This window comes from Ancylobacter mangrovi (genome assembly GCF_024752335.1).
Lineage (GTDB): Bacteria > Pseudomonadota > Alphaproteobacteria > Rhizobiales > Xanthobacteraceae > Ancylobacter > Ancylobacter mangrovi.
On record NZ_JANTHY010000005.1, the window covers coordinates 112,527 to 168,003 of the forward strand.

The 55,477-nt window shown below is 68.6% G+C and carries 55 protein-coding genes and 2 tRNA genes (1 of these 57 running past the window's edge); 40 read left to right on the forward strand and 17 right to left on the reverse strand.

Going from position 1 to position 55,477, the window contains the following annotated elements; all coding sequences use genetic code 11:
- The 4 genes in view from lepB to recO are tightly spaced (at most 16 nt apart) and all read left to right on the forward strand, a layout consistent with a single transcriptional unit that may run on beyond the window.
- Nucleotides 1–412 carry the 3' portion of a signal peptidase I gene (gene lepB / locus NVS83_RS13875; protein WP_258734172.1) on the forward strand. 344 nt of this gene lie to the left of the window's left edge, so only the last 412 of its 756 coding nucleotides appear in the window; its start codon lies beyond the left edge, outside the window; it ends in the stop codon at nt 410–412.
- Nucleotides 409–1,128 (forward strand): ribonuclease III, encoded by a 720-nt coding sequence (gene rnc / locus NVS83_RS13880; RefSeq protein ID WP_258739862.1) that lies wholly within the window; start codon nt 409–411, stop codon nt 1,126–1,128. The genes lepB and rnc overlap by 4 nt, the downstream gene beginning before the upstream one ends.
- Nucleotides 1,125–2,057 carry a GTPase Era gene (gene era / locus NVS83_RS13885; RefSeq protein ID WP_258734170.1) on the forward strand — a complete coding sequence of 311 codons (933 nt, stop codon included), beginning with the start codon at nt 1,125–1,127 and terminating at the stop codon, nt 2,055–2,057. The genes rnc and era overlap by 4 nt, the downstream gene beginning before the upstream one ends.
- Nucleotides 2,058–2,073: 16 nt before the next feature.
- Complete coding sequence (gene recO / locus NVS83_RS13890; protein ID WP_258739863.1) at nt 2,074–2,820, forward strand: DNA repair protein RecO; 747 nt, start codon at nt 2,074–2,076, stop codon at nt 2,818–2,820.
- Here the strand turns inward: recO and NVS83_RS13895 are convergent.
- Entirely contained in the window at nt 2,814–3,104 is a 291-nt protein-coding gene (locus tag NVS83_RS13895) for a hypothetical protein (RefSeq protein WP_258739864.1), read from the reverse strand. The genes recO and NVS83_RS13895 overlap by 7 nt on opposite strands.
- A 318-nt stretch (nt 3,105–3,422) precedes the next feature.
- On the opposite strand from NVS83_RS13895, the gene parC reads away from it, so the two are divergent.
- Both parC and NVS83_RS13905 read left to right on the forward strand, forming a co-directional pair.
- Nucleotides 3,423–5,654, forward strand: a complete 2,232-nt coding sequence (parC, locus tag NVS83_RS13900; protein ID WP_258739865.1) for a DNA topoisomerase IV subunit A — start codon at nt 3,423–3,425, stop codon at nt 5,652–5,654.
- 32 nt (nt 5,655–5,686) lie between these two features.
- Nucleotides 5,687–6,628: a PDDEXK-like family protein gene (locus NVS83_RS13905; protein WP_258739866.1), complete on the forward strand. Its 942-nt coding sequence runs from the start codon at nt 5,687–5,689 to the stop codon at nt 6,626–6,628.
- A 6-nt stretch (nt 6,629–6,634) separates the two neighbouring features.
- On the opposite strand, the gene NVS83_RS13910 is transcribed toward NVS83_RS13905, so the two are convergent.
- The 5 genes from NVS83_RS13910 to hemB form a co-directional block, all read right to left on the reverse strand.
- On the reverse strand, nt 6,635–7,384 hold the full coding sequence (locus NVS83_RS13910; protein ID WP_258739867.1) for an arginyltransferase: 750 nt from the start codon (nt 7,382–7,384) through the stop codon (nt 6,635–6,637).
- Between the two features lie 84 nt (nt 7,385–7,468).
- Complete coding sequence (locus tag NVS83_RS13915) at nt 7,469–7,984, reverse strand: RDD family protein (RefSeq protein WP_258739868.1); 516 nt, start codon at nt 7,982–7,984, stop codon at nt 7,469–7,471.
- A gap of 65 nt (nt 7,985–8,049) precedes the next feature.
- Nucleotides 8,050–9,276: a threonine ammonia-lyase gene (locus tag NVS83_RS13920; RefSeq protein ID WP_258739869.1), complete on the reverse strand. Its 1,227-nt coding sequence runs from the start codon at nt 9,274–9,276 to the stop codon at nt 8,050–8,052.
- A gap of 8 nt (nt 9,277–9,284) precedes the next feature.
- A complete protein-coding gene (locus NVS83_RS13925) occupies nt 9,285–10,622 on the reverse strand; it encodes a branched-chain amino acid ABC transporter permease (RefSeq protein WP_258739870.1) in 1,338 nt (445 codons plus the stop codon).
- Between the two features lie 36 nt (nt 10,623–10,658).
- On the reverse strand, nt 10,659–11,720 hold the full coding sequence (gene hemB, locus NVS83_RS13930) for a porphobilinogen synthase (RefSeq protein WP_258739871.1): 1,062 nt from the start codon (nt 11,718–11,720) through the stop codon (nt 10,659–10,661).
- 278 nt (nt 11,721–11,998) lie between these two features.
- Here hemB and NVS83_RS13935 point away from each other — a divergent pair, with 278 nt between their 5' ends.
- From NVS83_RS13935 to ldtR, 3 genes are all read left to right on the forward strand, one after another.
- Nucleotides 11,999–13,060, forward strand: a complete 1,062-nt coding sequence (locus tag NVS83_RS13935; protein ID WP_258739872.1) for an enoyl-CoA hydratase/isomerase family protein — start codon at nt 11,999–12,001, stop codon at nt 13,058–13,060.
- A gap of 25 nt (nt 13,061–13,085) precedes the next feature.
- Complete coding sequence (locus tag NVS83_RS13940; RefSeq protein WP_258734160.1) at nt 13,086–13,517, forward strand: DUF6163 family protein; 432 nt, start codon at nt 13,086–13,088, stop codon at nt 13,515–13,517.
- A 144-nt stretch (nt 13,518–13,661) separates the two neighbouring features.
- Entirely contained in the window at nt 13,662–14,186 is a 525-nt protein-coding gene (gene ldtR, locus NVS83_RS13945; RefSeq protein WP_258739873.1) for a transcriptional regulator LdtR, read from the forward strand.
- Between the two features lie 21 nt (nt 14,187–14,207).
- Here ldtR and NVS83_RS13950 read toward each other — a convergent pair whose 3' ends face one another.
- Nucleotides 14,208–15,236 (reverse strand): histone deacetylase family protein, encoded by a 1,029-nt coding sequence (locus NVS83_RS13950; protein WP_258739874.1) that lies wholly within the window; start codon nt 15,234–15,236, stop codon nt 14,208–14,210.
- A 259-nt stretch (nt 15,237–15,495) separates the two neighbouring features.
- Between NVS83_RS13950 and glyA the strand changes: the two genes are divergently transcribed.
- The 9 genes from glyA to NVS83_RS13995 all read left to right on the forward strand — a co-directional run bounded on the left by glyA (nt 15,496) and on the right by NVS83_RS13995 (nt 23,375).
- Nucleotides 15,496–16,803, forward strand: a complete 1,308-nt coding sequence (gene glyA, locus NVS83_RS13955; RefSeq protein WP_258734157.1) for a serine hydroxymethyltransferase — start codon at nt 15,496–15,498, stop codon at nt 16,801–16,803.
- A gap of 35 nt (nt 16,804–16,838) precedes the next feature.
- Nucleotides 16,839–17,369, forward strand: a complete 531-nt coding sequence (gene nrdR, locus NVS83_RS13960) for a transcriptional regulator NrdR (protein ID WP_258734156.1) — start codon at nt 16,839–16,841, stop codon at nt 17,367–17,369.
- Nucleotides 17,370–17,395: 26 nt separating this feature from the next.
- Nucleotides 17,396–18,508 (forward strand): bifunctional diaminohydroxyphosphoribosylaminopyrimidine deaminase/5-amino-6-(5-phosphoribosylamino)uracil reductase RibD, encoded by a 1,113-nt coding sequence (gene ribD, locus NVS83_RS13965; protein ID WP_258739875.1) that lies wholly within the window; start codon nt 17,396–17,398, stop codon nt 18,506–18,508.
- A 1-nt stretch (nt 18,509) separates the two neighbouring features.
- Nucleotides 18,510–19,100 (forward strand): riboflavin synthase, encoded by a 591-nt coding sequence (locus NVS83_RS13970; protein WP_258739876.1) that lies wholly within the window; start codon nt 18,510–18,512, stop codon nt 19,098–19,100.
- Nucleotides 19,101–19,145: 45 nt separating this feature from the next.
- A complete protein-coding gene (ribH, locus tag NVS83_RS13975; RefSeq protein ID WP_258739877.1) occupies nt 19,146–19,637 on the forward strand; it encodes a 6,7-dimethyl-8-ribityllumazine synthase in 492 nt (163 codons plus the stop codon).
- A 6-nt stretch (nt 19,638–19,643) separates the two neighbouring features.
- Nucleotides 19,644–20,138, forward strand: coding sequence for a transcription antitermination factor NusB (gene nusB, locus NVS83_RS13980; RefSeq protein ID WP_258739878.1), 495 nt, complete (start codon nt 19,644–19,646; stop codon nt 20,136–20,138).
- 10 nt (nt 20,139–20,148) lie between these two features.
- A complete protein-coding gene (gene thiL, locus NVS83_RS13985) occupies nt 20,149–21,159 on the forward strand; it encodes a thiamine-phosphate kinase (protein WP_258739879.1) in 1,011 nt (336 codons plus the stop codon).
- A 119-nt stretch (nt 21,160–21,278) separates the two neighbouring features.
- Nucleotides 21,279–22,088, forward strand: coding sequence for an ABC transporter substrate-binding protein (locus NVS83_RS13990; RefSeq protein ID WP_258739881.1), 810 nt, complete (start codon nt 21,279–21,281; stop codon nt 22,086–22,088).
- A gap of 48 nt (nt 22,089–22,136) precedes the next feature.
- Entirely contained in the window at nt 22,137–23,375 is a 1,239-nt protein-coding gene (locus NVS83_RS13995; RefSeq protein WP_258739882.1) for an NAD(P)/FAD-dependent oxidoreductase, read from the forward strand.
- Nucleotides 23,376–23,400: 25 nt separating this feature from the next.
- Here the strand turns inward: NVS83_RS13995 and NVS83_RS14000 are convergent, their stop codons facing one another.
- The gene (locus NVS83_RS14000) at nt 23,401–23,940 is read right to left on the reverse strand and encodes an outer membrane protein assembly factor BamE (protein WP_258739883.1); all 540 of its coding nucleotides are present in this window, start codon (nt 23,938–23,940) and stop codon (nt 23,401–23,403) included.
- Between the two features lie 126 nt (nt 23,941–24,066).
- Here NVS83_RS14000 and NVS83_RS14005 point away from each other — a divergent pair, with 126 nt between their 5' ends.
- The 6 genes from NVS83_RS14005 to NVS83_RS14030 all read left to right on the forward strand — a co-directional run bounded on the left by NVS83_RS14005 (nt 24,067) and on the right by NVS83_RS14030 (nt 28,763).
- On the forward strand, nt 24,067–24,726 hold the full coding sequence (locus NVS83_RS14005; protein WP_258739884.1) for a ubiquinol-cytochrome C chaperone family protein: 660 nt from the start codon (nt 24,067–24,069) through the stop codon (nt 24,724–24,726).
- Complete coding sequence (locus NVS83_RS14010) at nt 24,723–25,262, forward strand: YceD family protein (RefSeq protein WP_258734146.1); 540 nt, start codon at nt 24,723–24,725, stop codon at nt 25,260–25,262. The genes NVS83_RS14005 and NVS83_RS14010 overlap by 4 nt, the downstream gene beginning before the upstream one ends.
- Nucleotides 25,263–25,394: 132 nt before the next feature.
- Nucleotides 25,395–26,474, forward strand: coding sequence for a phosphate acyltransferase PlsX (plsX, locus tag NVS83_RS14015; RefSeq protein ID WP_258739885.1), 1,080 nt, complete (start codon nt 25,395–25,397; stop codon nt 26,472–26,474).
- The gene (locus tag NVS83_RS14020) at nt 26,471–27,442 is read left to right on the forward strand and encodes a beta-ketoacyl-ACP synthase III (RefSeq protein WP_309486203.1); all 972 of its coding nucleotides are present in this window, start codon (nt 26,471–26,473) and stop codon (nt 27,440–27,442) included. Before plsX ends, NVS83_RS14020 begins: the two co-directional genes overlap by 4 nt.
- A gap of 98 nt (nt 27,443–27,540) precedes the next feature.
- Nucleotides 27,541–27,846, forward strand: a complete 306-nt coding sequence (locus NVS83_RS14025; protein ID WP_258734144.1) for an integration host factor subunit alpha — start codon at nt 27,541–27,543, stop codon at nt 27,844–27,846.
- A 35-nt stretch (nt 27,847–27,881) separates the two neighbouring features.
- Nucleotides 27,882–28,763 carry a MerR family transcriptional regulator gene (locus NVS83_RS14030; RefSeq protein ID WP_258739886.1) on the forward strand — a complete coding sequence of 294 codons (882 nt, stop codon included), beginning with the start codon at nt 27,882–27,884 and terminating at the stop codon, nt 28,761–28,763.
- A 111-nt stretch (nt 28,764–28,874) separates the two neighbouring features.
- Here NVS83_RS14030 and NVS83_RS14035 read toward each other — a convergent pair whose 3' ends face one another.
- Nucleotides 28,875–29,243 (reverse strand): septal ring lytic transglycosylase RlpA family protein, encoded by a 369-nt coding sequence (locus NVS83_RS14035; RefSeq protein ID WP_258734142.1) that lies wholly within the window; start codon nt 29,241–29,243, stop codon nt 28,875–28,877.
- Between the two features lie 414 nt (nt 29,244–29,657).
- On the opposite strand from NVS83_RS14035, the gene amaB reads away from it, so the two are divergent.
- Nucleotides 29,658–31,205 carry an L-piperidine-6-carboxylate dehydrogenase gene (gene amaB, locus NVS83_RS14040; RefSeq protein ID WP_374115065.1) on the forward strand — a complete coding sequence of 516 codons (1,548 nt, stop codon included), beginning with the start codon at nt 29,658–29,660 and terminating at the stop codon, nt 31,203–31,205.
- Here amaB and NVS83_RS14045 read toward each other — a convergent pair.
- The gene (locus tag NVS83_RS14045; protein ID WP_258739887.1) at nt 31,175–31,867 is read right to left on the reverse strand and encodes a nitroreductase family protein; all 693 of its coding nucleotides are present in this window, start codon (nt 31,865–31,867) and stop codon (nt 31,175–31,177) included. The genes amaB and NVS83_RS14045 overlap by 31 nt on opposite strands.
- A gap of 145 nt (nt 31,868–32,012) precedes the next feature.
- Between NVS83_RS14045 and NVS83_RS14050 the strand changes: the two genes are divergently transcribed.
- From NVS83_RS14050 to NVS83_RS14065, 4 genes are all read left to right on the forward strand, one after another.
- Entirely contained in the window at nt 32,013–32,537 is a 525-nt protein-coding gene (locus NVS83_RS14050) for a GNAT family acetyltransferase (RefSeq protein WP_258739888.1), read from the forward strand.
- A 39-nt stretch (nt 32,538–32,576) separates the two neighbouring features.
- Nucleotides 32,577–32,654 (forward strand) — tRNA-Pro (locus NVS83_RS14055).
- A 361-nt stretch (nt 32,655–33,015) separates the two neighbouring features.
- Complete coding sequence (locus tag NVS83_RS14060) at nt 33,016–35,388, forward strand: arylsulfatase (RefSeq protein WP_258739889.1); 2,373 nt, start codon at nt 33,016–33,018, stop codon at nt 35,386–35,388.
- A gap of 130 nt (nt 35,389–35,518) precedes the next feature.
- Complete coding sequence (locus tag NVS83_RS14065) at nt 35,519–37,000, forward strand: lipopolysaccharide biosynthesis protein (RefSeq protein WP_258739890.1); 1,482 nt, start codon at nt 35,519–35,521, stop codon at nt 36,998–37,000.
- Between the two features lie 13 nt (nt 37,001–37,013).
- Here NVS83_RS14065 and NVS83_RS14070 read toward each other — a convergent pair whose 3' ends face one another.
- Nucleotides 37,014–37,256 carry a DUF2842 domain-containing protein gene (locus tag NVS83_RS14070; RefSeq protein ID WP_258734137.1) on the reverse strand — a complete coding sequence of 81 codons (243 nt, stop codon included), beginning with the start codon at nt 37,254–37,256 and terminating at the stop codon, nt 37,014–37,016.
- Nucleotides 37,257–37,423: 167 nt separating this feature from the next.
- Here NVS83_RS14070 and NVS83_RS14075 point away from each other — a divergent pair, with 167 nt between their 5' ends.
- Complete coding sequence (locus NVS83_RS14075; RefSeq protein WP_258739891.1) at nt 37,424–38,497, forward strand: COX15/CtaA family protein; 1,074 nt, start codon at nt 37,424–37,426, stop codon at nt 38,495–38,497.
- Between the two features lie 63 nt (nt 38,498–38,560).
- Here the strand turns inward: NVS83_RS14075 and uvrA are convergent, their stop codons facing one another.
- On the reverse strand, nt 38,561–41,467 hold the full coding sequence (uvrA, locus tag NVS83_RS14080) for an excinuclease ABC subunit UvrA (RefSeq protein WP_258739892.1): 2,907 nt from the start codon (nt 41,465–41,467) through the stop codon (nt 38,561–38,563).
- A 163-nt stretch (nt 41,468–41,630) separates the two neighbouring features.
- Complete coding sequence (locus tag NVS83_RS14085; RefSeq protein WP_258734134.1) at nt 41,631–41,798, reverse strand: hypothetical protein; 168 nt, start codon at nt 41,796–41,798, stop codon at nt 41,631–41,633.
- Between the two features lie 287 nt (nt 41,799–42,085).
- Here NVS83_RS14085 and ssb point away from each other — a divergent pair, with 287 nt between their 5' ends.
- Complete coding sequence (gene ssb / locus NVS83_RS14090; RefSeq protein ID WP_258739893.1) at nt 42,086–42,625, forward strand: single-stranded DNA-binding protein; 540 nt, start codon at nt 42,086–42,088, stop codon at nt 42,623–42,625.
- A gap of 637 nt (nt 42,626–43,262) precedes the next feature.
- On the opposite strand, the gene NVS83_RS14095 is transcribed toward ssb, so the two are convergent.
- Nucleotides 43,263–43,889: a MarC family protein gene (locus NVS83_RS14095; protein WP_258739894.1), complete on the reverse strand. Its 627-nt coding sequence runs from the start codon at nt 43,887–43,889 to the stop codon at nt 43,263–43,265.
- 397 nt (nt 43,890–44,286) lie between these two features.
- On the opposite strand from NVS83_RS14095, the gene gyrA reads away from it, so the two are divergent.
- The 7 genes from gyrA (at nt 44,287) to tgt (ending at nt 51,753) form a co-directional block, all read left to right on the forward strand.
- Nucleotides 44,287–47,043 carry a DNA gyrase subunit A gene (gene gyrA, locus NVS83_RS14100; RefSeq protein ID WP_258739895.1) on the forward strand — a complete coding sequence of 919 codons (2,757 nt, stop codon included), beginning with the start codon at nt 44,287–44,289 and terminating at the stop codon, nt 47,041–47,043.
- A gap of 34 nt (nt 47,044–47,077) precedes the next feature.
- On the forward strand, nt 47,078–47,659 hold the full coding sequence (locus NVS83_RS14105) for an LOG family protein (protein WP_258739896.1): 582 nt from the start codon (nt 47,078–47,080) through the stop codon (nt 47,657–47,659).
- Nucleotides 47,660–47,786: 127 nt separating this feature from the next.
- Nucleotides 47,787–48,296, forward strand: coding sequence for a pantetheine-phosphate adenylyltransferase (gene coaD, locus NVS83_RS14110; RefSeq protein WP_258734129.1), 510 nt, complete (start codon nt 47,787–47,789; stop codon nt 48,294–48,296).
- Between the two features lie 41 nt (nt 48,297–48,337).
- Nucleotides 48,338–48,892 (forward strand): peptidylprolyl isomerase, encoded by a 555-nt coding sequence (locus tag NVS83_RS14115; RefSeq protein WP_258739897.1) that lies wholly within the window; start codon nt 48,338–48,340, stop codon nt 48,890–48,892.
- A 42-nt stretch (nt 48,893–48,934) separates the two neighbouring features.
- On the forward strand, nt 48,935–49,393 hold the full coding sequence (locus NVS83_RS14120; protein ID WP_258734127.1) for a peptidylprolyl isomerase: 459 nt from the start codon (nt 48,935–48,937) through the stop codon (nt 49,391–49,393).
- 129 nt (nt 49,394–49,522) lie between these two features.
- Nucleotides 49,523–50,608 carry a tRNA preQ1(34) S-adenosylmethionine ribosyltransferase-isomerase QueA gene (gene queA / locus NVS83_RS14125; RefSeq protein WP_258739898.1) on the forward strand — a complete coding sequence of 362 codons (1,086 nt, stop codon included), beginning with the start codon at nt 49,523–49,525 and terminating at the stop codon, nt 50,606–50,608.
- Nucleotides 50,605–51,753 (forward strand): tRNA guanosine(34) transglycosylase Tgt, encoded by a 1,149-nt coding sequence (tgt, locus tag NVS83_RS14130; protein WP_258739899.1) that lies wholly within the window; start codon nt 50,605–50,607, stop codon nt 51,751–51,753. The genes queA and tgt overlap by 4 nt, the downstream gene beginning before the upstream one ends.
- 78 nt (nt 51,754–51,831) lie before the next feature.
- Here the strand turns inward: tgt and wrbA are convergent, their stop codons facing one another.
- A complete protein-coding gene (gene wrbA / locus NVS83_RS14135) occupies nt 51,832–52,431 on the reverse strand; it encodes an NAD(P)H:quinone oxidoreductase (protein WP_258734124.1) in 600 nt (199 codons plus the stop codon).
- 238 nt (nt 52,432–52,669) lie between these two features.
- Here wrbA and NVS83_RS14140 point away from each other — a divergent pair.
- Both NVS83_RS14140 and NVS83_RS14145 read left to right on the forward strand, forming a co-directional pair.
- Nucleotides 52,670–52,745 (forward strand) — tRNA-Lys (locus tag NVS83_RS14140).
- Nucleotides 52,746–53,004: 259 nt separating this feature from the next.
- A complete protein-coding gene (locus NVS83_RS14145; RefSeq protein WP_258739900.1) occupies nt 53,005–53,226 on the forward strand; it encodes a hypothetical protein in 222 nt (73 codons plus the stop codon).
- Between the two features lie 330 nt (nt 53,227–53,556).
- Here the strand turns inward: NVS83_RS14145 and NVS83_RS14150 are convergent, their stop codons facing one another.
- The gene (locus NVS83_RS14150) at nt 53,557–54,801 is read right to left on the reverse strand and encodes a nickel/cobalt efflux transporter (RefSeq protein WP_258739901.1); all 1,245 of its coding nucleotides are present in this window, start codon (nt 54,799–54,801) and stop codon (nt 53,557–53,559) included.
- A gap of 6 nt (nt 54,802–54,807) precedes the next feature.
- A complete protein-coding gene (locus NVS83_RS14155; protein WP_258739902.1) occupies nt 54,808–55,089 on the reverse strand; it encodes a metal-sensing transcriptional repressor in 282 nt (93 codons plus the stop codon).
- Nucleotides 55,090–55,477 lie beyond the last annotated feature (388 nt).

The window sequence follows — 55,477 nt, forward strand, 5'->3', positions numbered from 1 at the left end:
GATCCAGATGATCGACGGCGTGCTGCACATCAACGGCACGCCCGTGAAGCGCGAGGACGCCGGCTACTGGATGGACGACGAGGGCAATGGCCGGGTCGAGCGCGTGAAGCGCTGGCGCGAGACGCTGCCGAACGGCGTGAGCTACTACACGCTCGATCTCGTCGACAACGGCTTCTACGACAACACGCCGGTCTACAAGGTGCCGCCCGGGCACTACTTCATGATGGGCGACAACCGCGACAACTCCACGGACAGCCGCGTGCTGAGCCAGGTCGGCTACGTTCCCTACGAGAACCTCGTCGGCCGCGCCCAGATGATCTTCTTTTCGGTGGAAGAGGGCGAGCCCGCCTGGGAGTTCTGGAAGTGGCCCTGGACGGTCCGCTGGGACCGCCTGTTCTCCTTCGTGCGATGACGCGCGGCACTGGCCGCGCCGATCGTGATGCCGGTCTCGACGCGCTAGAAGAGGCGCTCGGGCACCGTTTCACCCAGCGCGCGCATCTCGTCCTCGCCCTAACGCACATCTCCTCGGTCACCGGCGTGCAGGGCTCGCGGGCGCGGGTGCGCTCCTATCAGCGCCTCGAATTCCTCGGCGACCACGTCCTCGGCCTGGTCGTCTCCGACATGCTCTACCGCGCCTTCCCCCATGCGGAGGAAGGCGAACTGTCGCGGCGCCTCGCCGATCTCGTCTGCGAGGAGGCCTGCGCCGAGGTCGCCCGCACCATGGGCGTGGCGGCGCATATCCGGCTCGGCGCCGGCGAGGACCGCTCGGGCGGGCGTGAGCGCAGCGCCATTCTCGCCGACATCGCCGAATCGGTGCTCGCGGCGGTCTATCTCGACGCCGGATTCGGCGCGGCCGAGGCGATGGTGGAGCGCTTCTGGCGGCCACGGCTGGCGGCGCCGGGCGGCTCGGGCCGCGATCCCAAGACCGCGCTGCAGGAATGGGCGCAGGCGCGGGGCCTGCCGCCGCCGACCTACCGGCTGGTCGAGCGCTCGGGTCCCGACCATAATCCGCAATTCACCATCGCCGTCGAGCTGCCCGGCCACGAGCCGGTCGAGGCCGTCGGTTCCTCCAAGCAGGGCGCGCAGAAAGTCGCGGCTGCGGCATTTCTTGAGCGGGTGACGTCATGAGCGAAATGCCGGAAACGAACGACACGCCGGAAACCACGCGCTGCGGCTTCGTCGCCCTGATCGGCGCGCCCAATGCTGGCAAGTCGACGCTGACCAACGCGCTGGTCGGCACCAAGGTCTCGATCGTCTCGCACAAGGTGCAGACGACGCGAAGCCTGGTGCGCGGCATCGCCATCGAGGGTGTGACGCAGATCGTGCTGGTGGACACGCCCGGCATCTTCGCGCCCAAGCGGCGGCTGGAGAAGGCGATGGTGCGCTCCGCCTGGAGCGGGGCGGGCGACGCCGACGCCGTGGTGCTGCTGATCGACGCCCGCGTCGGCCTCACCGAGGATGTCGAGGCGATCATCCGTGGGCTCGCCGACGTGCGCCGCCCGCGGGCGATCCTGCTCAACAAGGTCGACCTGGTGAAGCGCGAGAACCTCTTGGAGCTCGCCGCCGCGATCGCCGACCGGGTGAGCTTCGACCGGCTGTTCATGGTCTCGGCGCTGACCGGCGACGGGCTCGCCGAGCTGCGCGACTGGCTCGCCGGCATGCTGCCGCTCGGCCCCTGGCTCTATCCCGAGGACCAGATCTCGGACGCGCCGATGCGCATGCTCGCCGCCGAGATCACCCGCGAGAAGCTGTTCCACCGGCTCCACCAGGAACTGCCCTACCGCTCGACGGTGGAGACCGAGAGCTGGCAGGAGCGCAAGGACGGCTCGGTGCGGATCGAGCAGACTATCTTCGTCGAGCGCGAGAGCCAGCGGAAGATCGTGCTCGGCAAGGGCGGGGAGACCATCAAGGCGATCTCGACCGCCGCCCGCGCCGAACTCGCTGACATCGTCGAGGCGCCGGTGCATCTGTTCCTGTTCGTGAAGGTGCGCGAGAACTGGGCCGACGATCCCGAGCGCTATCGCGAGATGGGGCTCGACTTCCCGCCGCCCGAATGAGCGGGGCGCCCGCCCGATGGAATGGACCGACGAGGGCGTTATCATCGGCGTGCGCCGCCACGGCGAGGCCAACGCCATCGTCGAGCTGCTGACCCGGGCGCATGGCCGCCATCTCGGCATCGTCCGGGGCGGGGGCTCGCGCCGGCAGGCGGCGACGCTCCAGCCGGGCAACAGCGTGCGGGCGGTGTGGCGGGCGCGGCTCGACGAGCATCTGGGCAGCTTCACGCTCGAACTGACCGCCGCGCGCGCCGGCGAACTGATGGCGCAGGCGCATTCGGCCTTCGCGCTCGCCCACGTCTCGGCGCTGCTGCGCCTGCTGCCCGAGCGCGACCCGCATGGCGATCTGCACGGGCTGGTCGAGACCATGACCGAACATCTCGGCGAGGTGCGCCTCACCGGCATGCTGGTGGCGCGGTTCGAGCTGATGATGCTCGCCGAGCTCGGCTTCGGGCTCGACCTGACACGCTGCGCGGCGACTGGCGGGCGCAACGACCTGCTCTATGTCTCGCCCCGCTCGGGGCGCGCGGTGAGCCGGGAGGCGGGCGAGCCGTGGCGCCAGCAATTGCTGGACCTGCCCTATTTTCTGGTCGGCGAAGTGGCCGCGCCGCCCTCCGCCGGCGACGTCGACGCCGCCTTCGCGCTCACCGGCCATTTCCTCGCGCGGCGGATCTTCGAGCCGCGCGGCCAGGCGCTTCCCGACTCGCGCGCGGCGCTGCTCGGCGCGCTGAAGCGGGCGGGCGGGATTCCGGCCGGCGGTCAGTAGAGCGGGTTGAGGAAGCTCGGGTCGGTGTAGTATCGGCCGTTGCTGAAATAGAGCTGGCCGATCCACACCGGGCTGCAGGAGGCGGCGCGGAAGGTGATCAGCCGGTTGCTGCCGACCCGCCGCGTGATCTCCCGCTCGCGGCAGATGTTCTGCCAGCCCCTCTGGCTGCCGCCATGTTCGAGGACGGCGGAGGGCGAGCGTGGATAGGCCTGGGCGTCGGCGCGATCGGATCCTGCGACATGCAGCATCACGAACGCCGCGACGATGGCGAGCGTCAGTTTCATGGCGGCCTCCCTTGGCTCGGGGACGGTACCCCGTTCTTTTGTGACGAAATTACTTCTAAATTCGAATTAAATATATACCGTTCGTTCACTATGCTGGCGGCTTGCCATCTCAGGCTGCATTCAGCCGCAAGCTGCTGTGAAAACGTCATAAATGTGCTGTCTCCCCGAGAATTGAGGTATTTTGGTAGCGCCGGATGGTTGCGGTTTCGGGTTGTTTCAATTCGTCGCATCCGCGCCGCCGCGAAATTGCGGTGATTGCGCCGCTGCCATGCGCGTTCGCTACTTGTTCCCGGCCATCCTTCCCTGTAGCCAGAAGCCATGGGAGAAGGATCGATTCCGACCGATGACGGCACGATCGAGCCGATCGGGCTGAAGGCGGCGCTCGAGGAGCGCTACCTCGCCTATGCGCTCTCGACCATCATGCACCGCGCGCTGCCCGACGCGCGCGACGGACTGAAGCCCGTGCACCGGCGCATCCTCTACGGCATGCGCCTGCTGCGCCTCGATCCCGGCGGCGGCTTCCGCAAGAGCGCGAAGATCGTCGGCGACGTGATGGGCTCGTTCCACCCGCACGGCAACATGGCGATCTACGACGCCATGGTGCGCCTGGCGCAGGACTTCGCGCAGCGCTATCCGCTGGTCGACGGGCAGGGCAATTTCGGCAATATCGACGGCGACAACGCCGCCGCCGAACGCTACACCGAGGCGCGGCTGACCGAGGTGGCGCGCCTCATCCTCGACGGCATCGACGAGGACGCGGTCGACTTCCGCCCCAATTACGACGGCACGACCGAAGAGCCGGTCGTCATGCCCGGGGCGTTCCCGAACCTGCTCGCCAACGGCTCGACCGGCATCGCGGTGGGCATGGCGACCTCGATCCCGCCGCACAACGCGGCCGAACTGATCGACGCCAGCCTGCACCTGATCGAGAACCCGCAGGCGACCACCGACGACCTGCTGAAATTCGTGCGCGGCCCGGACTTCCCGACCGGCGGCATCATCATCGAATCGCCGTCCTCCATCGCCGACGCCTACGCGACCGGGCGCGGCGGCTTCCGCCTGCGGGCGCGCTGGGAGAAGGAGGAGACCGGCCGCGGCACCTATGTCGTGGTGGTGACGCAGATCCCCTACGGGGTCGCCAAGTCGCGGCTGATCGAGAAGATCGCCGACCTGCTGAACGAGAAGAAGCTGCCGCTGCTCGCCGACGTGCGCGACGAATCCGCCGAGGACGTGCGCGTGGTGCTGGAGCCGCGCGCGCGCAACGTCGACGCCGAGCTGCTGATGGAGAGCCTGTTCCGGCTCACCGAGCTGGAGGTCCGCTTCCCGCTCAACATGAACGTGCTGGTCGGCGGGCAGGTGCCGAAGGTGGTCAGCCTCGGCGAGGCGCTGCGCGAGTGGGTCGACCACCGCCGCGAGGTGCTGCTGCGCCGCTCGCGCCATCGTCTGGCGCAGATCGAGCATCGGCTCGAGGTGCTCGGCGGCTACCTGATCGCCTATCTGAACCTCGACGAGGTGATCCGCATCATCCGCGAGGAGGACGAGCCCAAGCCCGCGCTGATGGCCCGGTTCGAGCTGACCGACGTGCAGGCCGAGGCGATCCTCAACATGCGCCTGCGCAGCCTGCGCCGGCTCGAGGAATTCGAGATCCGCAAGGAGCACGACAAGCTCACCGAGGAGAAGGACGGGATCGAGAAGCTGCTCGCCTCCGAGGCGCGGCAGTGGAAGACCGTGGCCTGGGAGCTCGGCCAGACCCGCAAGATGTTCGCCCCCGACACCGAGCTCGGCCGGCGCCGCACCGGCTTCGGCGAGGCGAGCACCCATGACGCCAGCGCCGTGATCGAGGCGATGGTGGAGCGCGAGCCGATCACCGTCGTGGTCTCGGACAAGGGCTGGGTGCGCGCGCTGAAGGGGCACGTCGCCGACCTTTCCTCGCTCGTCTTCAAGGGCGACGATAAGCTGCGCCTGTCCTTCTTCGCCGAGACCACGTCCAAGCTGCTGGTGTTCGCCACCAATGGCCGCTTCTACACGCTCGACGCCTCCAAGCTGCCGGGCGGGCGCGGCCATGGCGAGCCGCTGCGCCTGTCGATCGAGCTGGAGCAGGAGGCCGACATCGTCGACGTGCTGCCCTATCAGGGCGGGCGCAAGCTGCTGGTGGTGGCGAAGGAAGGGCGCGGCTTCGTGGTGGCGGAGGACGACTGCCTCGCTAACACCCGCAAGGGCAAGCAGGTGCTCGGCGTCGACGGGCAGGACGCCGCCAAGGTCGTGATCGCCGCCGGCGACACGGTCGCGGTGATCGGCGAGAACCGCAAGCTGCTGGTGTTCCCGCTCTCGCAGGTGCCGGAAATGGCACGCGGGCGCGGCGTGCGGCTGCAGCGCTACAAGGACGGCCGGCTGAGCGACGTGAAGGTGTTCGCGCTCGCCGACGGCCTGACCTGGACCGACACGTCCGGGCGCACCTGGACCGTGACCGACCTCACCGAGTGGAAGGGCGACCGCGCCGCCGCCGGCCGCCTGCCCCCGAAGGGGTTTCCGCGGAACAACAGGTTCTAGGATGGTGCCTGCGAGGGCCGGAGGGGGCAGCTTTGCAAAGCATAGAATTCTTGCCCTTTACACCGCAGGAGCGGGACGTTGATTTGCTTCTGTTGGAGCAATTTCACGTCGCTCCTGGGTTCGTAACCAGATTCTGCGCAGCGGTGGGGCTCGATGATTGTGCGTTTGTATCGGCGAATCATAGCGTGTTTCGCGATAACGGCGAGACGGATGTCTTACTTCGGGTGGAATCGCCACGGGGAAGCATCGCCATTCTTATCGAGGATAAGATCGGTGCTGCGATGCAGCCAAATCAGTGCGCGCGTTATCACGAGAGGGGCCGTGCTCTCTGTATGGAAGGTGTCGTAATTGATTACCTGGCAGTGCTTTGTGCGCCGCGCGCATATCTTGCGGCTGTGCCAATCGACCAGAATTGGCATGCACGAATTGCACTGGAAGAGTTGGCGGACATTCTCGAAGACGACCATAAGTCCGCTACAGCTTGGCGTCGCGCAGTATTGATGAAATCGGCCGCAAGGGTTCGGCGAGCGCGAAGCGTGGACTCTGTTCCCCCCTCCGCTCCTGAGACATGGCTTCTGCGATTCAAGCAGGACTACCGCGCCTTCGTTCAGGAAAATTATCCGCAGCTGACCGCCACGGAACAACGGGGTGGTGACCGTGAATATTTCCTGTCCGGAAGGGGTCTTGCGAGCGGAATTCGCTTCAAGCACGCCCTGTTCCGCGGCGAAGTCAACCTGATATTCGAGCGCGCGCGCCGCGAGGTTGCCGACATAACATTGGCGGGTGTTCTTCCGGAAGGAACGTGGCGTGTTAATCACGGCGGTGAGGTGCACCTGCGCGCAGGCGTGGAAAGTCTCGACCCGGATCAACCGTTTTCGGCTCAGGTAACCAGCGTGCGTAGCGCACTGGAAAAAATTCTGGAGATGCTTCCGCTTGGGGAACGAGCGACGAAGTCAGTAAACCTAACCGGGTGAATAAAACTAGTCGCCCACCCGCTCCCAGCCGCCCGGCATGAGCCGCTCCTGGGGCAGGAAGCGGCGCTTGTAGTCCATCTTCTCCGAGCCATCGACCCAGTAGCCGAGATAGACATAGGGCAGGCCGAGCTGGCGCGCCTTCGCCACGTGATCGAGGATCATGTAGGTGCCGATGGAGCGCGAGGGCTCGTCCGGCTCGTAGAACGAGTAGACCATGGACAGCCCGTCCGCGAGTACGTCGGTCAGTGCCACCGCGTAGAGGCTGCCCTGGCCGCGCCCGTGGATGGCGGTGTCCGGCCCGCGGCGGCGATATTCGATCAGGCGCGTGCGCACATGGCTGTCCTCGACCATCATCGCGTAGTCGAGCACGGTCATGTCGGCCATGCCGCCATCGCTATGGCGGCTGTCGAGATAGGCGCGGAACAGCGAGTACTGCTCGGCGGTCGGCACGGCGGCGCGCATGTCGCCGACGAGGTCGGCATTGGCCTGCCGCACCCGGCGGAAGCTGCGCGTCTCGCGGAAGCCGTCGACGCAAACCCGCACCGACACGCAGGCTCGGCAGTGCTCGCAGGCCGGCCGGTAGGCGATCGACTGGCTGCGGCGGAAGCCGCCATGGGTGAGCACGTCGTTGAGCTGCGTCGCCCGCTCGCCGACCAGATGGGTGAACACCTTGCGTTCCTCGCGGCCCGGGAGATACGGGCAGGGGGAGGGCGCCGTCAGATAGAACTGCGGTGTATCGCGCGGGTGTTCGGTCACAGGTGCTTCGCGGTCAGCGGGACTCAGAGATTGCCAGAGCCGACGCCGGCGTCAAATCCCGCAATCGGCCCCGACGGAAATTTCTTACCTGCGGTAATGACGCAGAGACGCGGCGCGTTCCTCGGTGTTGGTCACCACCGTGCCGAGCACGAAGTCGTGCAGCAGGCGCCGGCGGGCGTTGAACAGGCCGACGATCACCACCACCGGCGTCAGCACGCTCACCGAGACCCAGAACAGCACGATGCTGAGCACCGCCAGCAGCGGATACATCGGCGCGCCGTGCCACAGCCGCATCTCGATGCCCATGGTGCGCATGCCGATGGTGGACGACTGCGCGCCGCCGAGCGTCAGCCCCGTATAGGCCAGCGCCCAGATCACATAGGCCGGGCTGAGCAAGCCGTACAGGTACCAGCCGAGCCCCAGCGTGATGAAGCCGAACACGAAGATCAGGATCGCGGCGACGACGATCGGCGCGATGATAATCACCGCGTCGATGAGGAACGCGATGACGCGCCGCCACAGCACGCCCTCGAAATATTCCGGCTCGGCATAGGGGTCGTAGGCGTAGGGCCTCTGGTCCCCGTAATAGGTCTCGGACATGCGCCGCTCCTCCATTCCCATCAGATTGGGGGCCGGGCGCCCCGGGACAAGGGGCGGCCGCTGCGTCAGCCGGCGGTGCGCCAGTCCACCCGCGCGACGTTCATGCCCTCGGCGAGCAGGACCCGGTGTACCTCGTCGGCATGGGCGCGGTCGCGGGTCTCCACCGTCACGTCGAGCCGGGCGCCCTTGGCGTGCACGTCGAGGAAGTGCCGCTTGTGCTCCACCTCGAGGATGTTGGCGCCGAGCTGGCCGAGCAGGGTGGAGATGATGCCGAGCTCGCCCGGCCGGTCCATCATCGAGAAGCGGAAGCTGACGATGCGCTCCTCGCGCTCCAGCTCGCGCATCATGATCGAGGCGACGATGCGCGGGTCAATATTGCCGCCCGAGACCACGAGGCCGACATTGCGGCCGCGATAGCGGTCGGGCTGGGCCAGCAGCTCGGCGAGTCCCGCGGCGCCGGCGCCTTCGGCCAGCGTCTTCTGCTGGGTGAGGAACAGGTTCACCGCGCGCTCGAAGGTCGGCTCGTCGACCAGCACTACGTCGGAGACCAGCGCCGAGACGATCTCGCGGGTCAGCGCGCCGGCCTGCTTGACGGCGATGCCCTCGGCCAGCGTGGCGCCCTCGCAGGGGCGGTTCTGCTGGTGCAGCGCGTTCCACATGGAGGGGTAGAGCGTGGTCTCGACGCCGACGATCTCGATGTCGGGGCGCATGGCGCGGGCGGCGACCGCCATGCCGGAGATCAGCCCGCCGCCGCCGACCGGCACCAGCAGAGCGTCGAGGCCGGGCGTGTCCTCCAGCATCTCCGCCGCGACCGAGCCCTGGCCGGCGATGACGCGGGCATCGTCATAGGGGTGGACCCACACCAGGCCCTCCTCACGGGCGATGCGGTCGGCCTCCTCGCTGGCGTCGCCGACGGACTCGCCGTGCAGCACCACGCGCGCGCCGTGTGCCTCGGTGGCGATCACCTTAACCAGCGGGGTGTGCTTGGGCATCACGATGGTGGCGCGGATGCCGAGCCGGGCGGCGTGGTAGGCCACGGCCTGGGCATGGTTGCCGGCCGACATGGCGACGACGCCTGAGGCGCGCTCCTCCGGCGAGAGGCTGGCGAGCTTCACCAGCGCGCCGCGCTCCTTGAAGCTCGCGGTGACCTGCAGGTTCTCGTATTTCACGAACACATGCGCGCCCGTAATCGCCGAAAGGCGCGGCGCCGGCAGGGTGGGCGTGCGCAGCACGGCGCCGGCGAGAACCTCGCGGGCGGCGGCGACATCGGCGGGGGACACGGGCAGGGTCATCGAGATGCTCAGAATTCTCGGGGCGAGGGCGCCGAACGATTGAGAAGCCCGCCTGGCCGCAGCACGAGGAATGCCACCAGGAGGGAATAGGTCACCACGTCGCGATAGGCGATATCGAAGGCCGAGGACCACACGATTTCGACGCCGGCGACGAGGGCGGCGCCGAGGAAGGCGCCCGGCACGGAGCCAATGCCGCCAATAATCGCCGAAATCAAGGCCTTGAGCGTCAGGGAAAGCCCGTCGCCCGCCTGCACGGTACCATAGGCGATCACCACCACCGCCCCCGCGAGCCCCGCCGAGGCGCCGGCGATGATGAAGGTGAGCGAGCGCAGCGCCGGGATCGGCACTCCGAGCAAGGCCGCCATCAGCGGGTCCTCGGCATGGGCGCGCCAGGCGCGGCCGAAGCTCGAAAACATCATCAGGGCGAGCAGCATGGAGGCGCCCGACATCGACAGGCCGGCGGCGAGAAGCTGGGCCGGGGTGACGGTGGCGACGAAATGGTCGGCCCCGGCGAGGTAGAGCGGCCGGTTGAGAAGCGCCGGCAGCCAGTTGACGCGGCTGCCGGAGGTGAGGCGCAGCAGCTCGGTGAGCACAATGGCGAGCGCCAGCGTGCCGATCAGCGTCGTCTGCGGCGCGCGCGAGCGGGTCGCCAGCGGCATCACGACGAGGCGCCCGGCGACCCAGCTCAGCAGCGCCGCCGCGCCGACGCCCGCGAACAGCGCGAAGGTGAGGGCCGGGGCGTTCAGCCGCCCGAGCAGCGAGACCACGCCCACCACGACCAGCGTGTTGACCCCGCCGGCCACCGCGATCTCGCCGAAGGCCAGGTTCACCCGCCCGGCAAGGCCGTAGATCAGCGCGAAGCCGGTGGCGATCAGCCCATAGACGCCGGCCAGCACCATGCCGTTCAGCGTCTGCTGCAGCCAGTAGGCGGCGCGCGGCCCGATATGGAACAGCGGCGCGATGCCCGGCTCGACGCGGATGTCGTCGAGCCACCAGCGCTTCAGGATCAGCAGCTTGACGCCGCTGAGCGTGCCGCGGTCGGTCTCGACGTCGACGAGGTTGAACCTGCCGACGCCGGTCTGGGCGGCGAAGCGGCAGATGATCCAGCGCGGCAGCGTGACGTCGCCCACGCGCAGCCGGTAGGCGAGCCGCAGCGCCGCGGGCACGCCCGGCACCGGCGACAGCGAGACCTCGGCGATGTCGGCGCCTTCCTCGTGCAGCGCTTCGGGGATGGCGCGGCAGATGCGCGCCTGGTCGGAATCGACCACCGAGCCGCAGGCGGCGAGCAGCGGGACGACGAGCAGGATGGAGAGAATGCTCAGGACGATGCGGACGATGCGGCCCACAATGCCTGTCACCCGTGCCCGCGGCGCCGTGATGGATCAGCCCTCACGGGCGAGCTTCTCGGCCACGCGCGGCGCGAAATAGGTGAGGATGCCGTCGGCGCCGGCGCGCTTGAAGGCCATAAGGCTCTCCATCATCGCCTTCTCGCCGTCGAGCCAGCCATTGGCGGCGGCCGCCTCGATCATCGCGTACTCGCCCGACACCTGATAGGCGAAGGTCGGCAGGCCGAAGCTCTCCTTCAGGCGCCAGAGGATGTCGAGATAGGGCATGCCGGGCTTCACCATCAGCATGTCCGCGCCTTCCTCGATGTCGAGCGCGGCCTCGCGCAGCGCCTCGGTCCCGTTGGCGGGGTCCATCTGGTACGTGCGCTTGTCGCCGGTCAGGCAGCCCGAGGAGCCGACCGCGTCGCGGAACGGGCCGTAGAAGGCCGAGGCGTATTTCGCGCTGTAGGCGAGGATCTGCGCGTCGAGGAAGCCGGCGGCGTCGAGCGCGCGGCGGATGGCGCCCACGCGCCCGTCCATCATGTCGGACGGGGCGATGACGTCGGCGCCCGCCTCCGCCTGCACCAGCGCCTGCTCCACGAGCACGGCGACGGTCTCGTCGTTGAGGATGCGCCCGTTGCCGTCCAGCAGCCCGTCATGGCCGTGGCTGGTATAGGGGTCGAGCGCGACGTCGGTGATGAGGCCGATATGCGGCACCGCGTCCTTGATGGCGCGCAGTGTGCGGCAGACGAGGTTGTCGCCATTCAGCGCCTCGGCGCCGTCGGCCGAGCGCAGCGCGGGGTCGGTGTAGGGGAACAGCGCGATCGCCGGGATGCCGAGGCTGGCCGCGCGCTCGGCCTCGCGCACCGACTGGTCGACGGTGAGGCGCTCGACGCCGGGCATGGAGCTGACGGGCACGCGCGCGTCGGTGCCGTCCATGACGAAGATCGGCCAGATCAGGTCGGCGGCGGTGAGCGTGTTCTCGCGCATCAGCTGGCGCGCCCACTCCGATTTCCGGTTGCGCCGCGGCCGCTGCACGAGGTCGAGCTTCGAGGATGCGTCGGGCCGGATCGACGGCTCGGGCTGGACGGGACGCGGACGGGCGAAGGGAATGGTCATGGCAAGCTCACAGGGCGGAAGGGCCGCTCACCGCATCGAACGATGCTGTTTCGAACATTTATAGCTTCATATGACAGGATGCGCGACCTGTCCGCCGTCCAATTGCGCATTCGCCGGTCAATCCGCCGCAGGCGCGGAAGGCGTCTTTCCGCGGTACCCTTGCGGCACCCGGGCACCTCGGTGCGGATGCCGACGGTTGCTCTCATCCTCTTAGACGGGTTCCCATCCCGGCCCCGAACGCCTATGCCGGGGAGGGGCATCCATCGAGCGGGGGCGGCGTGAGCAGCGAGATCGGCGTTCGCTTCGAGAAGCGGGGCAGGGCGGGCATCGTCACCCTCGACCGGCCGCGCGCCTTGAACGCGCTCGACCACCCCATGGTCGGGGCCATGCACGCCGCGCTGGAGGGCTGGATCGGCGATCCCGACATCGCCCATGTGGTGCTGCACTCGGCCAATGACCGCGCCTTCTGCGTCGGCGGCGATATCCGCGCCATGCATGACCTCGGCAAGGCGGGCGAGAAGGAGGCGGCGCGCGCCTACTGGCGGGACGAATACGCGCTTGACTACCTCATCTCCCGCTACCCCAAGCCCTTCGTCTCGCTGGTGGACGGGCTGTGCTTCGGCGGCGGCTTCGGCATGTCCGGCCATGGCCGCTACCGGGTCGCGGGCGAACGGCTCGGCTTCGCCATGCCGGAGGTCGCGATCGGCCTGTTCCCCGATGTCGGCGGCACCTTCGTGCTGCCGCGCCTGCCCGGCTGGACCGGCACCTGGCTCGCCATGACGGGTGCGCGCATCGGCATGCCGGACGCGGTGGCGATGGGCCTCTACACCCATCACATTCCGGCGAGCGCATGGCCCTCGCTGATCGAGGCGCTGGCGAAGGGCGAGGCGATGAAGGCGGCGCTGGCGCGCTTCGCCGTTCCGGCTCCCCGGCCGACCCTCACCGCCTTCTATCCGGCGATCGACCGCATCTTCGCCGGCGGATCGGTCGACGCCGTCATGACCGCGCTCGACCAGGCGGCGAACGGCGAGGACGACGTGGCCGCTTTCGTCCGCGCCCAGCGCGACACCATACGCCGCGCCTCGCCGACCAGCGTGCACATCGCCTTCCAGCAGATGCAGCGCGGGCTCGGGCTCGACCTCGCCGGCTGCCTCGGCCTCGAATTCCGCGTCGTCACCCGCCTGCTCGACCAGCACGACTTCTATGAGGGCGTGCGCGCGGTGCTGATCGACAAGGACCAGCGGCCGGTCTGGTCGCCGGCGCGGCTCGAGGATGTCGACCCCGCCGCCATCGCCGCGATGTTCGACCAGCCCCTCGTCGACGAATTGGTGCTGACCTGAGCGCGAATTCGGCTATGGAAGGGGCATGAGCTCGCCCTACGATCCCATCGACGCCACGCTTGGCCCCGCCGGCGCGGAGCTGCCGCCCTGGCAGCGCCGCGTGGTGATCTATCTGCGCCTGCTGGCCGGCTTCCTTCTGGTGAAGACGGTCTATAGCTGGACGCTGATCTGCGGCGTCTGGGACGGCGAGGCCAGCCGCTTCGAGATGCTCTCGATGGCCGCGCAGTCGGCGGTGATCTGGGCCGCGATCATGAACCCGGTCGCCGCCGTGGGGCTCTGGCTCGGCGCCTCCTGGGGCGTGGTGCTGTGGCTGGTGACGGCGATGGTGCAGATCCTCATCAACGCCTCGGCGCCCGAAGGGGTGGGGCGGCTGATGATCGTCGCCATCATCGAGACGCTGCTGGTGGCGATCTACGCCTTCCTCACCTTCAAGGCGGCGCGCGAGAGCGAGGAATAGGCGCCGGCCGGCGGGACCTGCCGGACGTGCAACCGGCGCATTAACGAACGATTCAGCTTTCCGCTTAAGGCCATCTTAGAGGCCGCCCCGGACACTCCGGCGATGCAGAGGGAGAAAATCCCCACGTCACGACCGGGTGTGAACATGAGCAGAGCAGCACAGCGGAGCCCCGCGCCGCCTTCCGAGCTTCGAACGGATACGAGGCTGGAGGAGATTTCCCCTCTCTACCGCGAGACGCTGACGCTGGTGGAACGCCTTCACCGTCGCCTGCTCGACGTGGTGAAGGACGAGTTCGACCGGCGCGGGCGCGAGGACGTCAACGCCGTGCAGGCGCTGCTGCTCTACAATATCGGTGACGCTGAGCTGACCGCCGGGGAGCTGCGCACGCGCGGCTACTATCTCGGCGCCAACGTCTCCTACAATCTGAAGAAGCTCGCCGAGGCGGGCTATCTCGACCACCGCCGCTCGCGGGTGGACCGGCGCGCCGTGCGCATCCGCCTGACCGACAAGGGCGAGGAGATCCGCTCCATCGTCGAGGGGCTGTACACCAAGCACACCACCACGATCGAACCGATCGGCGGCATCGGCCCGCAGGAATTCGAGACGCTGAACAAGGCGCTCAACCGGCTCGAGCGGTTCTGGGTCGACCAGGTGCTGTACCGGCTGTGACCGCCAGACGGGCAGGGCAGCTCAGCCCTGCTCGAAGCCTTCCAGCGTGTTGGCGACGTTGGTGCCGATCGCTTCCACCGCGTAGCCGCCTTCCATGACGAACAGCGTCGGCCTGGCGAGCTTCGCGATACGCGCGCCGATCTTCAGATAATCCGGGCTGTCGAGCTTGAACTGCGAGATCGGATCGTCCTTGTAGGTGTCGACCCCGAGAGAGACCAGCATCACGTCGGGCGCATGGGCCTCGATCCGCGCGCAGGCCGCGTCCAGCGCCGCGCCCCAGCCCTCATAGTCCGTGCCCCAGCGCAGCGGGAAATTGGCGTTGAAGCCCTCGCCAGGGCCTTCGCCGGGCTCGTCCGCGTAGCCGAGGAAATACGGAAATTCCTGCATCGGGTCGGCGTGGATGTTGCACACCAGCACGTCCGGGCGAGCGTAGAAGATCGACTGCGTGCCGTTGCCGTGGTGGTAGTCGACGTCGAGGATCGCCACCCGCGCCGCGCCGCGGTCGATGAAGGACTGCGCCGCCACCGCCGCGTTGTTGACGAAGCAGTAGCCGCCCATCGTCCCGGCATGGGCGTGATGGCCGGGCGGGCGGCACAGCGCGAAGGCGGCCTTCTCGCCGGAGGAAATGAGGTCGACGCCGGTCAGCGCGATGTCGGCGCCCGCCTGCACCGCGTCCCAGGTGCCCGCCACCATGCAGCAGCCGGCATCGAAGGAGAAATGGCCGAGCTTGCCGTCGATGCTCTCCGGCTCGATGGAGCGCATGCCGGGCGCCTTCCAGAAGCTCGGCAGGGCCGGAAAGTCGCGCCCGTCCGCCGTCCACAGCTCCCATGCGGTCGACAGGAAGCGGATGAAATCGGCATCATGGACTTTGAGCACCGGGTCGAGGCCGTGCGCCTGCGGGTCCACGAACGGGCCGAGCTGGCGCTCGCCCACGGCGCGCAGAATCATCGCCACCCGCTCCGGCTTCTCGAAGGCCGGCACGACCTGCCCGTTCATGAGCTCGACATGGCCGGAATGGCCAAGATGGCGCGGGGAATGGATGATCTTCATGCGCGGGAATCCGGGATTCGGGAGCGGGGCGAGGCACCATAGGCGAGCGCCGGGTGCGGTGTCATCCGCCGCCGAAGGGCAGGGCGCGCGGGCCCAGATGTCGCGCCGCTTCCCGCGAGCCGCCGCGCTCGTGCAAGGCGGCCCTGCGGCAGCGTGCTTTGAAAGCCCGAGGGTGCTGTGCTAAGCGACCCGCCTTGAATCCGCACGGCCGGCATGAGGCTGGCCGCGAGGCGTCGCCACCGCCCAGGGAGGCCGGTTAATGTCGTCCGAAGCCCACGCTTCTTCCAGCAACACCAATAGCCGTTTCTTCTCGGCCACTCTTGCCGAGACCGATCCGGAGCTCGCCGGCGCGATTTCCGCCGAGCTCGGCCGCCAGCGCGACGAGATCGAGCTGATCGCTTCGGAGAACATCGTCTCCCGCGCGGTGCTGGAAGCGCAGGGTTCGGTGCTCACCAACAAATACGCCGAGGGCTACCCCGGCCGGCGCTACTATGGCGGCTGCCAGTTCGTCGACGTCGCCGAGCAGCTCGCCATCGACCGCGCCAAGAAGCTGTTCGGCGCCGGCTTCGCCAATGTGCAGCCCCATTCGGGCGCGCAGGCGAACACGGCTGTGTTCTTCGCGCTGATGCAGCCCGGCGACACCTTCCTCGGGCTGAACCTCGCCGCCGGCGGGCATCTGACCCATGGCGCCCCGGTCAGCCTGTCGGGCAAGTGGTTCAAGCCGGTGCCCTACAGCGTGCGCCGCGACGACCAGCGCATGGACTACGAGGAGATCGCCAAGCTCGCCGACGAGCACAAGCCGAAGGTGATCATCGCCGGCGGCTCGGCCTATCCGCGCCATATCGACTTCGCGAAGATGCGCGCCATCGCCGACTCGGTGGGTGCCTATCTCATGGTCGACATGGCCCATTTCGCCGGCCTGGTGGCGGGCGGGGCGCACCCGAACCCGGTGCCGCACGCCCATGTGACCACCACCACCACGCACAAGACCCTGCGCGGCCCGCGCGGCGGCATGATCCTCACCGATGACGAGGACCTCGCCAAGAAGTTCAACTCGGCGATCTTCCCCGGCACCCAGGGTGGCCCGCTGATGCACGTCATCGCCGCCAAGGCGGTCGCGTTCGGCGAGGCGCTCCAGCCGGAGTTCAAGGTCTACGCGAAGAACGTGGTGGAAAACGCGAAGGCGCTTGCGGAAAACCTCAAGGGCCACGGCTTCGAGATCGTCTCCGGCGGCACCGACACGCATCTGATGCTGGTCGATCTGCGGCCGAAGAAGCTGACCGGCAAGGTGTCGGAGATCGCCCTCGGGCGCGCCCACATCACCTGCAACAAGAACGGCATCCCCTTCGATCCGGAGAAGCCGATGGTCACCTCGGGCGTGCGCCTCGGCACGCCGGCGGGCACCACGCGCGGCTTCGGCGTGGCCGAGTTCCAGCAGATCGGCGACATGATCGCCGAGGTGCTGGACGTGCTGTCGCAGAAGGGGACGGACGAGGATAGCCTTGTCGAGGCGGCTGTGCGTGAGAAGGTAAAGGGGCTGCTCGCCCGATTCCCGATCTACAGCTAGGCCGGATCGCCGGCCGATCCTGAAGAGGAAATGCCATGCGCTGCCCCTATTGCGGGAGCCTCGACACGCAGGTGAAGGACTCCCGTCCCACCGAGGACAGCGCCGCCATACGCCGCCGCCGCATCTGCCCCGATTGCGGCGGCCGCTTCACCACCTTCGAGCGGGTGCAGCTTCGCGAGCTGACCGTGCTTAAGCGCTCCGGGCGCCGCGTGCCGTTCGACCGCGACAAGCTGGCGCGCTCGATCGAGGTGGCGCTGCGCAAGCGCCCGGTGGAGCCCGAGCGGATCGAGCGCCTGGTCTCCGGCCTCGTGCGGCGGCTGGAGAGCATGGGCGAGAGCGAGATTTCCTCGGAGATGATCGGCGAGCGGGTGATGGAGAGCCTGAAGCAGCTCGACGACGTCGCCTATGTCCGCTTCGCCTCGGTCTACCGCAATTTCCGCGAGGCCAAGGATTTCGAGACCCTGCTCGGCGAGCTCGACGCCCGCGTGGGCGAGGGCGGCCTCGCCGAGCCCGAGGTCGCCAAGCCTCTGCGCCGCCCGGCCGGGCTGGCGGGGCTCGACGATTGAACCCGCCGCGCGCGGGGAACGACCTGATGGATCAGAAATCCCGTGATGAGGCCCTGATGGGCGTGGCGCTCAGCATCGGGCGCCGCGAGCTCGGCCATACGTGGCCGAACCCGGCGGTCGGCGCCGTGGTCGTGCGTGAGACGCCGGCGGGCCCGGTCATCCTCGGGCGCGGCTGGACGGCGAAGGGCGGGCGCCCCCATGCCGAGCCGCAGGCGCTGGCAGTGGCGGGCGAGGGCGCGCGCGGGGCGACGCTCTATGTGACGCTCGAGCCCTGCTCGCATCACGGGCGCACGCCTCCCTGCGTCGATGCCGTCCGCGCCTCGGGCGTCGCCCGCGTGGTGGCGGCGATCGGCGATCCGGACGTGCGCGTTTCCGGCCGTGGCTTCTCGATCCTGCGCGAGGCCGGCATCCGGGTGGATGTCGGCGCCGGCGCGGCGGAGGCGGCGCTGGTCCATGCCGGCCATATCCGCCGGGTGAGCGAGGGCCGGCCGCATGTGATGCTGAAGATGGCGGTTTCCGCCGACGGCAAGGCGGGGCTCGAGGGGCGCCGCCCGGCCGCCATCACGGGGCCGCTCAGCCGCGCCCGCGTGCACATGATGCGCGCCACCCACGACGCCGTGCTGACCGGCATCGGCACGGTGCTCGCCGACGATCCCCAGCTCACCTGCCGCCTGCCGGGCATGCTCGACCGCTCGCCGGTGCGGGTGGTGCTGGACAGTGCGCTGCGCCTGCCGACGGAGAGCGCGCTGCTCGCCAGCCTCGACACCGCGCCGGTGTGGGTGGTGGCGGGCGAGGACGCGCCGGCCGCGGCCGAGGAGCGGCTCGGCGAGCGCGGCGTCGAGGTGATGCGGGTGCGCCGCCATCCCTCCGGCGGGCTCGACCTCAACGAGGTGATGCGCCTGCTGGCGCTGCGCGGCCTGACGCGGGTGATGGTCGAGGCCGGCCCGCGCATGGCCGCCGCCGTGCTGCGCGCGGACCTCGTTGACGAATGCGCGCTGTTCGAGGCGCCGGTGCAATTGGGCACTGGCGCGATCGACGCGCTGGAGGGGCTGCCGCTCGGCGCCCTGAATGACTATCTCACCACCGCCGGGACGGAGCGGTACGGGCCGGACCGTCTGACCATCATGAGGCGCCGCTGACATGTTTACCGGGATCGTCACCGACATCGGCACCGTCCGCACCGTGGCTCCGCGCAACGACGTGCGCCGGCTGACCATCCAGTCCGCCTACGATCCCGCCACCATCGAGCTCGGCGCGTCGATCGCCTGCTCGGGCGTGTGCCTGACCGTGGTCGCGACCGGCGCCGACAGCTTCGACGTCGAGGCCGCGCCGGAGACGCTTGCCGTCACCACGGCGGGCAACTGGCGCGAGGGGCGCCGGCTGAACCTCGAACGGGCGATGAAGATCGGCGACGAGCTCGGCGGGCATATCGTGCAGGGCCATGTCGACGGCGTCGCCACGGTGGCGGACCGCGAGGATCTCGGCGAGACCACGCGCTTCACCTTCGAGGCGCCGGCCGAGCTCGCCCGCTTCATCGCGCCGAAGGGCTCGGTGGCGCTCGAGGGCACCTCGCTGACCGTCAACGAGGTCGACGGCGCGCGCTTCACCTGCCTGCTCATCCCGCACACGCTGGCGCACACCGCCTGGGCCAACGTACAGCCCGGCGACCGTGTCAACATCGAGGTCGACATGATGGCCCGCTACGCGGCGCGGCTTGCGGAGTTCCGCTGAGGCCTGTACGTCGTCGGCCCTGACAATTTCACGAGGTTCCATCCCATGGCGAGCCCCCGCCCGCCGCGCGCTTCCGAAGCCCCTGCCGTGCCGCTCGACGGCGCGCGTGTGCTGATCGTCGAGGCGCGCTTCTATGACGACATCGCCGACGAGCTGCTCGCCGGGGCGCGCAAGGCGCTGGAGGCCGAGGGCATCGAGCCCGATCTGGTGACGGTGCCCGGCGCGCTGGAGATCCCGGCCGCCATCGCCATCGCCGTCGATTCCGCCGCGCAGGCGGGACGGCCCTATGACGCAGCCGTGGCGCTGGGCTGCGTGGTGCGCGGCGAGACCTATCATTTCGAGATCGTGGCCGGGGAATCCTCGCGCGCGATCATGGACATGTCGGTCGCGCGCAAGCTGCCGATCGGCAACGGCATCCTCACCGTCGAGAACGACGAGCAGGCCTGGGTCCGCGCCCGCGTCGCCGAGGGCGACAAGGGGGGCGGAGCGGTCGCCGCCGCGCTGGCGCTGGTGCGCCTGCGGCGCCGGGTGGGGTAGGCCGCCATGAGCACTGCCAAACCGACCACAGCCAAACCCGCCGGGCACAAGCCGGTGCGCAAGAGCGCGGCCCGCCTCAACGCGGTGCAGGCGCTCTACCAGATGGACGTCGCCGCGACGCCGCTGCCGGAAATCCTCGCCCAGTTCGAGAGCCACTGGATCGGGCGCGAGATCGAGGGCGACGAGATCGCCGCGGCCGACGTGAACCTGTTCCGCGACATCGTCAGCGGCGTGGTGAACGGGCAGCGCACCATCGACCCGGTGCTCGACGCGGCGCTGGTGCGCGGCTGGCCGCTCAAGCGCATCGAGGCCGTGCTGCGCGCCGTGCTGCGCGCGGGCGCCTACGAGCTCGCCTCCCGCCCGGACGTGCCGGCGCGGGTGGTGGTCGCCGAATATGTGAACGTCGCCGCCGCCTTCCTCGACCGCGAGGAAACCGGCATGGTGAACGCCGTACTGGACGGGCTGGCGCGCGAACACCGGCCCGGCGAATTCACCGGCTGAGGGCAGGGCGATGACGGGCGGCGCGGGCGAGGGAAGGATCTCCGGAGAGGACCTGCTGATCGCCCGGCTGTTCGAGCCGATCGCCCGCCATCCCGGCGCACTGGGCCTGAAGGACGACGCTGCGGTGCTCGCCCCGCCGCCTGGCCACGATCTGGTGCTGACCAAGGACGCGCTGGTCGCCGGCGTCCATTTCTTTCCCGACGACCCGCCGGCATCGGTCGCCCGCAAGGCGCTGCGGGTGAACCTGTCCGACCTCGCCGCCAAGGGCGCCGAACCGCTCGGCATCCTGCTGGCGATCGCCATTCCCGCCGACATGCCGGCCGAGGCGCTGGAGGCCTTCGCGCAGGCGCTCGGCGCCGATGCGTACGCCCATGGCGCGCCGCTGCTCGGCGGCGACACGGTGCGCACGCCCGGCCCGCTGACGATCTCGATCACCGCGCTCGGCGCCGTGCCCGCCGGCACCATTGTGAAGCGCGCCAGCGCCCCACCCGGGCAGGCCATCGTCGTTACCGGCACCATCGGCGACGGCGCGCTCGGCCTCTGCCTGCGGCGCGAGCCCGGCCGGCCGGGCTTCGCCGCGCTCGATTCCGCTGGGCGCGAGTTCCTGGCCGACCGCTATCTGCACCCACGCCCTCGGCTGGCGCTGGCCGGGGCGCTGCGCCGTTTCGCCAGCGCCGCCATGGACGTCTCGGACGGCCTCGCCGGCGATCTCGCCAAGATGCTGGCGGCCTCGGGCGTCGGCGGAGAGATCGAGGCCGAGCGGGTGCCGCTGAGCCCGGCCGCGCGCGCGGCCATCGCCGCCGAGCCGGCGTTGCTCGTCGCCGCACTGACCGGCGGCGACGACTACGAGATCCTCGCCGTCATGCCGGACCACAATCTCGACGCGTTCGCGGCCACCGCCACGGCCGCCGGCATCGGCACCACCGTAATCGGGCGTACCTTCGCGGGCGAGGGGCTGCTGGTGCGCGACCGCGAAGGTGCCCCGATGGACCTCGGCGCGGGTAGCTTCAGCCATTTCTGACGACGCGGCCGGCCCCGACCAAAGGCTAGCGGAACGCCCGATTGCCTCCGATGAAGCGCGCGCCTAGCCTCGACGGGCCGGTGCGCGACGGGCCTCGGCCGTTCAACAGGAATCATCCCATGAAGATCGTGCCCAAGAAAATCGCGTCCAAGAAGATCGCCTCCACGACGTTCGTGACGGTTCTGGCTGCGGCGGCCGCCCTCGCGGTCGGCGCGGGCGTGGCGCATGCCGAGATCAAGAAGGTGCGGATCGGCACGGAGGGCGCCTATCCGCCCTTCAACTCGGTCGACACCACCGGCCAGCTCGTCGGCTTCGACATCGATATCGCCAAGGCGCTGTGCGAGAAGATGAAGGTCGAGTGCACCTTCGTGGCGCAGGACTGGGACGGCATCATTCCCGCGCTTCTGGCGAAGAAATACGACGCCATCGTCGCCTCCATGTCGATCACCGACGAGCGCAAGGAGAAGGTGGACTTCACCATCCCCTACTATCTGACGCCCGGCAATTTCATCGCCCCGAAGGACACCCCGATCACCGACATCTCGCCCGAGGCGATGAAGGGCAAGGTGATCGGCGCCCAGTCCTCGACCACCGGCGCGGTCTATCTCGAGGACAAGTACAAGGGCTCGGAGATCAAGCTCTACCCGACGCAGGACGAGGCGAATGCCGACCTCGCCGCCGGCCGGCTGGACGCGGTGCTCGCCGACAAATTCGTGCTCTATGAGTGGCTCGAGAAGACCGACGACGGCAAGTGCTGCAAGTTCGTCGGCCCCGACCTCGCCGACGTCAATCCGGACGGCACCGGCATCGCCGTGCGCAAGGACGACACCGAGCTGCGCGAGATGTTCAACAAGGCGATCAAGGAAATCGAGGCGGACGGCACCTACCAGAAGATCAACGCCAAGTATTTCCCGTTCCCCATCAACTGAGCTCCAACCGGCGCCCCCCGCGCTATCCACTTCCCGGACCCGAACGCGATGAAGACCGACACGATAGTGCTCGGTGCCGGCATTGTCGGCACCTCGATCGCCCTGCACCTCGCCCGGCGCGGGCGCTCGGTGGTGCTGGTGGATCGGCGCGGGCCGGGGGAGGAGACGTCCTTCGGCAATGCCGGCCTGATCGAGCGCGCCTCGATCTATCCGGTCGCCTTCCCGCGCAGCCTCACGGCGCTGGTCGACGTGGCGCTGGGGCGCAATCCGGCCGCGAACTATCACTGGAGCGCGCTGCCGGGGCTGGTGCCGTGGATGTACGCCTATTGGCGCGCCTCGGCACCCGCCCGCATCCTCGACTATGCCCGCACCATGGAGAAGCTGCTGGCGCGCAGCATCGAGGAGCATGACCGGCTCGCCGGGCCGAGCGGGGCGACCGGCCTGTTCCGCGAGGGCGGCTGGCTGAAGCTCTACCGCAGCGAGGCGGGGCTGGCGAACGAGCGCAACGAGTTCCCGCTCGCGCAGAGATACGGCCTCACCGCCCGCGAGATCAGCGTCGACGAGGCGCTGGCGATGGAGCCCTCTCTGCGGCCGGTCTTCTCCGGCGCGGTGATCTGGTCGGACCCGCACTCCTCCTCGAACCCCGGTGGGGTGACGAAGGCCTATGCGGACCATTTCGCCAGCATGGGCGGCAGGATCGTGATCGGCGATGCCCGCACGCTCGCGCGCGTCGGCGCCGGGTGGAAGGTGACGACCGCCGAAGGCGAGGTCGAGGCGGCGGAGGCGGTGGTCGCGCTCGGCCCGTGGGCGATGGACGTGCTCGGCCCGCTGGGGTTGCGCCTGCCCTTCGCGGTCAAGCGCGGCTACCACATGCATTATCGCGCTGAAGGCAATGCCGCGCTGTCGCGGCCGGTGCTCGACGAGGAGGGCGGCTACGTCATCACGCCCATGGTCGGCGGCATCCGCCTGACCACCGGCGTGGAATTCGCCCGGCGCGACGCGCCGAAGACGCCGGTCCAGCTCGCCAGGACGGAGACGATCGCGCGCGGGCTGTTCCCGCTCGGCGAGCGCGCCGATCCCGAGCCCTGGATGGGCAGCCGGCCCGCCTTTCCCGACATGCTGCCGGTGATCGGCCCGGCGCCGGGGCAGAAGGGGCTGTGGCTCGCCATCGGCCACCAGCATCTCGGCTTCACGCTCGGCCCGGTGACCGGACGCCTGCTCGCCGAGATGATGACCGGCGAGGCACCCTGCACCGATCCCGAGCCCTTCGCCGCGACGCGCTTCTGAGGGCGCGCCGCCGCTTCGGTCCGGCTCAGAACGGGCTGAACTGGGTGGCGTTGAAGAACTGGCCGAGCACGGACAGCTCGTTGCCGCCGGTCGGCGTGGTGCGGCTGACGAAGTCGAAGATCTTGCCGTCCTTCAGCCCGTAGTCGGCGACGCGGGTCACGCGCTTGTCCTTCGGGTCGAAATAGATGGCGATCACGCGCTGCTCGATGACCTCGGGGCGCATGAACATGACCTTCTTGGTCTTCTGCGAGATGTAATAGAAGACCTCGCCATCGACCGTCGCCACCGTGGAGGGCGTGCCGAGCACCAGCAGCACCTGCTCCTGGCTGGAGCCGATCGGGATCTGGTCGAGCGCGCCGGGGGTGGGCACATAGCCGCGCTGCTGCTCGGTGACGAAGTTGGTCGGCGTGCGCGGCAGGCCCAGATTGGCGTTCGCTATCGGCATGTCGCCGGAACAGGCGGACATGCCCAGCGCCGCCAGGGCGCAGGCGCCGAGCAGGCCGGATCTACGCAAACGGGTCCCGCGAGACCGGGCCGTCGCGTGCGCCGCGCAGGTCGATGCCATCAACTCCACTCCAACTTCCCTTTTCGCAACATTCGCCGTGCAGAAAGCACAAGCGCGGGGCGTACGGCAACCTCTGCCCGCCGCCCCGGACGGCAAACCCGCACCGGCGAGGCGAATCGGCGCTCCATGGCCGCTGCACGGCGGGGTTGCCAGCAACCGAGCCGCGCGCTACCCCGCCGGAAGGCGATCGTCGCGCGGGAGCGGCGAGAAGGAGACCGACCCATGATTCTGCGCTTCTTCCGCCGGGATGACGGGCGGGAGACCATCCAGCGGCTCTATGGCGCGATCGTGGCGCATTCGCGCGATCCGTCATTCTACACCGCCTATGGCGTGCCGGACACGATCGAGGGACGGTTCGAGATGATCCTGGTGCACGCCTTCCTGCTGTTCCATCGCCTCAAGAGCGAGGGCGAGGAGCAGCGCGCGCTCGGCCAGCGCGTGTTTGACGCGTTCTGCGTCGACATGGACGCGAATCTGCGCGAAATGGGCGTCAGCGACGTGGCCGTGCCCAAGCGCATGAAGAAGGTCGCCGAGTCGTTCTACGGCCGGGTCGGCGCCTATGACGGCGCGCTCGACCGCGACGATGCGCAGGCCCTCACCGAAGGGGTGCTGCGCAATGTTTTCAGCTCCGATTCCGCCCGCGGGGCTGAGGCACGCGCCATGGCGGCCTATATAAGGGAGGCGGCGCGCTCACTCGCGGCGCTGCCATTCGCGACGCTGGCCGCGGGCGAATTCCCGCTGCCCGCGCCTGCCGGCTTCATATCCGAGGAGCGTTCCGCACCATGACGAGCGAACAGCCCTTTTCCCATCCCGTCACCGTCGCCAGCCTGCCGGACGACGGGCTTACGCTCAACCTGTCTCCCGACGCCGGGACCCGGGCGGCGCTGGCGAAGGACTTCGGCATTCCCGGCATTCCCGCGCTCCGCGCGCGGGTGACGCTGACGCCGCGCGCCAAGGGCCAGGTCGAGGTGGGAGGCCATGTCGACGCGGTGGTCACGCAGACGTGCGTCGTCACGCTGGAGAACTTCGACAGCCCGGTGTCCGAGGACATCGAGCTGCGCTTCGCGCCGGAGGACCAGATTCCCGAGATCCAGCCCGGCACCGAGATCGACGTCCGCGAGGCCGACCTTCCCGACCCGCTGGTCGACGGCATCATCGACGCCGGCGCGGTGGTCGCGGAGTTCCTCGCGCTCGGGCTCGATCCCTATCCGCGCAAGCCCGGCGCGATCTTCGAGCCGCCCGCCGAGCCCTCTGCCGCCGAGCTCTCGCCCTTCGCCGCGCTGGCGCGCCTGCGCAAGAACGGTAAGGAAGGGCAGGATTAGACGTCGAATCGAACGCCCCATTACGGCCCGAATGCAGGACGCACTTGTCATGCGCGCCCATCTGGGGCATGCCCTGACCGCTGCGGCGGCCGATGAAGGCCGCCGCCACGATCCGCGAGACCACGCCAGCAGATGTCATCGACCGTCCGCATAGCGCTCGACGTCATGGGCGGCGACCATGGTCCCGACGTGGTCCTGCCGGGCGCGGAGATCGCGCTGCTGCGCCATCCCGACATCCGCTACCTGCTGTTCGGCGACGAGGCCCGCATCGCGGCGCTGCTCGCCAGGCACCCGCGCCTCGCGGCTGCGAGCACGGTGTTCCATACCGACGTGACCGTGCAGATGGACGACAAGCCGAGCCAGGCCCTGCGCAAGGGCCGCCGGGTGTCTTCCATGTGGCGGGCCATCGACGCGGTGCGCACGGGCGAGGCCGATTGCGCCGTCTCCGCCGGCAATACCGGCGCGCTGATGGCCATGGCCAAGGTGAACCTCAAGACCATGTCGGGCATCGCACGCCCGGCCATCGCCTGCCTGTGGCCGACCATGCGCGGGGAAAGCGTTGTGCTCGACGTCGGCGCCTCCATCGGCGCGACCACCCAGCACCTCGTCGACATGGCGGTGATGGGCGCAGCCATGGCGAACATCGTGCTCGACATCGAGCGCCCGACCGTCGGCCTGCTCAATATCGGCGTCGAGGAGGTCAAGGGCGTCGAGGAGGTGAAGGAGGCCGGTGCCGCGCTGCGCGAGATGGCGCTGCCCGTGCTCGACTATCGCGGCTTCGTCGAGGGCGACGACATCGGGCGCGGCACGGTCGACGTGGTCGTGACGGAGGGCTTCTCCGGCAACATCGCGCTCAAGGCCGCCGAAGGCACCGCCAAGCAGGTGGCCGATTTCCTGCGCGAGGCGATCGGCCGCAGCTTCATGGCCAAGATCGGCTACGTGCTGGCCCGCGGCGCCTTCCGCGCGCTGCGCGAGAAGCTCGACCCGCGCAAGTCGAACGGCGGCGTGTTCCTCGGGCTGAACGGCGTGGTGATCAAGAGCCATGGCGGCACCGATGCCGAAGGTTTCGCCTCGGCGGTCGATATCGGCTACGACATGATCCATTACGATTTGCTGTCCCGCATTGCGGCGGGGATCAAGGGACGTCCGCGACTGAGCGCGAGCAACGGAGTGGATGTCGCAGTTTCGGACGAATTACAGGTTTCATCGTGAATGCTATCCGTTCCGTGGTGCGCGGCGTCGGCGCGTATCTGCCAGCCCGTGCCCTGACGAATGCCGACCTCGCTCAGATGGTCGACACCTCTGATGAATGGATCGTCCAGAGGACCGGCATTCGCGAGCGTCACATCGCCGCCGACCACGAGCTGACCTCGGATCTCGCGCTCGCCGCCGCGCGCGACGCGTTGAACGCGGCGGGCATGGAGCCGGGCGAGATCGACCTGATCGTGCTCGCCACCTCGACGCCGGACAACACCTTCCCCGCGACCGCGGTGAGCGTGCAGGCGGGGCTGGGAATCACCCACGGCGCGGCGTTCGACCTGCAGGCGGTGTGCTCGGGTTTCGTGTTCGCGCTGGCGACGGCCGACAATTTCCTCAAGTCCGGCGCCTACAAGCGTGCGCTCGTCATCGGTGCCGAGACCTTCTCGCGCATCCTCGACTGGTCGGACCGCACCACCTGCGTGCTGTTCGGCGACGGCGCCGGCGCCATGGTGCTGGAAGCGGTCACCGATGAGGGCGAGGGGCGCGGCGTGCTCACCAGCCATTTGCGCTCCGACGGCCGGCACAAGAACAAGCTCTATGTCGATGGCGGCGTCTCCTCGACCAAGACGATCGGATATCTGCGCATGGAGGGCCGCGAGGTCTTCCGCTACGCCGTCGGCATGATCACCGACGTGATCCAGGACGCCTTCCAGGCGACCGGCGAGAATGCGCAGACGCTCGACTGGTTCGTGCCGCACCAGGCCAACCGCCGGATCATCGACGCCAGCGCCCACAAGCTCGGCATCGCGCCGGAAAAAGTGGTGGTCACGGTCAACAAGCACGGCAATACCTCGGCGGCCTCGATTCCGCTCGCCCTCGCCGCCGCCTGCAAGGATGGGCGAATCAAGCGGGGCGACCTTGTGATGATCGAGGCGATGGGTGGTGGATTCACCTGGGGATCGGCGCTAATCCGCTGGTGATGCGCATCTTCCTTGCGATGCAGCGTTGACCGGGCGAGGCCGGCGTGCCTACGTTCAACGTTCGGAAGAGCCACGGCTGAAAGAGGCGGAGACGAGCAATGGCGGGTCGTACCATCACGCGCGCGGATCTGTGCGAGGCCGTGTACCAGCGGGTCGGCCTGTCGCGGACCGAATCGGCGTCGCTCGTCGAGACCGTGCTGTCGGAGATCGCCGACTGCGTCGCGCGTGGCGAGACCGTGAAGCTTTCCTCCTTCGGCTCGTTCGTCGTCCGCCAGAAGGGCGAGCGGGTCGGCCGCAATCCGAAGACCGGCGAGGAGGTGCCGATCGCGCCGCGCCGGGTGATGGTGTTCAAGCCGTCCAATATCCTCAAGCAGCAGATCAACGGCGCCTCCACCGAGACGTGAGCGCGGGACAGGGGAATCCGAAGGAGCAGCCGGCCGTGGAGAAAGGCCCCGACGCCTTCCGCACGATCAGCGAGGTGGCCGAGGATCTCGACCTGCCGCAGCATGTGCTGCGCTTCTGGGAGACGCGCTTTCCGCAGATCCGCCCGCTGAAGCGCGGCGGCGGTCGGCGCTACTACCGCCCCGACGACGTCGAACTGCTGCGCGGCATCCGGCACCTGCTCTACGCCGAGGGCTACACCATCCGCGGCGTGCAGCGCATCCTCAAGGAAGAGGGCCCGCGCTACGTGCAGGCGATCTGGCGCGACGTCGAGACCGAAGTGCTGGAGGGTGCCGCGCTCGAGGCCGCCGAGGCGCGCCGGCGCGAGCGCCCCGAGCCGGGCGTGGGGCCCATCGACGCCGGCCATCCCGGACGCGACCAGGACGACGACGAGACGCACGGTGGCGGGCTGGGCGGCTTCCTCAACCTGCTGCCCTCGCGCCACCGCGAGAGCCCGGACGAGCCGGCGGCCCGCCGCCCGGCGCGGCGCCGCGACCCCGAGGACGACGACCAGGACTATCTCGAACTTCCGCTGCTGCCCGATCTCGCGCCGCAGAACCGTCCCGCGCGCGAACCGTCCGAGCGCGCGCGCGACGAGCGGGCCGCCGGCGAGGCGCTGCCGAACTTCCCGTTCCGCGCCGTGGCGCCGGAAGCCGAGCCCGGACCGGCGTTCGACGAGGATTTCGAGGACGCGCCCGTTCCGCCGGGCGACGAGGATCTGGAAGCCGACGCCGTGCCCACGCACGCGCTCAGGGCGCCACCGCTGGCGGTGCCGCCCCTCGACCTGTCATCGGACGAGATACAGAACCTGAAGGCGGCCCTGCACGAGCTTCAGGAATGCCGGCGTCTGCTCGACGCCGCCCGCGCCCGCAAGGGCTGACGATCCGCCCGGAAAATCAGGACGCGAGACCCGCACGCCGGGGCGCACCCGCACGGGCGCCGGATCGCGATGCCGCGCCGCGGCCCGCGTCGGGTCGGGAAGCCGGCGGCGTCAGTCGACGACCGCGATCTGCACCTTGGCGACACCGCGCTTGCGGAAGCCGAGGCTTTCCGCCGCCGCCGTCGACACGTCGATGATGCGCCCGCGCACGAAGGGGCCGCGATCATTGATGCGCAGGACGACGGAACGTCCGTTCGAGACATTGGTAACGCGCACCTTGGTGCCGAAAGGCAGGCTGCGGTGCGCTGCCGTCATGGCCGCCGGGCTGTGGCGCTCGCCATTGGCGGTGCGTCCACGATAGCCATAGTAGGAGGCCATGCCGGTATTCGCGAATTTAGGTTTCTGATCAGCAAGCGCCGCATTGCCGCCGGTGACGAAGAAGATCCCCGCCGCGAATGCCGCGCCGGCGATCCGTCCCATTCCCCAAGCCGTCAATAGCCTTGTCCTTTTCCAATTGCATCCCGCGGAACGGAATGAAAAGGAAATGTGTCGACGGCATCACGATTTTGTGGCTGGAAAGGGAAATCAAACGTGCCGCGCACGATGGATTTCATGTCCCTCAACGTCAGTACAGGCTGACCTATTCTGTTGTGCGAAGCAAGATGAGTGGGGACTGTTTTTCTTCGATTGCAGGGATTTACGCACAGGCTGCAGCGCAGGACGTGCGGTAAAAAATGACCTCTCGGGAAAGGCGCGGGCGTTGCTGGCGCGCACGCGCGAGGCGTTGAGGCGCCGCCGCCGTCTCGGCCGAAAGCCCCGATGGATTCGCCCGCGCCGCCAATGTTATTGACCATGCTCACGATGCCGCGCGATGCGGCCGAGGAGTTTCTGCACATGACGAGGAAAAGCGGGGCCGACGCAGCGCGGCCGGTCGCGGATGAGATCGCCGACCTGATGCGCGCCATGGGCGTGCCCGACGCGAGCTGGCGCAACGGCACGCGGGCGACGCGCTCGCCGATCACCGGCGAGACGATCGCGCATGTGGCGGAAGCGTCCCGCGACGACGTCGCCGGTGCCGTCAGCCGCTCGGTCGCCGCCTTCGAGGCCTGGCGCACCGTACCGGCGCCGCGCCGGGGGGAACTGGTGCGCTTGCTCGGCGAGGAGTTGCGCGCGCACAAGGCCGGTCTCGGCCGGCTGGTGACGCTCGAAGCGGGCAAGATCGTTTCCGAGGGTCTTGGCGAAGTGCAGGAGATGATCGACATCTGCGACTTCGCGGTCGGCCTCTCGCGCCAGCTCTATGGCCTGACCATCGCCTCCGAGCGCTCCGGCCACCGGATGATGGAGAGCTGGCACCCGGTGGGGCCGGTGGCGATCATCACCGCCTTCAACTTTCCGGTCGCGGTCTGGTCGTGGAACGCGGCGCTGGCGCTGGTGTGCGGCAACAGCGTGCTGTGGAAGCCCTCCGAGAAGACCCCGCTCACCGCACTCGCGGTGCAGGCGCTGTTCGAGCGTGCCGTGCACGCCTTCGGCGGCGCGCCGGAGGGGCTGTCGCAGCTTCTCATCGGCGGCGCCGAGGTCGGGGCGACCCTGGTCGACGACACGCGCGTGCCGGTGGTCTCGGCGACAGGCTCGACCCGCATGGGGCGCGTGGTGGGCGAGCGGGTGGCGCGCCGCTTCGGCCGCTCCATCCTCGAACTCGGCGGCAACAACGCGGCGATCGTCTGCCCGTCGGCCGATCTCGACCTCGCGCTGCGCGGCATCGCCTTCGCGGCGATGGGTACGGCCGGCCAGCGCTGCACCTCGCTGCGCCGCCTGATCGTGCAGGAGGGGGTGAGCGAGGGCTTCGTGCCGCGCCTCGCCAAGGCCTATGCCTCGGTGAGCATCGGCGATCCGCGCGTGGAGGCGACGCTGATCGGCCCGCTGATCGACGCCGCGGCCTATGAGGGCATGCGGAAGGCGCTCGACGTGGCGCGCGCGGCGGGGGCGACCATCCATGGCGGCGAGCGCGTGCTCGCCGATGTGTGGCCCGACGCCTATTATGTCCGCCCGGCGCTGGTGGAGATCGACGAACAGGTCGAGATCGTCACGCACGAGACCTTCGCCCCGATCCTCTACGTGCTGAGGAGCGCCGGCCTGCCCGAATCGATCAAGCTGCAGAACGGCGTGCCGCAGGGCCTGTCGTCGTCGATCTTCACCAACGACCTGCGCGAGGCCGAGGCGTTCCTGTCGGCGGAAGGCTCGGATTGCGGCATCGCGAACGTCAATATCGGCCCGTCCGGCGCCGAGATCGGCGGTGCGTTCGGCGGCGAGAAGGAGACCGGCGGCGGGCGCGAATCCGGTTCGGACGCGTGGAAGGCCTATATGCGGCGCTCCACCAACACGATCAATTACTCGCGCCAGCTCCCGCTCGCTCAGGGCGTCTCGTTCGACGTCGAGGGCTGATCGGGCGACCACGCGCTGACCACCTCCTCAAGGGCGGGCCGCGCGCGGTCGGCGCTCTCGACCGAGGGGCGGCCGAGATGGATGAAGCCGGCGACCTTCTCGCCCGGCTTCACGCCCAGCAGCGCCGTCGCCTGCGGATCGCGGCCCGGCCATTTCAGCAGCCACTGGGTGGCGAACCCCATGGCCGAGGCGGCGACCGTCAGCGCCATGCCCGCCGCGCCGGCCGAGAGCACCTGATTCCACTCCGGCACCTTCGCCGCCGGATCGGGCCGGCTGACCAGCACCACCGTCAGCGGTGCGCGCAGCATGTAGAGCGTCCACATGTCGGACTTTCCCGCCGGCAGTTCGGGATTCTGCCGCGCATAGAGCGCGTCGAGCCGCTCGCCGAGCGCGCGGCGGGTTTCCCCTGCGACCACGATGAAGCGCCAGGGCACCAGCCGGCCATGATCGGGCACGCGCGCGGCGAGATGCAGCATGCGCTCGAGCTCGGCCGGCGTCGGTCCCGGTTCCACCAGACCGCGCAGCGGCGAGGAGCGCCGCGATTCGAGACGCGCCAGCATCGGCTCGAGCGGCGCGATCCAGAGCGGCTCGGCCGCGGGCGCCGCGGGCGCCGAGGCCGGCGGGGCAGGGTGGGCGTGATGGTGGCGCGATGGCTGGTTCATGGGACCTCTCGCTGGCGAGTATAGCGCGCCGGCAGCGGGCCAGGAGTTCGAACCGCGGGGAACGCGCCGGTCCAGAGGCCCGCGGACTTGTCGCGCCGGCCGGCCGATCTAGTTACCTGCGCACGCAGTGGGAGCAGCAGGTTTCGTGGTCGATTTCATGGGCTTCTTCATCCGGGCCGTCTTCGCCGTCGCCGCCTGCGCCATCATGGCCGTGGCCGCGGTGCTGCTCGTCTATGCCCCCTACAGCGCGGTCAAGGACAGCCTGATGGGCGACCAGCCGGTCGAGCACACGCTGTTCTCGGCGGTCGGCTACCTCATCGTGGCAATGGCGTTGTTCGACGTCGCCAAATACTTCTTCGAGGAGGAGGTGCCGGCCCGCCGCGAGAAGCGCACCGCCGCCGACGCCCGGCGCGGGCTGACGAAATTCATCTCCACCATCATCATCGCCGTGTTCCTTGAGGCGCTGGTGCTGGTGTTCGAGACCTCGCAGGACAACGTCTCCCACATCATCTATCCGGCCACGCTGATGGGGGCGGGGTGCGTGACGCTGGTCTCGCTCGGCCTGTTCCAGCGGCTCAGCGCATCGGTCGAGAAAACCGTGGGGCCGGAGCCCGATCCCGACGCCGATCCACCGCCGAAGATCACGCCCGCGCCCGGCCCGCTTGCGTAGCGGGCGGCAAATGGCTAGACAGTCGTCGCCCAAGGGTGTCGGAGCGTAGCGCAGCCTGGTTAGCGCACCAGTCTGGGGGACTGGGGGTCGGAGGTTCAAATCCTCTCGCTCCGACCATTCATCCTTTCGGGATCATCCGATCTCAGGTTTGATCGCGACCGCCGGACCGGCGCGCGCCGGAACTCGCGGATCGCGCCCGACACTCCCGCAGAGAAGCCCGACCCTTCCCGACTGCTGCGACAGGAATCGTCGCGGAGCTGATCACGGCATCGAGGGTGTGGGTGATTCCCCATCTGCCTTCCGCCGCCGTCTTTCCACCGCCGATCATGGTGGCGCGAGGCGGCCCGGCTCTTACGGCTCACGCCGCCCGCCATGCCGGATGTTCCCCTAAGTCATGCTAGAATGGTTCCAGCAGGCACCGATCCGGCGTCGGAACGTTGCGGAGAACGGTGTCGCGAGAGCGCCAGAGGAGCCCGCCATGTTCTGCCATCCGCTTGTTCTCGCCGCCGTCGTTTCCTCCCTTCTCGCAGCACAGACCACAAAGGGCGTCGCGCAGAGCGCGGAGAGCTCTCCGGCTGTCGGCAACGGGCAGGTCGTCCTGCCCTATGCGGAGCCGAAGTTCCGCGGCGCGGTGGGAACGACGTTCAAGGATTCCGACCCGGCCGCCTTTCCCGCGCCCGTCACCGCCCCGAAGGGCGCGCCCAATGTCCTGCTGATCCTGCTGGACGACGTAGGTTTCGGCCAGTTCGAGGTTTCGGGCGGCGGCGTCCCTTCGCCCTCGCTGGACCAGCTGGCGCGGGAGGGACTGCTCTACAACCGCTTCCACACCACGGCACTGTGCTCGCCGACGCGCGCGGCGTTGCTGACCGGCCGCAATCACAACGTGTCCGGCACCGGTGTGATCACCGAGCTCGCCACGGGATATGACGGCTATACCGGCATCATCCCGAAGGACACGGCGACGGTCGCCGAGATCCTGCGTCAGAACGGCTACATCACCTCCTGGTTCGGCAAGAACCACAACACGCCGATCTACGAGACCAGCGCGGTCGGCCCCTACGACCACTGGCCCAACGGGCTCGGCTTCGACTATTTCTACGGCTTCATGGCGGGCGACACCAATCAGGTACGGCCCTATCTGTTCGAGAACCAGACGCCGATCGGCACCCCCGACAAGGAGGGCTACTACCTCAGCGTCGATCTCGCCGACCATGCGATCCAGTGGCTTCAGAACATCGAGGCCATCCAGCCCTCCAAGCCCTGGCTTCTCTATTTCGCGCCCGCCGCGACCCACGCTCCCCATCAGGCGCCCAAGGCCCTGATCGAGAAGTTCGCCGGCAAGTTCGACATGGGCTGGGACGAATACCGCCGTCAGACCTTCGAACGGCAGAAGCAGATGGGCATCATCCCGCAGGACACCATCCTGACGCCCCGGCCCGCCAGCCTGCCCGCCTGGGACAGCCTCGATGACAAGCAGAAGAAGCTCTACAGCCGGATGATGGAGGTGTTCGCCGCCTATGGCGAGCAGGTCGACGAGGAGACCGGCCGCGTGCTCGACTATGTGGCCGCGATGCCGGACGCCGAGAACACGCTCGTCATCTACATCGTCGGCGACAACGGCGCCTCGGCCGAGGGCGGCTTCGACGGCACGCTGAACGAGAACGCCTTCTTCAACGCCTATCTCATGACCACCGACGACATGCTGGACCGCATCGACGAGATCGGCACAGAGCTGCACTTCAACCATTTCCCGGCCGGCTGGGCCTGGGCCATGGACACGCCGTTCCAGTGGACCAAGCAGGTCGCGAGCCATCTCGGCGGCACGCGCAACGTGATGGTGGTCAAATGGCCAGAGCGCTACAAGAACGGCGGCGAGATCCGCTCGCAGTTCACCCATGTCATCGACATCGCGCCCACCATCCTCGACGCGGCGGGCATCGCCGAGCCGCGCAGCGTGAACGGCACCGCCCAGACGCCTATCCAGGGCAAGAGCTTCCTGTCCACGCTCCCGGACCCGAAGGCGAAGGAGATCCGCACCAGCCAGTATTTCGAGATGTTCGCCAATCGCGGCATGTACAAGGACGGCTGGTGGGCGGCCTCGCTCTCGTTCGAGCCGTGGGAGCCCGAGCGCGGCGACTTCGATCCGTTCAAGGCGAAGTGGGAGCTCTACAACCTCGACACCGATTTCAGCCAGGGCAAGGACGTCGCCACCGACAACCCCGACAAGCTCGCCGAGATGACCGCGCTGTGGTGGGCGGAGGCTTCCGCCAACAAGGCGCTGCCGCTCGACTGGCGCGGCGCCGAGCGGTTCAGCGCCGAACTGACCGGCAAGCCCAACCTCGCGGGCGACCGCACCAGCTTCACCTATCACGGCGTCCTGACGGGCCTGCCCGAATCCTCGGCGCCCGATCTCAAGAACAAGTCGTTCAGCGTGTCCGCCAAGGTGAAGGTGGAGGACAACGCCAACGGCATGATCTTCACCCAGGGCGGCAACACCGGCGGATGGGCCTTCTACATGAAGGACGGCAGGCTGACCGCCGCGCACAACTTCATCGACGTCGACGTCTATTCCGTTTCGAGCCGCGACCTGGTGGCGAGTGGCGAGCGCATGGTGAAGATGGACTTCGCCTATGAGGGCGACAAGGAGGTCGGCAAGGGCGGCACCGTCACCCTGTTCGTGGACGGGCAGGAGGTCGGGTCCGGACAGGTGGCGAGGACCACGCCGTACAAGTTCTCGCTGTCGGAGAACCAGGACATCGGCGCCGACACCGGAACGGCGGTCAGCCCCGACTACCGCGCGCCGTTCGATTTCCAGGGCACGCTGGAAGAGGTGGTGGTGGAGCTGAAATAGACGCTCAACCGTGCATCGGCGTGCGGCGAGGGGAGAGCGGCCGGCGCCGCGGCCCTCCGCCGTTTCGGCGGTTCGGCCAGGGGCACCTTCCTTAACGCCCTAGAAACCACAATGGCCGCCTAATAAGGCCATGTTGGACGAGCGCACGATCGCACAGGACATCGCGTCGCCGGAGGGAGCGCACGACGCTCGCCGGTCGCCTCGCGACGGTTCGGCGACGGGCAACGCGGTGCGCGGCGGGCTGCGTCCCGGCATCGCCTTCGCGCGCCGCCATCTGCTGGTGCCCGCGCTCGCGGGTCTTCTCGTCGCCGGCGTGGCGAGCCAGCTCGTCGCACCGCGCTACACCTCCGAGGCGCGCATCTCCGCTGAGGGCCGCTCGAGCGGCACCTCGGGCAGTCAGGCGCAGATCATCGGCTCGCGCGAATTCGCCCGCCAGCTTCTCGACGACAAGGATCTCGCCGCCCGGCTGGCACCCGATGCCGCGGGCGAGCGTCTGGCAGGGGCGATCGGCCTCGGCGAGGCGGGCGCCTCGCGGGAATCGCGCGCGCTGGAAGCGATCGAGTCGGGGCTCGACGTGCGCGCACTCGCCGACGGCCAGACCGCGATCCGCTTCACCTCGGCCGATCCGCGCCTGTCGGCGGACATCGCCAATGCCTTCGCCGCCGCCTATCTCCGGCTGCGCAGGGAGAAGGCGGCCTTCAACATGGACCCGAACGGCCCGATCTCGACCGCGGCCCGGCTGGCCGCGAGCGCGGTGCCGGCCTCCGAGCCCGCGACGCCCGCGCCCTTCACCGTCGCACTGGGGCTGGGCTTTGCCGGATTTGGGGCGAGCCTCGGCCTTCGCCGGCTGCTGCGCCGGCGCGAGCGCGCGGTGCCGCCGCCCGAGCCGACACACCTGCCGCAGACCGCCCCGCAGGGCGAGACGCAGCATTTGCCGTGGATCGGCGGCGAGATGGCCGGCGACTATCCCGACGACGATTTTCTGGTGCCGCGCCGCCGCCTCTCGCGCGACGGCGAACTGGCCGACCTGTCGCGGCTGATCGAGCTGCGCGGGGAGGCGGCCCGGCTGGTCGTGGTGACCGGGCCGACGCCGGACGAGGGGATCGCCCGCTGCGCATTGGCGCTCGGCCGCTCGCTGGCGGGCGCGGAGCGGCGGGTGGTCATCGTCTGCCTCGACGTCGCCGCCACGCCGCTCGAATCGCTGACCGAGGACCCGCGCGCGCCGGGACTGACCGACCTGCTATTTGGTGTGGCGAGCTTTTCCGACGCGATCCATCGCGAGAACGCCTCGCGCTGCCATGTCATCCCGCCCGGGCGCGGCGCGCGGGAGGCGGACGGGCTGATCGGCGCCGACCGGCTGGCGCTGATCCTCGGCGCGCTGGTGCAGACCTACGATCATGTCGTGGTGGCCGCCCCTCCGCTCGGCGGCTGCGACGGCGCGCAGGGCATCGCGGCGCTGAAGCCGACCCTGATCCTCGTCACACAGCCCGGCGGCCCGGCGACGGAAGCCGTGCGCGCCTTCGACGGCCTCGCCGACCTTGGCTTCGCCGAGATCGCCATGGTGACCTTCGCGGAGGTCGCCGAGAACCCCGCCTTGTGCGAGGCGGCCTGAGGCTTTTCGCGCCTCAGAGCGTTTCCTGCCGCCGGTCGTGCTTCAGCATCCAGCGGATGAGAAGGCCGGCGGGAAACACCCAGCCGAAGCCCAGCACGACATAGGCGACGAACTGCAGGTAGCCGGGAAGCTGCGTGACGCGGCCCTGCGCCAGCGCCATCGCGCCCAGCGCCCAGACGAGCACCAGCACCAGCATCAGCACCGTGCCGACGAATTTGCGCAGGCGCGGCGACAGGCCGACAGGGGCATTGCTCATGGTCCGGCTCCCGCTTGGTCACAAGGTGGCGCGGGACAAAAAGACCCGTTGCGCCCGCGCGCCTGCCTCTATATCGCTCGCCTCGCCGCGGCGGAAGCCGCCCGGCCCGTGGCGACCCGTGGGGCTGAGGGTCGGAGCGGAACTCCGCGCAATCAGGGAGCGCAGCCATGGCCCTCGACCACGCCGCGACGACGGGCGCGATTGCCGACGTCGCCGCCACGCCCGCCGACCGGATGAAGCCGGTGCGGCTGTGGCTCTACGCGGTCGCCGCCATGATCGTGCTGATGGTGGTGGTGGGCGGCGCCACGCGCCTGACCGAATCCGGCCTCTCCATCACCGAATGGCAGCCGGTGACGGGAGCGCTGCCGCCGCTGAGCGAGGAGGCCTGGCAGTCCGAGTTCGAGAAGTACCGCCAGATCCCGCAATACCAGCAGATCAACCGGGGCATGAGCCTCGAGCAGTTCAAATACATCTTCTGGTGGGAGTGGGGTCATCGCCTGCTCGGCCGGCTGATCGGCTTCGTCTTCCTGCTGCCGTTCCTGTTCTTCCTCTGGCGCGGGCTGATCGACCGGGCGCTCGGCGTGAAGCTCGGCGGGCTGTTCGTGCTCGGCGGGCTGCAGGGGGCGGTCGGCTGGTGGATGGTGGCCTCCGGCCTCGTCAACCGGGTCGAGGTCAGCCAGTACCGGCTCGCGACCCATCTCACGCTCGCCTGCCTGATCCTCGCCGCGACGGTGGCGGTCGCGGTGTCTCTGAAGCCGCTCGCCGCGCGGCAGGCCGTGCCGCAATGGCTACGCGGCTATTCGCGGCTGCTGCTGGGCATCGTGGTGCTTCAGATCTTCCTCGGCGGGCTGGTCGCCGGCCTCGATGCCGGGCTCACCTACACGACCTGGCCGCTGATGGACGGCCACATGGTGCCGCCGGTGCAGAACCTGCTTCTGCTGCAGCCCGCCTGGCGCAATTTCTTCGAGAACGTCCTCACCGTGCAGTTCGACCACCGGCTGGTGGCCTACCTGCTGCTGGCGCTGGCGATCGGCAACTGGCTCAGCGCGCGGCGGGTGCACGGCGCGGTGGCGAAGCGCGCCCTGCTGATCCTGGCGCTGGTGTGCACGCAGGCGTTCCTCGGCATCGTCACGCTGATCAACCAGGTGCCGATCGATATCGCGCTCGCCCACCAGTTCGGCGCCACCATCGTGCTGATCGCGGCGACCGTGAACGTGGTGCGCATCCACCAGTCCGCCTGAGCCTGCCCGCCGGGCGCGCGAAGCCGTCCGGGGACCCGCCCCAAGGGAGGCTCCCGAACCGCGCTATTCCGCCGCGCTGCGGGGCTTCATGGGCCGGCGTGCCAGCACCTCGGCGAGGAAATGGCCGGTGTGGCTGCGCTCGTTCTTCGCGATCGTCTCCGGCGGGCCCGCCGCGACGATCTCGCCGCCGCCGTCGCCGCCTTCCGGGCCGAGATCGATCACCCAGTCCGCGGTCTTGATGACCTCGAGATTGTGCTCGATCACCACCACCGTATTGCCCTGCTCGACCAGCTCGTGCAGCACCTCGAGCAGCTTGGCGACGTCGTGGAAGTGCAGCCCCGTGGTCGGCTCGTCGAGGATGTAGAGCGTGCGCCCGGTGGCCCGGCGCGAGAGCTCCTTGGAGAGCTTCACCCGCTGCGCCTCGCCGCCCGACAGCGTGTTCGCCTGCTGCCCGACCTTGATGTAGTCGAGGCCGACGCGCGAGAGCGTCTCCAGCTTCTCGCGCACCGCCGGCACCGCCTTGAAGAAGGCCGCGCCTTCCTCGACCGTCATGTCGAGAACGTCGGCGATCGACTTGTTCTTGAATGTGACCTCGAGCGTTTCGCGGTTGTAGCGCTTGCCCTTGCAGACGTCGCAGGTGACGTAGACGTCGGGCAGGAAGTGCATCTCGATCTTGATGACGCCGTCGCCCTGGCACGCCTCGCAGCGCCCGCCCTTCACGTTGAAGGAGAAGCGTCCCGGCCCATAGCCGCGCGCCTTCGCCTCCGGTAGGCCGGCGAACCATTCGCGGATCGGGGTGAAGGCGCCGGTATAGGTCGCCGGGTTGGAGCGCGGCGTGCGCCCGATCGGCGACTGGTCGATGTCGATCACCTTGTCGAGGTGCTCCAGCCCCTCCAGCCGGTCGTGCGGGGCGGGCGGTTCGGAGGCCCCGTTGAGGCGCCGCGCCACCGCCTTGTAGAGCGTGTCCACGAGCAGGGTCGACTTGCCCCCGCCGGATACCCCGGTGACGGCGGTGAACAGGCCGAGCGGGATCTCGGCGGTCACGTCCTTCAGATTGTTGCCGCGCGCGCCGACGACCCGGAGCAGGCGCTTCGCGTTCGGCTTGCGCCGCCGCGGCACCGGCACCGACAGCGCGCCGGTGAGGTACTTGCCGGTGAGCGAGTGCGGGCTGGCGAGGATGTCCGAAGGCGTGCCCTGGGCGACGATGCGCCCGCCATGCACGCCCGCGCCCGGGCCGACATCGACCACATGGTCGGCGGCGAGGATGGCGTCCTCGTCATGCTCGACCACGACGACGGTGTTGCCGAGGTCGCGCAGCCTCTTCAGCGTGCCGAGCAGGCGCTCATTGTCGCGCTGGTGCAGGCCGATGGAGGGCTCGTCCAACACATAGAGCACGCCGGTCAGGCCGGAGCCGATCTGCGAGGCGAGGCGGATGCGCTGGCTCTCGCCGCCCGACAGCGTGCCTGAGGCGCGGGCGAGGGTGAGATAGTCCAGCCCCACATCGAGCAGGAAGGCGAGGCGCTCGCGGATCTCCTTGAGGATGCGCACCGCGATCTCGTTCTGCTTGTCGGTGAGCTGGCCGGGCAGGGCGGTGAACCATTCCAGCGCCGCGCGCACGGAAAGCACCGCCGCCTCGCCGATGTGCCGGCCGGCGATCTTCACCGCCAGCGCCTCGGGCTTGAGCCGGTAACCGTGGCAGGCGGCACAGGGCACGGCGGAGAAGTATTTGCCGATCTCCTCGCGCGCCCAGTCGCTCTCGGTCTCGCGCCAGCGCCGCTCGAGATTGGTGATGATGCCCTCGAAGGTCTTCGAGGTCTCGTAGGCGCGCATGCCGTCGTCATAGACGAAGCGGACCGTCTCGCCGCCCGAGCCGTAGAGGATGATCTCCTGCGCCTTGGCAGGCAGGTCTTCCCACGGCGTGGTCAGCTTGAAGCCGTAATGGCGGGCGAGTGCGTCCAGCGTCTGGCCGTAATAGGGCGAGGAGGACTTGGCCCAGGGCGCCAGCGCCCCCTGCTTCAGCGAGCGCGAGCGGTCCGGCACCACGAGCTCGGGGTCGATCTTGCTCTCATGGCCGAGGCCGTCGCAAACCGGGCAGGCGCCGAACGGGTTGTTGAAGGAGAACAGCCGCGGCTCGATCTCGGGAATGGTGAAGCCGGAGACCGGGCAGGCGAACTTCTCCGAGAAGATGATGCGCCGCGCCGCGCCGCTCTCATCCGCCTCGTCGGCGAATTCGATCACGGCGATGCCGTCGGCGAGGCCGAGTGCGGTCTCGAAGCTGTCGGCGAGGCGGCTCGCCATGTCGGCGCGCACCACGAGGCGGTCCACCACAACGTCGATGTCGTGCTTGAACTTCTTGTCGAGCGCCGGCGCCTCGGCGATCTCGTGGAAGTCGCCGTCGATCTTGACCCGCTGGAAGCCCTTCTTCTGGAAATCGGCCAGCTCCTTGCGGTATTCGCCCTTGCGCCCGCGCACCACCGGCGCCAGCAGGTAGAGCCGCGTGCGCTCGGGCAGGGCGAGGACCCGGTCGACCATCTGGCTGACGGTCTGGCTCTCGATCGGCAGGCCGGTCGCCGGCGAATAGGGCACGCCGACGCGCGCCCAGAGCAGGCGCATATAGTCGTAGATCTCGGTTACGGTGCCGACCGTCGAGCGCGGGTTCTTCGACGTCGTCTTCTGCTCGATGGAGATGGCCGGGGACAGGCCGTCGATCTGGTCGACGTCCGGCTTCTGCATCATCTCCAGGAACTGGCGGGCATAGGCCGAGAGGCTCTCGACATAGCGGCGCTGGCCTTCGGCATAGATGGTGTCGAAGGCGAGCGAGGACTTGCCCGACCCCGACAGGCCGGTGAACACGACAAGGCTGTCGCGCGGGATCTCCAGATCGACATTCTTCAGATTGTGCTCACGAGCGCCCCGGATCGTGATCGAACGGGCATCGCGGCGCGGCGAGGGATCCACGCGGTCCTTCATTGATGTCTCTTCATGCGGGCCCTCGGCCGGGCCGATCTTCACATCTGTTCCGTACCCGACACCGCACGCTGGGCAAGCCGGCGGCGCGGATCAGGCCGGAATGTCGGCCCGGCTATCGCATTCCCTTCCGGCCTCGCAGGCACGAATGCCCGCCGGCCGGGGATCAGAAGGCGATGCCGGCGCCCTTGAGGGCGATCGCCGCGCAGCCCAGCGCGGCGATGAGGCCGCCCGACACGGCGAGGAGCGCCCGGCGGATCATCATCTGGCGGGCATCCTCGGCGCGCAGGGCGATAGCGCGGGCGGCACGGCGGCGATTGCGCGGATCGGTCATGGCATCACAAGCTCGATAAGCGTCTCGGTTGACGTGTCCTTAACATAGTGGCCCTTCCGGCGGCTGCAATTGCACGAGTCGCATGCTTGCGCCCATCAGGCCACAATGCTAGGAACATAACAAGAACAATTTACATGGGCACGCTACGAACGGCCGGCGCGGTGCCGCGAGCGTGCCAATATAGTGGACAAGCATGCCGTGTGCCGCGCCGTGCCCGGCGTGGTTGGCTATAAGATCGGGTCTTTGACGGGAGGACGCCGGCACGGCGTCCGGATGCGGAGGATAGGATGGCGGGCAGCGTCAACAAGGTGATCCTGGTCGGCAATCTCGGCCGCGATCCGGAAGTGCGTACGTTCCAGAACGGCGGCCGGGTGTGCAATCTGCGCCTCGCCACCTCGGAGACCTGGCGCGACAAGGCGTCGGGCGAGCGCCGCGAGCGCACGGAGTGGCACAGCGTCGTCATCTTCAACGAGAACCTGCTGCGCGTTGCCGAGCAGTATCTGCGCAAGGGTTCGAAGGTCTATGTCGAGGGCCAGCTCGAGACCCGCAAGGCGACCGACCAGTCCGGCGGCGAGCGCTATTTCACCGAGGTGGTGCTGCGCCCGTTCCGCGGCGAATTGACCATTCTCGACAGCCGCGGCAGCGGCGGCTCCTCGGAAGGCGAGGATTACGGCTCCGGCGGCAGCGATTTCGGCTCGTCCGGCAGCTTCGGTGGCGGTAGCGGCGGTTCCGGCGGACGCTCCTTCGGCGGCGAGCGCAAGCCGGCCCCCATCGGCGGCGGCGGCTCGGGCGGCGGCGGCGATCTCGACGACGAAATCCCGTTCTGAGCCTTGTGCCGCACTATTGGGCCTTGTTCCGCACTGAGCCTTTGCCGCAATGGGCGTCTGCTCGCACGGGGGCCCGCCCGTGGGGCTCGATGGTCCAGCCGGACCGGCGGGATGAGGCCGGCGAGGCGGCAGCGTGTAAACCGCCCGGCTGCCTTCCCGTGCGGAGCGCCCGATGGTGGACGCCGGGACCGGCGACCGAGCGGCACGGGATGAACCTGGCGCCGCTTCTCTAGGCTTCCCTGCCGATCCGGATTCACGCCTTTTCGGCCCTTGCCGACCTCGGCCTCGGCGTGGCGCAGTTCGGCGGGCCTAAGGCCACCGCGTGCGGCCCGCCGCGGCGCTGGCCGGGTGTGGTGCGGCGCTCTGATGGTGACCGGGGTGGCCGGCTCGTCCCGAATCCACCAGATGCGCAGGTTTGGCCGTTCGGGCTGATCTACTTCCTGCCGCCCTACGTGATCTGGGTGCCGCAGCGCGAACTTCCGGGTACCTATCGGCATGCCGTACCGTGCCGCCAGCGGGCGAGGCCTCGCACGCTCTTCGGCGGGCTGAAGCCGGCGAACTCGTTCACGTTCTGGCGCAGGCGCCCAATGCTTCGGGGGCGCGTTCGGCAGCCGTGTCGCCGCGACACGCGGGCGGGTCACGGCATGAACGTGGCCTTGATGCCGTCGATCACGAACTGCACGGCGAGGGCGGCGAGTACCACGCCAAGCAGGCGCGAGAGGATGGCGTTGCCGGTGACGCCGAGCAGGCGGTTCATCCGGTCCGCAATCAGGAACACCAGCAGGCAGCTCGCCAGCACTGCGAGCGTGATGGCGAACAGCGCGGCGAGGCGGGAGGCCTCGCCATGTGCCTCGCCCGACAGCAGCAGCATGGCGGTGATGGCGCCCGGCCCCGCCATGAGCGGGATGGCGAGCGGGAACACGGCGATCATGCGCAGGTGCTGCTCGCGCATCGCCGCCTCGGCGGCCTCGAACTTGCGCTCGCTGCGGCGGGCGAACACCATCTCGAACGAGATCGTGAACAGCAGCAGCCCGCCGGCGATCCGGAAGGCAGGCAGGGTGATGCCGAGCGCGTGGAGCAGCGGCGCCCCGACGAGCCCGAACAGCACCAGTATGGCCAGCGCAATGACGGAAGCGCGCACCGCCACCGCCCGCCGCTCCGTCGCCGACAGGTCGGAGGTCACGGCGAGGAAGATGGGCGTGAGGCCAATCGGATCGATGACCACCAGCATAGTGACGGCCGCCGAGAACACGTAGTCCAGCATCAGTCAGCTCCCCCGCCCGATCACATGCCGCATCCAGCGCCTTTCGCGCTGCGTTAGCCGACCTATGTTTACGCCCCCGCGCCCGAACTCGGCCCGCCAGCACCCACCTTCGGAATCCCGACAGGCGGCCGCATGAGCCGGCGAAGGGTCGGCGCGTCGCGGTCCGGGCACCCGGCGTCACCCGACGCCGCCGGCACCGGAAGCGGCCCAGAATGGCCGTTTCATGATACCTGTCGGCCTTGGTTCCGCCACGTTCTCCCAGCGTCGCGAAGTGTGGTCTGTAATGCATTGATTTTCAATGTATATTTCGGGCCTCGGCGAAGGCGTCCGGCTGGCGTCTCGCAGCGGAATCGGCTAGACAGGGGGCACCTTATGCAACCTGAGAAAAGTCGCTTCCTTGTCCGATTCCGATACGTCTAGGCCCGAGGGCGCAGAGCCTTCGGATATTCGGCCCGTCTCTATCACCGACGAGCTCTCGCGCAGCTATCTCGACTATGCGATGAGCGTCATCGTCTCGCGCGCGCTTCCGGACGTGCGCGACGGGCTGAAACCGGTGCACCGGCGCATCCTGTTCTCGATGCGCGAGAACAATTACACGCCCGAACGCCCGTACAACAAATCCGCCCGCGTCACCGGCGACACGATGGGCAAGTACCATCCGCACGGCAACCAGGCGATCTACGACGCGCTGGTGCGCCTGGCGCAGGACTTCTCGATGCGCCTGCCGCTGGTGGACGGGCAGGGCAATTTCGGCTCGATCGACGGCGACCCACCCGCGGCCGAACGCTACACCGAGGTGCGGCTCGCCCGCCCGGCGATGACACTGCTCGACGACCTCGACAAGGACACGGTCGACTTCGGCGAGAACTATGACGGGCGCGAGCGGGAGCCCACCGTGCTCCCCGCGCGGCTGCCGAACCTTCTGGTGAACGGCGCCGGCGGCATCGCGGTCGGCATGGCGACCAACATCCCGCCGCACAATCTCGGCGAGGTCATCGACGCCTGCGTGGCGCTGATCGACGATCCCTCGCTGCAGGGCGAGGCGCTGCTGGACTACATCCACGGTCCCGATTTCCCGACCGGGGCGCTGATCCTCGGGCGCAGCGGCATCCGCCAGGCCTATCTCACCGGCCGCGGCTCGATCGTGATGCGCTCGCGAACCAGCATCGAGACCCTGCGCAAGGATCGCGAGGCGATCATCGTCACCGAAATTCCCTATCAGGTGAACAAGGCGGCGATGATCGAGCGCATCGCCGAACTGGTGCGCGACAAGCGCCTCGAGGGCATCGCCGAGATCCGCGACGAGAGCTCCCGCGAGGGGCTGCGCGTGGTGTTCGAGATCAAGCGCGACGCGCAGGCGGACATCGTCCTCAACAATCTGTTCCGCATGACCGCGCTGCAGACCTCCTTCGGCGCCAACATGGTGGCGCTGAACGGCGGCCGGCCGGCGGTGATGACGCTGCTCGACCTGCTCACCGCCTTCGTCGCCTTTCGCGAGGATGTTGTTAGCCGGCGCACTAAATTCCTGCTGCGCAAGGCGCGTGACCGCGCCCATGTGTTGGTGGGCCTCGCCATCGCGGTCGCGAACATCGACGAGGTGATCCACACCATCCGCACCTCGCCCGATCCGGCGACGGCGCGCGAGGCGCTGATGACCCGTCACTGGCCGGCGCACGACGTCGCGCCGCTAATCGCGCTGATCGACGACCCGCGCCACAAGCTGGCGGAGGACGGGACCTACCGGCTCTCGGCCGAGCAGGCCCGCGCGATCCTCGACCTGCGCCTGCAGCGTCTCACCGCGCTCGGCCGCGACGAGATCGCCGACGAGCTCGACAAGATCGCCGTGGAGATCCGCGACTATCTCGACATCCTCGGCAGCCGCGAGCGCATTCGCTCCATCGTCAAGAGCGAGCTCGTTGAAGTCAAAGACCAATTCGGCACACCGCGGCGGACCGAGATCACCGAGGCCGACGGCGATTTCGAGGACGAGGACCTCATCGCCCGCGAGGAGATGGTCGTCACCGTCTCGCATGCGGGCTATGTGAAGCGCGTGCCGCTGTCGACCTATCGCGCCCAGCGGCGCGGCGGCAAGGGCCGCTCCGGCATGCAGACGCGGGACGAGGATTTCGTCACCCGCATCTTCGTCGCCTCGACCCACGCGCCGGTGCTGTTCTTCTCCTCCAAGGGCCAGGTCTACAAGCTGAAGGTATGGCGCCTGCCGGTGGCCGCGCCGCAGGCCCGCGGCAAGGCGCTGGTGAACATCCTGCCGCTGACCGAGGGCGAGCGGATCACCTCGATCATGGCGCTACCGGACGAGGAGACCTGGAGCCGGCTACAGATCATGTTCGCCGCCACCTCCGGCTCGGTGCGGCGCAACCAGCTCTCCGATTTCACCAATGTGAACCGGAACGGCAAGATCGCCATGAAGCTGGAGGAGGGCGAGTCGATCGCCGACGTCGAGCTCTGCGGCGAGGACGACGACGTCCTGCTGACCAGCGCCAACGGTCAGTGCATCCGCTTCCCCGTCACCGAGGTGCGCATCTTCAAGGGGCGCGACTCGATGGGCGTGCGCGGCATCCAGCTCGAGGGCGGGGACCGGCTGATCTCGATGGCGATCATCCGCCATGTCGCGGCGACGGCCGAGGAGCGCGCCGAATATATCAAGCGCGCCAACGCCGTCCGGCGCAGCCAGAACGGCGCGGAGGAGAGCGGCGAGGCCGATGTCGAGATCATCGATGCCGATGCCGAGGAGGTCGCGGCCGGCGGCGGCGAGCTCGACCTCAGCCGCTACGCGCAGATGAGCGCGGCCGAGCAGTTCATCCTCACCCTCTCCGAAAACGGCTACGGCAAGCGCACCTCTTCGTTCGAGTACCGCACCACGCGGCGCGGCGGAAAGGGCATCGTCGCCATGGCGGTGAACAACCGCAACGGCCCGCTGGTGGCGTCCTTCCCGGTGGAGGAGACCGACCAGATCATGCTGGTCACCGATGGCGGGCAGCTCATCCGCTGCCCCGTCAACGGCATCCGCATCGTCGGGCGCGGCAGCCAGGGCGTCATCGTGTTCGACACCGCCGAGGACGAGAAGGTGGTCTCGGTCGAGCGGGTCAGCGAGGAGGAGAGCGAGGACATCGCCGGCGAGGATACGGCCGAATAGCCGCCTCGCCCCGTCCTCACTCCGGGAGAATCCCATGCGTCGTCTGTGCGTCTTTCTCGGCTCCAATCCCGGCCGTCGTCCGGGCTATGAGGAGGCGGCGGCGAGCCTCGGCCGTACGCTGGCCCGCGAGGGCATCGGCCTCGTCTATGGCGGCGCGTCGGTCGGCCTGATGGGCGCGCTCGCCAATGCCGCGCTCGAGGCCGGCGGCGAGGTGATCGGCATCATCCCGCAGCGGCTGATCGACAAGGAGATCGGCCACAAGGGCCTGTCGGACCTGCGCGTGGTCGGCTCGATGCACGAGCGCAAGGCGCTGATGGCGGAACTCTCCGACGGCTTCATCGCCCTGCCGGGCGGCGTCGGCACGCTGGAAGAGTTGTTCGAGGTGTGGACCTGGGCCCAGCTCGGCAGCCACGACAAGCCCTGCGCGGTGCTGAACGTCGAAGGCTATTTCGAGCGCCTGCTCTCCTTCATCGACTATGCGGTGGAGGAAGGCTTCATGCGCGGGCCGCATCGCGACATGCTGCTGGTGGCGAGCGAGCCGGCGGAACTGCTCGACAAGCTGCGCGCCTATCGCCCACCGACGGTGACCAAGTGGATCGGACGCGACGAACGCTGAGCCTCGCCCCTGAAGGACAGGGAGCCGCGCGGCCGGGGACGGAGCGCATGCGCCCCGCTCGGCTTGCTTCCGCGGCGGGAGCCGTCTAACCCTTGCCGCGCACACGGAACCGCCGATGGGGCCGCCTATGAGCGCTGCGCGCACCGCCTTCTATCCCGGCTCGTTCGATCCGCCGACCAATGGGCATGTCGAGGTGGCGCGGGCCGCCGCGCGCCTGGCGGACCGGCTGGTGGTCGGGGTCGGGGTCCATCCGGGCAAGACGCCCCTGTTCGCCGCCGCCGAGCGGCTCGACATGCTGCGCGAGGTGTTCGCCCCGGTCGCGGCCGAGCAGGGCGCGGCGCTCGACTGCGTGACCTTCGACGGGCTGGTGGTCGACGCGGCGCTCAGCCATGGCGCGGGCATCCTCATTCGCGGCCTGCGCGACGGCACCGATCTCGACTACGAGATGCAGATGGCGGGAATGAACGGCACGCTGCGCCCGGAAGTCCAGACCGTGTTCCTGCCGGCCTCGCCGATCGCCCGCCCCATCACCGCCACTCTGGTCAGGCAGATCGCCGCCATGGGTGGAGACGTCTCCGCCTTCGTTCCGCCCGCCGTGCTGAGCCGCCTGAAGGCGCGCTTCGGCCGGACCGACTAGACGCGGACGCCGCCGAACGAGCGTCCAACGGAGTTCTCCCGATGATCCGAAGCCTTTTCGCCGCCGTCGTTCTCGCCTGCGCCTTTGCTCTCCCGGCCGCGGCGCAGGCGCCCAAGCTGCCGCCGAATGTCGACCCGCAGAACACCATCATCATGCAGACCACCAAGGGCCCGGTGATCTTCGTGCTGCGTACCGACATCGCTCCCAAGCACGCCGAGCGCATCAAGAAGCTGGCGCGCGAGGGCTTCTACGACAACGTGCCGTTCCACCGCGTGATCGACGGCTTCATGGCCCAGACCGGCGACGGCCAGTATGGCAACGGCACCGGCGGCTCGCGCTATCCCGACCTCAAGGCCGAGTTCTCCAACGTGCCCTTCAAGCGCGGCACGGTCGGCATGGCCCGCGCCTCGAGCCCGGACAGCGCGAACTCCCAGTTCTTCATCTGCTTCGGCGACGCCTCGTTCCTGAACGGCCAGTACACGGTGATCGGCCAGGTCGTCTCCGGCATGGAGAACGTCGACAAGCTCAAGCGCGGCGAGCCGGTGCAGAACCCGGACAAGATCATCTCGATGAAGGTCGCCTCCGACGTCAAGTGAGGCGCTTCCGCGTCCGCAACGCCCATTTCCAAGGAGAAAGTCATGTCCGACAACACGAATTTCCTGCTGCTCGAGACCACGCAGGGACCGGTGAAGATCAAGTTCCGCCCGGATCTTGCTCCGAACCATGTGGCCCGCATCGCCGAGCTCGCCACCGAAGGCTTCTATGACAATGTGCCGTTCCACCGCGTGATCGAGGGCTTCATGGCCCAGACCGGCGACGGCCAGTTCGGCAACGGCACCGGCGGCTCGGGCAAGAAGCTCAAGGCCGAGTTCAACAAGGGCAAGCACGTGCGCGGCACCGCCTCGATGGCGCGGGCTCAGAATCCGGATTCGGGCGACAGCCAGTTCTTCATCTGCTTCGCCGACGCCTCCTTCCTCGACGGCCAGTACACGGTGTGGGGCGAAGTCGTCGAAGGCATGGAGAACGTCGACAAGATCAAGCGCGGCGAGCCGGTGCAGAACCCCGACAAGATCGTGAAGGCCTCCGTCTCCGCCTGATCGACGCCGTTTCGACCGAACTGGTCCCGGGGACGCGCGCGAGCGCGCTCCGGGATCGTCGTTTCCGGGTCGGCGCGCCGTGTGGCGTCCGCCCGCCTTTTTCGCGTTCAGCCACTGCCGCCGAAGCCCATGCATGTCAATCTTTTCGATTTCGAGCTCCCGCCCGAGCGCATCGCCCTGCGCCCCGTCTCGCCGCGCGACGCGGCCCGGATGCTCGTCATACGCCCCGGCGCCGAGCCGGAGCTGACGGACGCGCATGTGCGCGACCTGCCGGAGGTGCTGGCGCCCGGCGACGCACTGGTGGTGAACGACACCCGCGTCGTGCCGGCCCGGCTCGACGGCATCCGCCGGCGGACCTCCTCGCAGGGCGAGGGCGTGCATGTCGAGGCGATGCTGCACAAGCGCATCACCGCCGATACGTGGCTGGTGCTGGCGCGCCCGGGCAAGCGCCTCGCGCCCGGCGACGTGATCGAGTTTTCCGCGCCGGCCGGCGTGCGGCATCTTTCCGCCACGCTGGAAGCGAAGGGCGAGGGCGGCGAGGTCACGCTGCGCTTCGGGCTTGGCGGTGCCGAGCTCGACGCCGCCATCGCCGCCATCGGCCACATCCCGCTGCCGCCCTACATCGCCACGCGGCGCCCCGACGACGCGCAGGACCGCAGCGACTACCAGACCATGTTCGCCGCCCATGAGGGCTCGGTCGCCGCGCCGACGGCGGGGCTGCACTTCACGCCCGAGCTGATCGCCCGGCTGGAGGCGCGCGGCATCGCCACCCACCGCCTGACGCTGCATGTCGGGGCGGGCACCTTCCTGCCGGTGAAGGTGGAGGACACGGTCGACCACCGCATGCACGCGGAGTGGGGCGAGGTCTCGGCCGAGACAGCGGCCGCGCTCAACGCCGTGAAGGCGCGCGGCGGGCGGGTCGTCACCATCGGCACTACGGCGACCCGGCTGATCGAAAGCGCCGCCACGCCGGAGGGGGACTTGCAGGCCTGGCGCGGCGAGACAGACATCTTCATCACGCCCGGCTACCGCTTCCGCTATATCGACGGCATGCTGACCAATTTCCACCTGCCGCGCTCGACCCTCGTCATGCTGGTCGCCGCCTTCATCGGCCACGAGCCGCAGAAGCGGGCCTATGCGCACGCTATCCGCGCCGGCTATCGTTTCTATTCCTATGGCGACGCCTGCCTTTTGCTGCCACAAGCGCGTCCATGAACGACCTGTCCACGATCGACTTCCACTACCGCCTGAAGGCCACCGACGGGGCCGCGCGCCTCGGCGAGGTCGTCACCCCGCGCGGCATTGTCAACACGCCGGCCTTCATGCCGGTCGGCACCGCCGCGACCGTGAAGGGCATGTATCCCGAGCAGGTACGCGAGCTGGGCGCCGACATCGTGCTCGGCAACACCTATCACCTGATGCTGCGCCCGACCGCCGAGCGGGTGGCGGAGCTGGGCGGCCTACACGCCTTCATGCGCTGGCCGCACCCGATCCTCACCGATTCCGGCGGCTTCCAGATCATGTCGCTGGCCGCGCTTCGGAAGATGAACGAGAAGGGCGTGACCTTCCGTTCGCATATCGACGGCAGCTATCACGAGCTCTCGCCCGAACGCTCGGTGGAGATCCAGGGCCTCCTCGGCTCGGACATCCAGATGCAGCTCGACGAATGCGTGCGCCTTCCCGCCAGCCGCGAGGAGATCGCCCGCGCGCTGAACCTCTCGCTGCGCTGGGCCGAGCGTTCGAAGAAGGCGTTCGAGCGCCAACCGAAGGGCAGGGCGCTGTTCGGCATCGTGCAGGGCGGCGACGACGCGGCGCTGCGCGAGGAATCCGCGCGCGGGCTCGTCGATATCGGCTTTCCCGGCTATTCCATCGGCGGCCTCGCCGTCGGCGAGCCGCAGGCCGTCATGCTCGCCATGCTGGAGGTGGTGAACCCGATCCTGCCGGCGGACCGGCCGCGCTACCTGATGGGCGTCGGCACGCCTGAGGACATCATCGAGAGCGTGGCGCGCGGGGTCGACATGTTTGACTGCGTTATGCCGACCCGCGCCGGCCGGCACGCGCAGGCCTTCACCCGCTTCGGCAAGATCAACCTGAAGAACGCCCGCCACGCCGACGATCCGCGCCCGCTGGACGAGGAGAGCGACTGCCCGGCTGCGCGCGACTATTCGCGGGCCTATCTCCACCATCTCACCCGCTGCGACGAGATGCTGGGCGCGATGCTGCTGACCTGGGTGAACCTCGCCTATTACCAGAGCCTGATGAAGGGCATCCGCACGGCGATCGGCGAGGGCCGGTTCGAGGCCTATCGCGCCGAGGTGAAGGACGGCTGGGCGCGCGGCGACATCCCCCCGCGCGGCTGAGGGCACGCCCTCCAAGGCACGAATCGAAAGCGGCCGGGCTTGGGACCCGGCCGCTCACGTTTAGATGGTCTGGCGTGATCAGCCGTGCAGCTTGCCGGCGATGGTGGCGACGTGGCGGCCCTGATAACGGGCGCCGTCGAGCTCCACCGCCGAAGGCTGGCGGCTGCCGTCGGCATTGGCGATGGTCGAGGCGCCGTAGGGCGAGCCGCCCTTGATCTCGTCGACGCCCATCTGGCCCTGGAAGGCGTAGGGCAGGCCGACCACCACCATGCCGTGATGCATCAGGGTCGGGATGAAGCCGAGAATGGTCGATTCCTGGCCGCCATGCTGGGTCGCCGAGGCGGTGAACACCGAGCCGACCTTGCCGACCAGCCCGCCGGAAAACCACAGGCCGCCGGTCTGGTCGATGAAGCTGCGCATCTGCGAGGCGACGGTGCCGAAGCGGGTGGGCGCGCCGAAAATGATGGCGTCGTAGTCCTTCAGCTCGTCGACGGTGGCGACGGGCGCCTTCTGGTCGAGCTTGAAGTGGTTTGCCTGGGCCACTTCCGTCGGAACGGTCTCCGGCACGCGCTTCACCACCACCTCGGCGCCGGCCTCGCGGGCACCCTCGGCGACGGCCTCGGCCATGGTCTCGAGGTGGCCGTAGGTCGAATAGTAGAGAACGAGAACTTTAGCCATCGGATCAACTCCCTGCATCTCGCTGCGAACCGCGAGGGCGATCCGCTGAATGTCGCGGTGCAAGCTAAGACCGGCATGGCGGGCACAAAAGCCATATGATCGACAGAGTGGTATTGCATCCGCGCAATCGAAACCCGGTCGACGGCCGCCATCTTCGCGTGGGAGGCGGACATATGGGACAACCTCGCGCGCGGCTTGCCTTCGGCGGGCGAAACCCTTAATCCCCCGGTACGTGGGAGAGCCCGTAGCTCAGCCGGTAGAGCACGTGACTTTTAATCATGGGGTCCTGGGTTCGAGTCCCAGCGGGCTCACCACGTAATCTCATGATAAATAAAGATAATATACGGCCGAATATTGCCCGAGCCCTCCTATTCCTCTCCCGGGGTAGTGATCGGGGTAACGATAGGGCCGGTTTTCCAGCGCCGCGCGGCACCGAGCGGCGCACCGCCGCGATCCCGTAGGCGCCCCTCCACGCTCCAAATGAGTTCGTGCGTCTTCTCTGCCCGTGATGGGCGGGAGATGCTAGACATGTCAACGTTTGCAGGGCGGCGGTTCAGAGTGAAAGGGGGCAGCATGGCTCGTAGACGCGGTACATATCTCGGCGGCTCGACCATCCTGCAACTCAAGAAGCCGAAGAAATCCAGCGCATCTCTCAAGTCCCACTTCGCCGACAGCCGGTATGATTCGCCGCCGCTCACTCCGGAAGAGGAGTTGGAGCGAGAGATAACGATCACCGAACTGTTCGGCCCCTCGACGTCGTTTTCAGCATCGGCGCGGACACCCAAGCGCCGGTAGGCTGTCGCTTCGGGCGAGCGATGCTGGATATGGCTGGGGCGGCTCGTGTAGTGGGATGAGAAAATAAGATGGCGAGTTTGAAATCCTTAAACTGGACACTAATCGTAAGCGCAGCCTTGTTTTGCTACCTCGTGAGAGACCACGGGATTTTAGGATGGTTCCTTGTCGCCAGCATACATGGCATTGTTGGCATTTTGTACGTGCTCGAACAAAAGCTCGATAAGATCCAATCTACCATAGATAATCTTGACCTCTGACGCCGACGCCCCCTTCGCGAGGGCGCGGATTGGATGTCGCCAAGCCCCTTCTCCACCGTGACGAACCCGCCGATCAGCCGGCGACGGTGGGCGCAACCAAGGCGACGGGTGCCGTCGGGAGGGCCTGAATGCCGCTCCAGCCATGCCAGCCGACATAGACGCCCACGGCGACGAGGAGCGCGCCGGAGAGATAGGGCGCCCGCCGGGCGGCCGTGGAGAACCAGTTCCACCGCTTGCTGGCATGCTGGACGCTCAGCGCCGCCGCCGCACCGACCGCGACGAGCGTGACGGCAAGGCCGATCGAGAAGCAGAGCACGAGGCCGAACCCCAGCGTGAACTCGCGCAGCTGCAGGCAGAGCAGCAGCACCGTGATGGCGGCCGGGCAGGGGATAAGCCCGCCGGTCAGGCCGAAGAGAACGATCTGCCAGGTGGTCACGTTGCGATCGGCGAAGCGCTTGCGGATGTCGTTGGCATGCGCCAGCTCGTGCGCATCCTGATAGCTGTCCGTTCCGACCTCGAGGCCGCGCAGTTCCTCGTGCAGATGGTCGTGCCCCTCCGAGCTCTTGAGGAACGACACATCGAAGTCATGCGAATGATTGCCGTGCCCGAGCGCCAGGCGAACCATGAAGTCGAACGGCTCGGGAATCGCCTCCACGCTCTCGATGTAGCTGCCGCGCTCGGCGAAGGCGAAGCTCTGGCTGCGGCCGTCCGGACGCTCGATGGTGAGCTTCACCTCGCCCGCCGTCCACGGCTTGCCGCGCTCGGGGCTGAAGCGCCAGTGGGCGTCGCCGTGCCCATGATCGTGCAGTTCCAGCTTGTGGAGCCCATGGCCGGTGTCGATCATCCGCACATCCGACGCGCCGTGCCCTTGATCGTGGCCGCCGTGATCATGATCGCCATGATCGTGCCCATGGCTGTGATCGTGCCCATGGCTGTGACCGTGATCGTGCCCCATCGCCAGCTTCGCGCGCTGCTGGTCCTCGTAGGTCCGCCAGAGCATCCATGCCGCCATGGCAACGATGACGAAGGCCGAGACGAGCTGCAGATATGGCTCGAAGGTTTCAGGGGCGATCCCCCGCCAGAGATACATGCCGCCGAGCGCGATGATCCAGACGATCAGCGTGTGCGATGCCGTGGCGGCGAGGCCGAGGAGAACGGCCTGGCTCACGGTCCCGCGGACGGCGACGATGAAGGCCGCCATCATCGTCTTGGAATGCCCGGGCTCCAGCCCATGGAGCGCGCCGAGCAAGATGGCGCTGGGAATGAAGAGCCACGCGTGGGTGGTACTTTGCTGGATCAGCTCGGCGAATGTGGGCATGGGACCTCAGAGATATTTGATGATTTCCTTGAAATCGTCGATCGAGCGCCGCTCATCCCGCTCCAAAGGCGCCAGGACTTCATCGAGACAATGATCGAGATGGTCCTGGATAAGGGTCTTCTTGGCCTGACTGATCGCCTTCTCCACGGCGTGGAGCTGCTGGGCGATGTCGAGGCACGTCCGACCGGACTCCAGCATCTCGATCACCGTGCGCAGGTGGCCGTGAGAACGCTTGAGGCGCTTCACGATCTGCGGGTGGCTCGCGTGGACATGCGGATGCTCGCTCATGATGGACTCCTATCCCCCCTAGGGGGTTATGTCGATCCCCCCGGGGAGGATATTTTGATGGCAGATTTTCGCACGGGGCCGCCGCGCGGCCAACGCGGCGCTCTTAAAGCATTGATGGATTGGAGCGCGAGCCATTGCGCTTCGCTTCAGTCCCGCGCGGGCAGGGCCCGCTCGATATGTGCCGTCGCGGCCGGGTGGCCGACGCTCGCCACAGCAGGCGCCGGCCGCGAAGAGCCAAGACACGCGATCACGGCGCAAATATTTGACCTCGCCGACCACGACCATGCGGGCCGCCGGAACAAATTGCGGTCTCGGAATTTCTATCAGCGGTTGTCAACGCTGCATCACAGTCGGCCTGTCGCTGTGGCAACCCCAGCGCGCTGTTCCC

Excerpts from the sequence above, each read along its gene's own strand:
- NVS83_RS13950 (WP_258739874.1), bottom strand. The coding sequence starts at position 15,236 with ATGAAGATCATCCATTCCCCGCGCCATCTTGGCCATTCCGGCCATGTC.
- NVS83_RS14155 (WP_258739902.1), bottom strand. The coding sequence starts at position 55,089 with ATGAGCGAGCATCCGCATGTCCACGCGAGCCACCCGCAGATCGTGAAG.
- uvrA (WP_258739892.1), bottom strand. The coding sequence starts at position 41,467 with ATGAAGGACCGCGTGGATCCCTCGCCGCGCCGCGATGCCCGTTCGATC.
- NVS83_RS14115 (WP_258739897.1), top strand. The coding sequence starts at position 48,338 with ATGATCCGAAGCCTTTTCGCCGCCGTCGTTCTCGCCTGCGCCTTTGCT.
- NVS83_RS13915 (WP_258739868.1), bottom strand. The coding sequence starts at position 7,984 with ATGTCCGAGACCTATTACGGGGACCAGAGGCCCTACGCCTACGACCCC.
- hemB (WP_258739871.1), bottom strand. The coding sequence starts at position 11,720 with ATGACCATTCCCTTCGCCCGTCCGCGTCCCGTCCAGCCCGAGCCGTCG.
- era (WP_258734170.1), top strand. The coding sequence starts at position 1,125 with ATGAGCGAAATGCCGGAAACGAACGACACGCCGGAAACCACGCGCTGC.
- NVS83_RS14120 (WP_258734127.1), top strand. The coding sequence starts at position 48,935 with ATGTCCGACAACACGAATTTCCTGCTGCTCGAGACCACGCAGGGACCG.
- ribD (WP_258739875.1), top strand. The coding sequence starts at position 17,396 with ATGGATCAGAAATCCCGTGATGAGGCCCTGATGGGCGTGGCGCTCAGC.
- tgt (WP_258739899.1), top strand. The coding sequence starts at position 50,605 with ATGAACGACCTGTCCACGATCGACTTCCACTACCGCCTGAAGGCCACC.
- nrdR (WP_258734156.1), top strand. The coding sequence starts at position 16,839 with ATGCGCTGCCCCTATTGCGGGAGCCTCGACACGCAGGTGAAGGACTCC.
- NVS83_RS14145 (WP_258739900.1), top strand. The coding sequence starts at position 53,005 with ATGGCTCGTAGACGCGGTACATATCTCGGCGGCTCGACCATCCTGCAA.
- NVS83_RS14085 (WP_258734134.1), bottom strand. The coding sequence starts at position 41,798 with ATGACCGATCCGCGCAATCGCCGCCGTGCCGCCCGCGCTATCGCCCTG.
- NVS83_RS14095 (WP_258739894.1), bottom strand. The coding sequence starts at position 43,889 with ATGCTGGACTACGTGTTCTCGGCGGCCGTCACTATGCTGGTGGTCATC.
- NVS83_RS13995 (WP_258739882.1), top strand. The coding sequence starts at position 22,137 with ATGAAGACCGACACGATAGTGCTCGGTGCCGGCATTGTCGGCACCTCG.
- NVS83_RS14035 (WP_258734142.1), bottom strand. The coding sequence starts at position 29,243 with ATGGGACGGATCGCCGGCGCGGCATTCGCGGCGGGGATCTTCTTCGTC.
- coaD (WP_258734129.1), top strand. The coding sequence starts at position 47,787 with ATGAGCGCTGCGCGCACCGCCTTCTATCCCGGCTCGTTCGATCCGCCG.
- NVS83_RS13990 (WP_258739881.1), top strand. The coding sequence starts at position 21,279 with ATGAAGATCGTGCCCAAGAAAATCGCGTCCAAGAAGATCGCCTCCACG.
- NVS83_RS14065 (WP_258739890.1), top strand. The coding sequence starts at position 35,519 with ATGTTGGACGAGCGCACGATCGCACAGGACATCGCGTCGCCGGAGGGA.
- NVS83_RS14060 (WP_258739889.1), top strand. The coding sequence starts at position 33,016 with ATGTTCTGCCATCCGCTTGTTCTCGCCGCCGTCGTTTCCTCCCTTCTC.
- NVS83_RS14025 (WP_258734144.1), top strand. The coding sequence starts at position 27,541 with ATGGCGGGTCGTACCATCACGCGCGCGGATCTGTGCGAGGCCGTGTAC.
- NVS83_RS14045 (WP_258739887.1), bottom strand. The coding sequence starts at position 31,867 with ATGAACCAGCCATCGCGCCACCATCACGCCCACCCTGCCCCGCCGGCC.
- parC (WP_258739865.1), top strand. The coding sequence starts at position 3,423 with ATGGGAGAAGGATCGATTCCGACCGATGACGGCACGATCGAGCCGATC.
- ldtR (WP_258739873.1), top strand. The coding sequence starts at position 13,662 with ATGAGCAGAGCAGCACAGCGGAGCCCCGCGCCGCCTTCCGAGCTTCGA.
- NVS83_RS13920 (WP_258739869.1), bottom strand. The coding sequence starts at position 9,276 with ATGACCCTGCCCGTGTCCCCCGCCGATGTCGCCGCCGCCCGCGAGGTT.
- queA (WP_258739898.1), top strand. The coding sequence starts at position 49,523 with ATGCATGTCAATCTTTTCGATTTCGAGCTCCCGCCCGAGCGCATCGCC.
- nusB (WP_258739878.1), top strand. The coding sequence starts at position 19,644 with ATGAGCACTGCCAAACCGACCACAGCCAAACCCGCCGGGCACAAGCCG.
- NVS83_RS14010 (WP_258734146.1), top strand. The coding sequence starts at position 24,723 with ATGACGAGCGAACAGCCCTTTTCCCATCCCGTCACCGTCGCCAGCCTG.
- recO (WP_258739863.1), top strand. The coding sequence starts at position 2,074 with ATGGAATGGACCGACGAGGGCGTTATCATCGGCGTGCGCCGCCACGGC.
- thiL (WP_258739879.1), top strand. The coding sequence starts at position 20,149 with ATGACGGGCGGCGCGGGCGAGGGAAGGATCTCCGGAGAGGACCTGCTG.
- NVS83_RS14070 (WP_258734137.1), bottom strand. The coding sequence starts at position 37,256 with ATGAGCAATGCCCCTGTCGGCCTGTCGCCGCGCCTGCGCAAATTCGTC.
- NVS83_RS14075 (WP_258739891.1), top strand. The coding sequence starts at position 37,424 with ATGGCCCTCGACCACGCCGCGACGACGGGCGCGATTGCCGACGTCGCC.
- NVS83_RS13940 (WP_258734160.1), top strand. The coding sequence starts at position 13,086 with ATGAGCTCGCCCTACGATCCCATCGACGCCACGCTTGGCCCCGCCGGC.
- wrbA (WP_258734124.1), bottom strand. The coding sequence starts at position 52,431 with ATGGCTAAAGTTCTCGTTCTCTACTATTCGACCTACGGCCACCTCGAG.
- NVS83_RS13895 (WP_258739864.1), bottom strand. The coding sequence starts at position 3,104 with ATGAAACTGACGCTCGCCATCGTCGCGGCGTTCGTGATGCTGCATGTC.
- amaB (WP_374115065.1), top strand. The coding sequence starts at position 29,658 with ATGACGAGGAAAAGCGGGGCCGACGCAGCGCGGCCGGTCGCGGATGAG.
- rnc (WP_258739862.1), top strand. The coding sequence starts at position 409 with ATGACGCGCGGCACTGGCCGCGCCGATCGTGATGCCGGTCTCGACGCG.
- NVS83_RS14105 (WP_258739896.1), top strand. The coding sequence starts at position 47,078 with ATGCGTCGTCTGTGCGTCTTTCTCGGCTCCAATCCCGGCCGTCGTCCG.
- ribH (WP_258739877.1), top strand. The coding sequence starts at position 19,146 with ATGGCGAGCCCCCGCCCGCCGCGCGCTTCCGAAGCCCCTGCCGTGCCG.
- NVS83_RS14150 (WP_258739901.1), bottom strand. The coding sequence starts at position 54,801 with ATGCCCACATTCGCCGAGCTGATCCAGCAAAGTACCACCCACGCGTGG.
- plsX (WP_258739885.1), top strand. The coding sequence starts at position 25,395 with ATGTCATCGACCGTCCGCATAGCGCTCGACGTCATGGGCGGCGACCAT.
- glyA (WP_258734157.1), top strand. The coding sequence starts at position 15,496 with ATGTCGTCCGAAGCCCACGCTTCTTCCAGCAACACCAATAGCCGTTTC.
- NVS83_RS14000 (WP_258739883.1), bottom strand. The coding sequence starts at position 23,940 with ATGGCATCGACCTGCGCGGCGCACGCGACGGCCCGGTCTCGCGGGACC.
- NVS83_RS14005 (WP_258739884.1), top strand. The coding sequence starts at position 24,067 with ATGGCCGCTGCACGGCGGGGTTGCCAGCAACCGAGCCGCGCGCTACCC.
- ssb (WP_258739893.1), top strand. The coding sequence starts at position 42,086 with ATGGCGGGCAGCGTCAACAAGGTGATCCTGGTCGGCAATCTCGGCCGC.
- NVS83_RS13970 (WP_258739876.1), top strand. The coding sequence starts at position 18,510 with ATGTTTACCGGGATCGTCACCGACATCGGCACCGTCCGCACCGTGGCT.